The 57,671-nt window shown below is 67.6% G+C and carries 50 protein-coding genes (2 of these 50 running past the window's edge); 17 read left to right on the plus strand and 33 right to left on the minus strand.

Translation table 11 applies throughout. The features are described 5' to 3' along the window. Nucleotides 1-208: the 5' end (the start) of an alpha/beta hydrolase gene (locus tag IPI67_10795; GenBank protein ID MBK7580681.1), read on the minus strand. It extends 689 nt beyond the left edge of the window; the window shows 208 of its 897 coding nt (coding positions 1-208); the start codon lies at nt 206-208; its stop codon lies off the left edge, out of view. A 110-nt stretch (nt 209-318) separates the two neighbouring features. Here IPI67_10795 and IPI67_10800 point away from each other — a divergent pair, with 110 nt between their 5' ends. Beyond that, nucleotides 319-1,302 (plus strand): hypothetical protein, encoded by a 984-nt coding sequence (locus IPI67_10800; GenBank protein ID MBK7580682.1) that lies wholly within the window; start codon nt 319-321, stop codon nt 1,300-1,302. Nucleotides 1,303-1,324: 22 nt separating this feature from the next. Here IPI67_10800 and IPI67_10805 read toward each other — a convergent pair whose 3' ends face one another. From IPI67_10805 to IPI67_10825, 5 genes are all read right to left on the minus strand, one after another. After that, on the minus strand, nt 1,325-1,939 hold the full coding sequence (locus tag IPI67_10805; GenBank protein ID MBK7580683.1) for a hypothetical protein: 615 nt from the start codon (nt 1,937-1,939) through the stop codon (nt 1,325-1,327). Nucleotides 1,940-1,975: 36 nt separating this feature from the next. Continuing rightward, nucleotides 1,976-3,115 carry a M23 family metallopeptidase gene (locus IPI67_10810; protein MBK7580684.1) on the minus strand — a complete coding sequence of 380 codons (1,140 nt, stop codon included), beginning with the start codon at nt 3,113-3,115 and terminating at the stop codon, nt 1,976-1,978. Between the two features lie 37 nt (nt 3,116-3,152). After that, nucleotides 3,153-5,246, minus strand: coding sequence for a hypothetical protein (locus IPI67_10815; protein ID MBK7580685.1), 2,094 nt, complete (start codon nt 5,244-5,246; stop codon nt 3,153-3,155). 189 nt (nt 5,247-5,435) lie between these two features. After that, on the minus strand, nt 5,436-6,491 hold the full coding sequence (locus IPI67_10820) for a hypothetical protein (GenBank protein MBK7580686.1): 1,056 nt from the start codon (nt 6,489-6,491) through the stop codon (nt 5,436-5,438). A 94-nt stretch (nt 6,492-6,585) separates the two neighbouring features. Continuing rightward, a complete protein-coding gene (locus IPI67_10825) occupies nt 6,586-6,948 on the minus strand; it encodes a hypothetical protein (GenBank protein ID MBK7580687.1) in 363 nt (120 codons plus the stop codon). Nucleotides 6,949-7,429: 481 nt separating this feature from the next. Here IPI67_10825 and IPI67_10830 point away from each other — a divergent pair, with 481 nt between their 5' ends. Beyond that, nucleotides 7,430-8,791: an NAD-dependent epimerase/dehydratase family protein gene (locus IPI67_10830; GenBank protein ID MBK7580688.1), complete on the plus strand. Its 1,362-nt coding sequence runs from the start codon at nt 7,430-7,432 to the stop codon at nt 8,789-8,791. Then, nucleotides 8,788-9,858 carry an LLM class flavin-dependent oxidoreductase gene (locus IPI67_10835; GenBank protein MBK7580689.1) on the plus strand — a complete coding sequence of 357 codons (1,071 nt, stop codon included), beginning with the start codon at nt 8,788-8,790 and terminating at the stop codon, nt 9,856-9,858. The genes IPI67_10830 and IPI67_10835 overlap by 4 nt, the downstream gene beginning before the upstream one ends. Before the next feature lie 307 nt (nt 9,859-10,165). Here the strand turns inward: IPI67_10835 and IPI67_10840 are convergent, their stop codons facing one another. Beyond that, nucleotides 10,166-11,812 (minus strand): hypothetical protein, encoded by a 1,647-nt coding sequence (locus IPI67_10840; GenBank protein MBK7580690.1) that lies wholly within the window; start codon nt 11,810-11,812, stop codon nt 10,166-10,168. A 115-nt stretch (nt 11,813-11,927) separates the two neighbouring features. On the opposite strand from IPI67_10840, the gene IPI67_10845 reads away from it, so the two are divergent. Next, a complete protein-coding gene (locus IPI67_10845) occupies nt 11,928-12,098 on the plus strand; it encodes a hypothetical protein (GenBank protein ID MBK7580691.1) in 171 nt (56 codons plus the stop codon). A 57-nt stretch (nt 12,099-12,155) separates the two neighbouring features. Here IPI67_10845 and IPI67_10850 read toward each other — a convergent pair whose 3' ends face one another. From IPI67_10850 to IPI67_10890, 9 genes are all read right to left on the minus strand, one after another. Further along, on the minus strand, nt 12,156-13,322 hold the full coding sequence (locus tag IPI67_10850; GenBank protein MBK7580692.1) for a VWA domain-containing protein: 1,167 nt from the start codon (nt 13,320-13,322) through the stop codon (nt 12,156-12,158). 38 nt (nt 13,323-13,360) lie between these two features. Beyond that, the gene (locus IPI67_10855) at nt 13,361-14,920 is read right to left on the minus strand and encodes a hypothetical protein (protein ID MBK7580693.1); all 1,560 of its coding nucleotides are present in this window, start codon (nt 14,918-14,920) and stop codon (nt 13,361-13,363) included. Between the two features lie 137 nt (nt 14,921-15,057). Beyond that, the gene (locus tag IPI67_10860; protein MBK7580694.1) at nt 15,058-15,411 is read right to left on the minus strand and encodes a hypothetical protein; all 354 of its coding nucleotides are present in this window, start codon (nt 15,409-15,411) and stop codon (nt 15,058-15,060) included. 2 nt (nt 15,412-15,413) lie between these two features. Beyond that, entirely contained in the window at nt 15,414-15,872 is a 459-nt protein-coding gene (locus tag IPI67_10865) for a hypothetical protein (GenBank protein ID MBK7580695.1), read from the minus strand. 30 nt (nt 15,873-15,902) lie between these two features. Beyond that, on the minus strand, nt 15,903-16,676 hold the full coding sequence (locus tag IPI67_10870) for a hypothetical protein (GenBank protein ID MBK7580696.1): 774 nt from the start codon (nt 16,674-16,676) through the stop codon (nt 15,903-15,905). Nucleotides 16,677-16,737: 61 nt separating this feature from the next. Beyond that, nucleotides 16,738-17,901, minus strand: coding sequence for a hypothetical protein (locus tag IPI67_10875; protein MBK7580697.1), 1,164 nt, complete (start codon nt 17,899-17,901; stop codon nt 16,738-16,740). Further along, nucleotides 17,898-18,383 (minus strand): hypothetical protein, encoded by a 486-nt coding sequence (locus IPI67_10880; protein MBK7580698.1) that lies wholly within the window; start codon nt 18,381-18,383, stop codon nt 17,898-17,900. The genes IPI67_10875 and IPI67_10880 overlap by 4 nt, the downstream gene beginning before the upstream one ends. Beyond that, nucleotides 18,380-19,558 carry a DUF3570 domain-containing protein gene (locus tag IPI67_10885; GenBank protein MBK7580699.1) on the minus strand — a complete coding sequence of 393 codons (1,179 nt, stop codon included), beginning with the start codon at nt 19,556-19,558 and terminating at the stop codon, nt 18,380-18,382. Before IPI67_10885 ends, IPI67_10880 begins: the two co-directional genes overlap by 4 nt. Before the next feature lie 252 nt (nt 19,559-19,810). Then, on the minus strand, nt 19,811-20,218 hold the full coding sequence (locus IPI67_10890; protein ID MBK7580700.1) for a hypothetical protein: 408 nt from the start codon (nt 20,216-20,218) through the stop codon (nt 19,811-19,813). A 230-nt stretch (nt 20,219-20,448) separates the two neighbouring features. On the opposite strand from IPI67_10890, the gene IPI67_10895 reads away from it, so the two are divergent. From IPI67_10895 to IPI67_10905, 3 genes are read left to right on the plus strand one after another with little or no spacing between them, the layout of a single operon-like run. Beyond that, on the plus strand, nt 20,449-21,285 hold the full coding sequence (locus IPI67_10895; GenBank protein ID MBK7580701.1) for an endonuclease/exonuclease/phosphatase family protein: 837 nt from the start codon (nt 20,449-20,451) through the stop codon (nt 21,283-21,285). After that, entirely contained in the window at nt 21,286-22,194 is a 909-nt protein-coding gene (locus IPI67_10900; protein ID MBK7580702.1) for an acyl-CoA dehydrogenase family protein, read from the plus strand. A 39-nt stretch (nt 22,195-22,233) separates the two neighbouring features. After that, the gene (locus tag IPI67_10905) at nt 22,234-22,545 is read left to right on the plus strand and encodes a polyhydroxyalkanoic acid system family protein (protein MBK7580703.1); all 312 of its coding nucleotides are present in this window, start codon (nt 22,234-22,236) and stop codon (nt 22,543-22,545) included. 15 nt (nt 22,546-22,560) lie between these two features. On the opposite strand, the gene IPI67_10910 is transcribed toward IPI67_10905, so the two are convergent. Continuing rightward, on the minus strand, nt 22,561-24,237 hold the full coding sequence (locus tag IPI67_10910; GenBank protein ID MBK7580704.1) for an amidase: 1,677 nt from the start codon (nt 24,235-24,237) through the stop codon (nt 22,561-22,563). A 216-nt stretch (nt 24,238-24,453) separates the two neighbouring features. Between IPI67_10910 and IPI67_10915 the strand changes: the two genes are divergently transcribed. Beyond that, nucleotides 24,454-26,070 (plus strand): serine/threonine protein kinase, encoded by a 1,617-nt coding sequence (locus tag IPI67_10915; GenBank protein MBK7580705.1) that lies wholly within the window; start codon nt 24,454-24,456, stop codon nt 26,068-26,070. A 25-nt stretch (nt 26,071-26,095) separates the two neighbouring features. On the opposite strand, the gene IPI67_10920 is transcribed toward IPI67_10915, so the two are convergent. Continuing rightward, nucleotides 26,096-28,399 carry a DUF4388 domain-containing protein gene (locus IPI67_10920; protein ID MBK7580706.1) on the minus strand — a complete coding sequence of 768 codons (2,304 nt, stop codon included), beginning with the start codon at nt 28,397-28,399 and terminating at the stop codon, nt 26,096-26,098. 260 nt (nt 28,400-28,659) lie between these two features. Here IPI67_10920 and IPI67_10925 point away from each other — a divergent pair, with 260 nt between their 5' ends. After that, nucleotides 28,660-28,974: a hypothetical protein gene (locus tag IPI67_10925; protein ID MBK7580707.1), complete on the plus strand. Its 315-nt coding sequence runs from the start codon at nt 28,660-28,662 to the stop codon at nt 28,972-28,974. 4 nt (nt 28,975-28,978) lie between these two features. Here the strand turns inward: IPI67_10925 and IPI67_10930 are convergent, their stop codons facing one another. Genes IPI67_10930 through IPI67_10945 form a run of 4 tightly spaced genes read right to left on the minus strand, consistent with a single transcriptional unit; the run spans nt 28,979 to nt 33,239 of the window. After that, entirely contained in the window at nt 28,979-30,256 is a 1,278-nt protein-coding gene (locus IPI67_10930; GenBank protein ID MBK7580708.1) for a hypothetical protein, read from the minus strand. Continuing rightward, on the minus strand, nt 30,250-31,305 hold the full coding sequence (locus IPI67_10935; protein MBK7580709.1) for a hypothetical protein: 1,056 nt from the start codon (nt 31,303-31,305) through the stop codon (nt 30,250-30,252). The genes IPI67_10930 and IPI67_10935 overlap by 7 nt, the downstream gene beginning before the upstream one ends. Then, on the minus strand, nt 31,305-32,678 hold the full coding sequence (locus tag IPI67_10940) for a serine/threonine protein kinase (GenBank protein MBK7580710.1): 1,374 nt from the start codon (nt 32,676-32,678) through the stop codon (nt 31,305-31,307). The genes IPI67_10935 and IPI67_10940 overlap by 1 nt, the downstream gene beginning before the upstream one ends. Nucleotides 32,679-32,738: 60 nt before the next feature. Then, a complete protein-coding gene (locus tag IPI67_10945) occupies nt 32,739-33,239 on the minus strand; it encodes a hypothetical protein (GenBank protein MBK7580711.1) in 501 nt (166 codons plus the stop codon). A 118-nt stretch (nt 33,240-33,357) separates the two neighbouring features. Here IPI67_10945 and IPI67_10950 point away from each other — a divergent pair, with 118 nt between their 5' ends. From IPI67_10950 to IPI67_10985, 8 genes are all read left to right on the plus strand, one after another. After that, complete coding sequence (locus IPI67_10950) at nt 33,358-35,817, plus strand: glycogen/starch/alpha-glucan phosphorylase (GenBank protein MBK7580712.1); 2,460 nt, start codon at nt 33,358-33,360, stop codon at nt 35,815-35,817. Between the two features lie 189 nt (nt 35,818-36,006). Beyond that, a complete protein-coding gene (locus IPI67_10955) occupies nt 36,007-36,309 on the plus strand; it encodes a hypothetical protein (protein MBK7580713.1) in 303 nt (100 codons plus the stop codon). A 30-nt stretch (nt 36,310-36,339) separates the two neighbouring features. Continuing rightward, nucleotides 36,340-39,162: an AAA family ATPase gene (locus tag IPI67_10960; GenBank protein MBK7580714.1), complete on the plus strand. Its 2,823-nt coding sequence runs from the start codon at nt 36,340-36,342 to the stop codon at nt 39,160-39,162. Further along, a complete protein-coding gene (locus tag IPI67_10965) occupies nt 39,144-39,413 on the plus strand; it encodes a sterol desaturase family protein (protein ID MBK7580715.1) in 270 nt (89 codons plus the stop codon). The genes IPI67_10960 and IPI67_10965 overlap by 19 nt, the downstream gene beginning before the upstream one ends. A 145-nt stretch (nt 39,414-39,558) precedes the next feature. Then, nucleotides 39,559-40,281: an ABC transporter ATP-binding protein gene (locus IPI67_10970; protein ID MBK7580716.1), complete on the plus strand. Its 723-nt coding sequence runs from the start codon at nt 39,559-39,561 to the stop codon at nt 40,279-40,281. Next, nucleotides 40,278-42,641 carry an FtsX-like permease family protein gene (locus IPI67_10975; GenBank protein ID MBK7580717.1) on the plus strand — a complete coding sequence of 788 codons (2,364 nt, stop codon included), beginning with the start codon at nt 40,278-40,280 and terminating at the stop codon, nt 42,639-42,641. Before IPI67_10970 ends, IPI67_10975 begins: the two co-directional genes overlap by 4 nt. Before the next feature lie 3 nt (nt 42,642-42,644). After that, on the plus strand, nt 42,645-43,922 hold the full coding sequence (locus tag IPI67_10980; protein MBK7580718.1) for an HlyD family efflux transporter periplasmic adaptor subunit: 1,278 nt from the start codon (nt 42,645-42,647) through the stop codon (nt 43,920-43,922). A gap of 74 nt (nt 43,923-43,996) precedes the next feature. Continuing rightward, nucleotides 43,997-44,509, plus strand: coding sequence for a hypothetical protein (locus IPI67_10985; protein ID MBK7580719.1), 513 nt, complete (start codon nt 43,997-43,999; stop codon nt 44,507-44,509). A 78-nt stretch (nt 44,510-44,587) separates the two neighbouring features. On the opposite strand, the gene IPI67_10990 is transcribed toward IPI67_10985, so the two are convergent. The 11 genes from IPI67_10990 to IPI67_11040 all read right to left on the minus strand — a co-directional run. Continuing rightward, entirely contained in the window at nt 44,588-45,052 is a 465-nt protein-coding gene (locus tag IPI67_10990; protein MBK7580720.1) for a hydrogenase maturation protease, read from the minus strand. Beyond that, nucleotides 45,053-46,351, minus strand: coding sequence for a Ni/Fe hydrogenase subunit alpha (locus IPI67_10995; GenBank protein MBK7580721.1), 1,299 nt, complete (start codon nt 46,349-46,351; stop codon nt 45,053-45,055). Beyond that, complete coding sequence (locus IPI67_11000; GenBank protein MBK7580722.1) at nt 46,348-47,145, minus strand: oxidoreductase; 798 nt, start codon at nt 47,143-47,145, stop codon at nt 46,348-46,350. The genes IPI67_10995 and IPI67_11000 overlap by 4 nt, the downstream gene beginning before the upstream one ends. A 2-nt stretch (nt 47,146-47,147) precedes the next feature. Further along, entirely contained in the window at nt 47,148-47,972 is an 825-nt protein-coding gene (locus IPI67_11005; protein MBK7580723.1) for an FAD/NAD(P)-binding protein, read from the minus strand. Next, nucleotides 47,969-48,439 (minus strand): cyclic nucleotide-binding domain-containing protein, encoded by a 471-nt coding sequence (locus IPI67_11010; GenBank protein MBK7580724.1) that lies wholly within the window; start codon nt 48,437-48,439, stop codon nt 47,969-47,971. The genes IPI67_11005 and IPI67_11010 overlap by 4 nt, the downstream gene beginning before the upstream one ends. Further along, nucleotides 48,430-49,572, minus strand: a complete 1,143-nt coding sequence (locus IPI67_11015; protein ID MBK7580725.1) for a 4Fe-4S dicluster domain-containing protein — start codon at nt 49,570-49,572, stop codon at nt 48,430-48,432. The genes IPI67_11010 and IPI67_11015 overlap by 10 nt, the downstream gene beginning before the upstream one ends. Nucleotides 49,573-49,825: 253 nt before the next feature. Next, the gene (locus IPI67_11020) at nt 49,826-51,898 is read right to left on the minus strand and encodes a DUF2330 domain-containing protein (GenBank protein ID MBK7580726.1); all 2,073 of its coding nucleotides are present in this window, start codon (nt 51,896-51,898) and stop codon (nt 49,826-49,828) included. Between the two features lie 234 nt (nt 51,899-52,132). Next, nucleotides 52,133-52,909, minus strand: a complete 777-nt coding sequence (locus tag IPI67_11025; GenBank protein MBK7580727.1) for a hypothetical protein — start codon at nt 52,907-52,909, stop codon at nt 52,133-52,135. Next, nucleotides 52,909-55,869, minus strand: a complete 2,961-nt coding sequence (locus IPI67_11030; protein MBK7580728.1) for an FHA domain-containing protein — start codon at nt 55,867-55,869, stop codon at nt 52,909-52,911. Before IPI67_11030 ends, IPI67_11025 begins: the two co-directional genes overlap by 1 nt. A gap of 53 nt (nt 55,870-55,922) precedes the next feature. Continuing rightward, nucleotides 55,923-57,221 (minus strand): protein phosphatase 2C domain-containing protein, encoded by a 1,299-nt coding sequence (locus tag IPI67_11035; GenBank protein MBK7580729.1) that lies wholly within the window; start codon nt 57,219-57,221, stop codon nt 55,923-55,925. Nucleotides 57,222-57,245: 24 nt separating this feature from the next. After that, nucleotides 57,246-57,671, minus strand: the 3' end of a protein-coding gene (locus IPI67_11040; GenBank protein ID MBK7580730.1) for an FHA domain-containing protein. It continues 1,869 nt past the right edge of the window; only the last 426 of its 2,295 coding nucleotides appear in the window; the start codon falls outside the window, past its right edge; it ends in the stop codon at nt 57,246-57,248.

Genomic DNA, 57,671 nt, shown 5'->3' on the forward strand with positions numbered 1-57,671 from the left:
CGCTCCGCGGTCGGGAGCTCTCACCGTAGCCGCGGAGATCCGGGGCGATGACGCGATAACCTCGTTCGACCAGCTCGGGTAGCTGCAGGTCGAACGAGCGGTGGGTCTCGGGAAAGCCGTGCAGCAATACCACCGTGGGCCCGGAGCCGGCCTCGACATAGTGGAGGCGGATGCCGTTGACGTGGGCGTAGTGGTGACGCAAGAGCACGAGACGGAGACTAGCCTCGGCGCTCCGCGAGGGCAGGTGCAATCGCCGATGCCAGCGAGCGGGATGGGTCTGCGCAGGAATTTGGGCGGAAGGCGGAACGTAGATTGGGCATGCAAGGAATCCGCGGCCCGGTGCTGCTCGTGGTGTCGTCTATTCTCGTCTGCCCACTCGGCTGTGACAGTTCGGCGAGCGGGGGCGAGGAAACGGGGGGTTCCATCGAACCTCGAGCCGTCACTGCCGAAGAGCAGGCTGCCTGCGAGGCGTACGCCGCAACCCTGTGCGCCCGTGAGGGGGAGTGCAGCCCGTTCAACATTCCGAATTTCTATGGCTCACCCGAGAAATGTGAGAAACAAGTCACTCGCTCCTGCGTGCGCGGCTTTGCGCTACCTGGCGGGTCAAAAACCGTCGAGCGAGTCGAGTCGTGTGCGCAGTCGCTGCCGCTCGGTACTTGTACTCGCGCCTTCGGCTCCGTGATCGGGGCCGAGGTTTGCCAGGATCTGCCGGGGACGTTGAAGAACGGGGCCGCGTGCCTGGAAGACTACCAGTGTGCCAGCAAACGGTGTTCGTTGAGCTCGACCACGTACTGCTACCGCTGCGAGGCGACGCCGCCGAAGACCGCGGTGCTCGGAGCCGACTGCGACCCGAGCGACGGCCCGGACTGCGCGGAAGGGATCTGTTACCTCGGCAAGTGCAAGAAGCTCGGGTCGCTGAACGAGGCTTGTGACGAGAGTACGCTGTGCACGGCGTACCTGCCGTGCCGGAACGGAGTCTGTTCCGCGCCCCTGGGCGAAGGCGCCGATTGCTCGGGGGACGCGGACTGTTTGTTCGGTTACGATTGTGCCAGCGGCAAGTGCACTCCCGCGCCGCCGAAGACGGCGACGGTCGGGGCAGCATGCGGTTTCGGAGTGGGCGCCTTGTGCGCCATCTTCACCCAGTACTGCGCGGGGAACGTGGGAAGTGCGGGGACTTGCAAGTTGCTCGCCGAGGAAGGTGAGGCATGCGGCTTCGACGTGTTTGGCGACGGTGGCTGTGCCTCGGGCCTCGAGTGTCGCGACTTCGTCTGCCAGCTCGAAGGCTTCTCGACTTGCCTGTGACGGGGCGGGCCCGAGCGGGCCTTCAGAACGCGACGCCCGCGGTGATCGGAAGTAGCAGCGTGTTGTCGCCCTCAGTGAAGACCATCGACACGCGGGCTTGGCCGAACAGCTTGATGGCGCCTACCGGGACGTCGACCCCGAAGCCCAGCGTCACCATGGGGTCGGTCTCCGCCGAGGTGTTGGTGTTCCGAGAAGTGTCGCCGAGGCGCAGCTGGAGCTGGGTAATGTCGCTGACGCCGAGGCCGACCCCACCCAGGAAGAATGGCTGAACGCCGCCGTCCGCCACCTGGGCGCGCATGGCCACGAAGATCTCGGTCAGTACGTAGGTGCCGCCGTCGATGCTGTATGGAGTGCCCTTCGGGACGCCGAGCCCGTACCACTTGTTCAGGACACCCTCGGTATCCAGCGGAAATCGGTGGTGGTAGACCGCGCCGCCGATGGTGGTCTTCTTCGATTTTCCGACCCGGCCGCCCAGCTCGACGCCGCCGTGAAAGCCGATGTTGTACAGGTCGGTGAAGCCGCTCGGCTCGACGGGGAGCGCGATGCCGCCTCCGATGCGCCCCTCCTGGGCATGAGCGGATTCAGAGCCGAACAGGACCACGGTCAGGCACATCCCGACAACGAGCACGCTTCGCATGCCCCGAGTACGGGCCCGGAGCGGGGATCCTTCCTGTCACTGGTTTTGCGAGGCCGGCATCGTGATGCGTCGATCTTTGCAGGTCGATGCGGCTGACCACTCTTCGAACTGGATCGGAACGGTGGGGTAGGCGGGCGTGGACCAGAAACTCGCCCACGGCACCGAGCCCGTCGCGCAGCCCGTCCCCGCGCTTCCACACTCGCAGGTGGCCGCGCCGGGGTGGACCTTCGAGACCTGGAAGTGCAGGTGCAGTCCGGTGGACCAGCCGGTGGTGCCGGACTTGGCCAGGGCCTGCCCGCGCTGCACGCTCGCGCCGCAGAAAATGCCAGCGGATAGGCTCATGCCCTGCAGGTGCAGATAGGTCGATTGCGTCCCGTCGCCGTGATCGATGACGATGAGGTTGGCGTTGTTCGCGCACGAGCTCGCGCCGCAGCCGGTGGTGGAGTTGATCTTGAGGTGGGTGATGGTGCCGCCGCGGGCCGCGACGATGGTGAAGCCCGTACCGTTCGCCCAGTCCCAGGCGTAACCGTCGTCGTTGATGTGATCGCTGCAGCAGGAGTCGTTGCAGTCCTGCGTGAGCTGCATCGTCACGCCGGGTTTCCAGGGCAGTCGATAGCCATTCGGGCTGGTGGTGACCTTGCAGTGATCGGCAACGCCAGCACTTTCTACGACGCAACCGTCGGGGCACGCCGTCTGGCTGGTCGGCGGTTTGTTCGCACCTGCGCACTGGTAGAGCACACTGGGATCGGCGCCCTTCATCATGTCGTTCCCGCAGTACGCCCCGGACTGAGTGCCGAGACAGACGGGATTGCCAGCGCTCGTGCCGCCGCTGCCGCCCGCGCCGCTGGTCCCGCCCGCGCCGCTGGTCCCGCCTGCGCCGCTGGTCCCTCCCGCGCCGTTGGTCCCGCCCGCGCCGCTGGTCCCGCCTGCGCCGGACGCTCCGCTCGCGCCGGACGCTCCGCTTGCTCCGGCGACGCCGGCCGCACCCGCTGCCCCGCCGGCCCAGGAACCACCGGCGCTGATGCCTCCGGAACCTCCGCTCGTGGAGCCGCCTTTCCCTCCTCCGCTGGTGGAACCGCCGGAGCTCGAGCCCACGTCGTCGTCAGGTCCAGTTCCGCACGCGAGCGCGAGCGAGCTGACGAGGAGCAGTCCGAACTCGAGCGGCGAGCGAGTCATACTGGCTTCGAACCTTCAGGACTGGGGGAGGTCGAGCTCATGGCGGGGGTGGGTAGAGGTAGGGGGCGAAGCCGCCGGGCGGCGTGCAGCCATCCGTGCAAGAAGGCGGGGTCGTGCTCGAGAGCGCACAAGCCGGCTTGAACGTGGTGCTCGGATCGTCGTAGCAGACGCGCAACGGGCGCGAGATCGCGGTATTGCCGACCTTGTCCTTGGCAACCGCAGCCAGACAGAACCAGCCTTCTTTCTGGGTTGCTTGCGCGAGCTGCGACGAGAGCTCCCAGCCGGTGCCGGTGCACTCGAGTCCGGTCAATTGCCCGATGCCATACACGACGGGCTCGGCCGTCAGTCCGCCGTGCTCGACCACCACCGACAGGTCCGACACGTTGTTCGTGCATAGGTGCGAGGGCGGGGTCTCGGCGGCCAGGTTGCAGCCGGAAATGGCCGGCGCGGTGGAGGGGTTGTCGGTCTGGTACCAGGGAGAGCCGACCGGCTTCACTGCGTTCAACTGCAGGCTCGGAATGGCCTTGCTACCGACGACGGTGTTCAGGGCGTCGCACTCCGGATCTGCATCGTTGTTGATCAGCAGCGGTACCGTGGGACCGTCCGGCTGGAGGTAGAGGTAGACCGACGTCGGGTCAGTGGCCGCGTAGTAGAAGACGGTCTGACCCCCGATGGTGTTGGTCTTGTCCCAGACCAAGGCTCGGAAGTGTTTGAACGGCGTGACCGTGGCTGGATACGGGTCGGCGTCGTTGGCGGCGAGGGATCCTAGCGGGTCGAAGGACTCGGAACAGAGGTAGTTAGTCCCCGACTTCTTCTTGAGCCGCACGTTGCCCGGGTCCAGGTCGACGATCGGCGGCTGGTTGTCCAAATACAGGAGCACCGACGCACCCGACGACTTGTTGCCGGCCTTGTCGGAGGCGGTGACGTTGACCGTGACCTGCACCTTCGAGCCGGCGACGTTGGCGCTGTCGAAGGTGAACGAATAGTCGTTACCGGTGTTGGACCACTGAGTGGTCGCCGCATACAGGTTGGCCTGCTGGTTCAGCTCGACGTTGATGGTCTTCTGATCGACCCCGCTGCCCAGGTCGACGACGGAGAACGTGAGCGGGACCTTGCCGCCGATGATGTCCTGGTTCTTGGGGCTCTTGATCGTGATGACCGGGCCCTGACCGTCGAGGGTGAAGTTGTAGCTCTTGATCCGCTTGGCAGCGGTCGGGGTGCGCTTGTTCGTGCCCTCGATGACCACCGGAATCGAGCCCGACGGCACCTGTGGGAACAACGTCTTGTCGTTGAAGTCGATGGGGTTCTTGTAGCCGTTGGGCACGCTGACATCCGGCGTCGGCGGGATGTTGACGCCGTTGACGGTGAGCTTCACCGTGTCGACGTCTGCCTCCGGGTCGGTCGTCGCGAGCAGCGCGGGGCTCACCTTGAAGACGAAGGGGACCGCGCCAGTGAGCGGATAGGCCGAGCCGTCGGCGGGTGTGGTCACGGTGATGTCCGGGCCGTGGTCGACAAAAGTCGAGATGCTGTCCGTACCGGTCTTGGCCGGCGTCGACGTGTCCCCCGCCGTGCAGCGCACCGAGAACTTCCCCGAGGCGATCGGGGTCAAGACGAACGACGCCTTGAACTCGTTCAGATTCGTGGTGGCCGTACCCGGGAACTCGTCGACGACCGTCTTCGATGCGTCCAGGACCGCGATCTTGATCGTGGTCGGGTCCACGGGCAGCGCACCCGCGAGGGTGGACTTTTCGACCGTACATAGGGCGTCGAGCTGCGCTCCGACCACCACCACGTCGGTCCCCGGATCGGTGGCAGCGGTCGGGAAGATCACCTTCACCGTGGGCGCGCCCGGCACGCTGCCGCCGTCGGTACCGGAATCGCCCGCCGTACCGCCAGTGCCGCCGCTGGCTCCGGTCCCTCCGGTTCCTCCTCCGCCGTCCTTGGCTCCGGTTCCTCCGGTGCCGCCGTTGCCACCGGTGGCTCCGGTGCCGGCCTCCGTGCCTCCGGTTCCGCCCCCGCCGCTGCCCTGCGGCAGGTTTCCGGCGTGGCCGTCGCCTCCGCACGAGACCAGAGCGTACGAGGTGATTCCCAGTGCCGCAAAGCTGAAGAGCAGCGCGCGCAAGTTGGCCATGTAAAGCACTCCCTAATCCCGAAGAGTACCTCAGCGCGCGGAGAGACGCGATACCAACGCCTCGCGCGGGCGCCCAGCACGCCCACGGCGCCGGGATTCAGCGCGGGAAAGTGCTCCGAGAACCTCCGCACTCCGGCGGCGGCCTGCGCCGAAACCCTCCGCCAGCGAGGCCGACTTGACCGCCTCGGCTCACGGCAGCGGGTGGGCGAGGAAAAACGTCATCACCGCCTCGCCCCAGTTGAAGGCAGCGGTCTGATCACACTTGAACGAAAAGACCTGGCCTGGTTCGCCGCCCGGATCGGTGCTGCCCGGGTAGCAGTGGCCGCCGAGCAGCGTGGCCCCCGAGTACTCGTGCTGGAGCATCTCGAACACGTCGCCTTTGGCGTTCGTGTGGCGATCCCAGGTGTGCATCGAGTCGCCCGAGACACTCGACTTGTCGGTCAACCCGAGCACCTTGATCACGCTGTCCCGCGCGGCCGCCGCGGTCGAGAAATTGACCAGCGCGTCCTTCGTGCCGTGCATGTAGAGCATCGGCATCGGGCGGGCCGGGGCCTTGCCCTTCGAGTAACAATTCTCCTGTGCACTGTGACCAAAACCCGCCGGCGCCGCGCTCGCGATCACGTCCGAGTGGTCACAGATGAAGCGCCACGTCATATCCCCGCCCTGCGAGAAGCCGGTGAAGTGCACGCGTTTTTTGTCGACCTGGAACACCTTGATGGTGCGCTGCATGAAGTCGAAGACCTTCGGGTCGTCTTCGGCTGCGACCCAGCCCGAGAGCGGAGGCGCGGGATCGGCGTTGGGGCTGACCACGATGAAGCCGTTCTTTGCGCCGAGAGCAGCGAGCTTCGTGTTGTTGTCCTCCATCTTCCCGCTCATCGAGAAGCCGTGCACGTCCATGATCAGACCGCAGCCACCCGCCGCACAGGCCGGTGGGACCGACACGTTCCACTTCAGCCCGCTGCAGTCGAAGACGTGATCGGGTTTGGCAGTGACGTCCTTGATGCAGTCGTCCGAAGTGAGGCCGCCGCCCGTGCCGCCGCCGCCCGGGGAGCCGCTCGTCCCGCCGGAGCCGACGCCGGCGCCCCCACCGGTGGCGGTGCTGCCCGCCATGCCGCCGGTGTTCGAAGCTCCACCCGTGCTCGAAGTGCCGCCGGTGGCCGGCGCATCACCCGAGTCCTCGGAGCCGCACGCTCCGACGCCGAGGGCGACCGTGACAAACAGGGCAGCCGAGGATCGCGCGCTCATGGCGCAAGAGTACAACCTTTTCCGTCGCGCCGCCGCCACGCGGTAACAGGGGTCCACGGTGGGCGCGATGGAGGCCGCGCCCACCGTGGGCTCCTCACTTGATCCCGAGCTCGTTTCGCACGGAGACGAGGCGCTCCACGCTCTGCATTACGGTGTTGCCCGTCACGTTGTGGCTCACGTTCATCGGGACGACGTGCACGGCCTTGGTCAGGATGCGCTTGTAGTCCTCCGAGTCCACGAGCTTTCGCAGCTGGTCGACCGAGCCTTCGATCAGCATGTAACCGGCGGAGCTGGAGATGGCCCCGACCTCGGCGATGCCGACCTTGAACTCCGTGATGTTCCCCTTGGCCTTCTGCTCCGAGTAGAAGCCGATGGCGCTCTGGAAGACCGTGAGCCCCATGGTCTCGCGACCCGCAAATACCCCACCCCACGTGACCATGATCGATGCGTCAGACATGATTCCCACCCTTTGGTTGGTGGCGACGACCTTCGCCGCCGGGCGGACCGGGGGGGGGGGGGGGGGGGCGGCCGGGGGGGGGGGGGGGGGGGGGGGGGGGGGGGGGGGGGGGGGGGGGGGGGGGGGGGGGGGGGGGGGGGGGGGGGGGGGGGGGGGGGGGGGGGGGGGGGGGGGGGGGGGGGGGGGGGGGGGGGGGGGGGGGGGGGGGGGGGGGGGGGGGGGGGGGGGGGGGGGGGGGGGGGGGGGGGGGGGGGGGGGGGGGGGGGGGGGGGGGGGGGGGGGGGGGGGGGGCCCGGAGGCAGCCGAGCGGGGGGCACAATCCTAACAGGTCGCGAGACAACGCGACCGGTCATTTAGACAGAGCTCCGGTGCGGCCGCGAGTTCGACAACCGTTCAGTAGTGGCCGACACGCGCGTTCTCGCGCCGTCGCTTGACCGAGGGCCCGGTCGAAGAATAATCGCGCGATGGGCCGGAGGCGGAGTTGAAGGTCGTCGTAACGGGAGGGTCCGGACAGCTGGGCGCGCTGGTGCTGACGCGGTTGCTGGCCAACCGGAAGATCAAGCGCATCGTGTCCCTCGACCTGGTCCCGCCGCCCGTTGCCGGTGCCAAGCTCGACTGGAAGATTGCGGATTTGACCGACCCGGGGCTCGACCGACACCTCGAAGGTGCCGACGCGCTCTTGCACTTTGCGTTCGTCGTCGCGAAGCGCATGCCGCGGGAGCGCATGCGGGCCGTCAACGTCGAGGGCAGTCGGCGCATGTTCGAGCACGCGGCAGCAAGAGGCGTGAAGACCATCGTCTACAGCTCGAGCATGTCCGCCTACGGCGATCAGCCGGACCGCCGTGAGCCTTTCTCGGAAGACTCGCCGCGCACACGCTGGACGGCGCTGCCCTACGCCGACGACAAGTTCGAGGTCGAGGCGTTCCTCGACCAGTTCGAGCCCGCGCACCCGGAGATCCGACTGGTGAGGCTGCGGCCGGCGATCCTCGTCGGCCGGCGGATCAACCACGAGCTCGCCCGCTCGCTCTCGTCGCGGGTGCTGGTCGCGGTCACAGCCGCTCCCATGCCGCTCGTGTGGGACGAGGACGTGGCCGACGCGGCGATGTCGGCACTGCTGGGCGAAGCGCGCGGCGCGTTCAATCTGGCGGCAGACGAGCAGCTGTCGGCGCACGAGCTCGCGCGCCTCACCGGATTTCGGCTGATTCGCCTGCCGAAGACCTTGTTCTCGGCGCTTTCCCCCGTGATGGAGCGTCTTGCCGACACCGACCCCTCGTGGTTCAGGGCGGCGGACGTCCGCCTCCCTGCCAGCAGCGAAAAAGCCAAACGCGAGCTGTCGTGGAACCCCCGCTGCAAGACCGTCACCGAGGTGCTCCGGAACTTCGACGCCGTCACGCCGCGGCGGCTCGACCGTCGGCTCGCGCTCTACTTTCGCCTGATCGACCTGGTGGGGCGGCGCGCGCCGGCGGATCTGCCCGAGGAGGCACGGCGGCTGAACCTCGAGATCCACCTCGATCTCACGGGGCCTCGCGGGGGAGACTTTCGCTGGAAGCTCGAGGCCGGCACGGTGCGGCTCGGTCCCGGCATGCCACGCCCGCCCGACGCTACGCTGACACTCTCACCGGACACGCTGCTCGCGCTTCTGGTCGGCGACGACGACGTGTCGAGCGCTCGTATGGCGGGTCGCTTGCGGGTGATCGGAGAACCGCAGGCGGGCTTGGTGTTTGCCGGGCTCATCACCTATTTCAAAAACGCGGTGCAAAAACCCGGCGTCGACGGCGCGGTCGCGCGGGGATTTAGCCGCTGGTTCAGCTCGGGCCTCGGCCACAAGGAGCAAGCGTCGTGAAGTTTTCGCTCTTCTACGAGATGCAGATCTCAGATCCCACGGCCCAGACCGAGGCCCAGATGTTTCGGGACTGTCTGGAGCAGGCAGTGCTCGCGGACGCCATCGGTTACCACTCCATCTGGGCGGTCGAGCACCATGGCCTGCGCGAGTACTCCCACTCGAGCGCGCCGGAGATCTTCTTGTCCTTCGTGGCCGCCAAGACCCGCCGCATCCGCATCGGGCACGGCGTGACCCTGTTGCCCTTCCGGTACAACCATCCGCTGCGCATCGCCGAGCGGATCGCGACGCTGGACATCTTGAGTGAGGGCAGATTGAGCTGGGGCTCCGGCAAGAGCTCGTCCCTGGTCGAGCAGGACGCGTTCGAGAACGACAAGAGCACCCTCCACGAGCAGTGGCTCGAGGCGGTACGGATGATCCCGCGCATGTGGAGCGAAGACGTGTTCAGTCACGACGGGCGTTTCTTCAAGGTCCCACCGACCCAGGTGGTCCCAAAACCCGTGCAGCGCCCGCACCCGCCGATGTTCGCGGCCTGCACCAAACCCGACTCCGCAGCCAACGTCGGCAGGCTCGGCCTCGGCGCGCTGAACTTCGCGGTGGGAAGCGACGACTACCTGGCCGAGAAGGTCAGTGAGTACCGGAAGGCCGTGGCCAACGCCGAGCCGGTGGGCCTCGCGGTCACGAATCACTTTGCTTGCACACCGGCGACGTTGGTCCTGGAGGACGACAAGAAGGCCTGTCAGTACGGCTTTCGCGGGGCGCGCTTCTTCACGGAGGCGCTGTTTCGTTACTACTCCGGTGGGGATCGGCCGCTGGGGCGACTGCCGATTCCGAGAGAGTTCATGCGGGAAGCGGATCTGGCGTCGGCGATGGCCGTGCGCAACAGCCCCGACGATCAGATGAACGTGCTGTGTGGGGATCCGGCGTTCGCGTGTGAGTACATCGAGCGCTTCATCGAGATCGGCGTGGACGAGCTGATCTTGATCATGCAGCTTGGCACGGTGCCCCACGAGCTGATCATGGAGTCGATCAGGACCTTTGGTGAGAAGGTCTTGCCGAAGTTTGGCTAGAGCACCGAACAGGTTGACCGTCGTTTGTTTTCAGCGACTTGCAAGGTGTTCGGCGCTCGCGCGCGGAGCGCGCACGGCCGAAGGCCGGGGGTTTGGGGCGCAGCCCCAACGTAAGTGTCCTAGAACACGAGCAGCGCAAGCTGATCGGTGTTCTAGAGCGCCGAACAGGTGACCGTCGTTTGTTTTCAGCGACTTGCAAGGTGTTCGGCGCTCGCGCGCGGAGCGCGCACGGCCGAAGGCCGGGGGTTTGGGGCGCAGCCCCAACGTAAGTGTCCTAGAACACGAGCAGCGCAAGCTGATCGGTGTTCTAGGGCTTGGCGGCGGGCGCCGGTTGGACGGCGGGCGCGGGTTTCCCGGCGGGTTTGGGGCCACGGTGGAGGATCGCCCCGTCCCAGCCCGCGGCGAAGAGCTCATCTTTTCCGACGCCCCAGAGCGCCGTCAATACCAGTCCGCCTTGGTCCGTCGACGTGCTCCAGCGCTGACCGTCGTAGTGCAGGATCATGCCCTTGGCCCCCACGGCCCAGACGTCCCTGGGGCCGGTGCCCCACACATGCTGCAAGATGACGAGACCCTTCACCAGTGCCTCGAGCCCACGCGTGAGCGGCCGCCAGCGCTTGCCGTTGAAATGAATGGCCGTGCCGTCGTTGCCCACGGCAATGACGTTCTTCGGACCGCTGCCCCAGACGGCGTTGAGCGAGATTTGCGTCCCGCTCTCCTGGCTCTTCCAGACCTTGCCGTCGAAGAACAGGACCGTCCCGTTCTCGCCGACGGCAAAAATTTGTTCGGGGCTCGCCGCCCACACGCCTTGTAGCCAGCGGTCGGTGCCGCTCGCCTCGCGCTTCCAGGTCGAGCCGTCGTGACGCAAGACGGTTCCACCTCGCCCGACTGCGATGGCGCTGCCCGGAAAGCAGTGGATGGAGGACAGCACCTGCTCGACGCCGGTCGCTTGGTGCTGCCAGGCCTTGCCGTCGAAATGCACGATGGTGCCCTTCGAGCCGACGGCGAAGACGTCACTCGGGCCGCGACCGGCGATGGCCGACAGGTACTCTGGGGTACCGGAGGCCACCGGCGTCCAGCTCTTGCCGTCGTAGTGCAGCACGGTTCCGCGCTCGCCGACGGCCCAGACGTCCGTGGCGCTCGCGCCCCACAGCCCCAGCAGGCGAGCGTAGGTTGGGCTCGGATAACTCCGCCACGCGCCTTCCCGACGATGAAACGTCCGCCCGCCAGGACCGACGACCACGACCTCGCCGCTCGGGGAGTACCACAGGCCCGCAGCCTCACCCACCGGGAGTCGTCCTTCTCCAGCCCAACGATTGCCGTCGAATGACGACAGCTCACCCGAGTCGCCGACGGCGAAGATGGCTTTGGCATTCATGCCCCACAGCGCCCGCCGACTCTCGAGTGAGCCCGAGGCCATGGCAGACCACGTCTCGCCGTCGTAGCGGTAGAGCGGGCTCCCTGGGCTGCCGACGGCGTACACGTTGTCGCGCGTCGTGCCCCAGACGGCGCGAAGGTAGGGGGTGTCGCGGATCGGCGTCGCCTTCCAGCCGCTTGCGTCGTGTTGCACGACCGAGCCGTCGCGACCGACCGCGATCACCCGGTCGCCAGTGCCCCAGATACCTTTGAGCTCGCTCGACGTGCCGGTCTCTTGCCGCTGCCATTCCTTGCCGTCGAAGTGCAAGGCGAGCCCGCGCTCACCCACCGCGTAGACGTCGTTCGCGCCCAGCGCCCAGACGCCGTTCAGGCCGAAGTCGGCGCCGGATTCGACCGGACCCCAGCCCTTTGCGTCGCGATGCACGACGACCCCGTCCCCGACCGCCCAGATGTCCTCCGGGCCAGTGCCCGAGATGGCGCCCAACGACTGCTTCGTGCCGCTCTCCTCGACGGTCCAGCCGTCCGGCGTGTAGCTCAAGATCGTGCCGGCCTTGCCGACCGCCCACATGCGCTCCCCCATGCCCCAGACCGCGTTGAGGTTGTTCCCCTGGGGGAACGGGCTCTGCCAGCACCAGCGGTCGCCGACACAAAGCTGGGGTGGCTCTGGAAGAGGGGAGAGAGGAAGCAGACCGGAGTTGGCGTTTTCGAGCGGCGGCGGTGTCGTCGGAGGTACGGAAGCGCTGGCCGACGGCGCGGGTGCGGATTCGCTCACGGAAGCCGAGGGTGCGGCGCTCGTGCCCGCATCACTCGTCGAGCGACAGCCGAAGAGCAAAACCGGCAGCAACGAGAGTGCAGCCCGCCTCTGAAACTCACGAGTCATGTTCGGATCACCCAGCAACCGACCTGGGAACCGGAATCGTGGCTCACTTCACGACTGTCTTGCAACCGAACGCGACGCTGACCGTGGCCTTGGAGTCTTGTTTGGCCTTGTCACAGGCTGCCTTGCACAAGATGACCTTGGTCGGAGAGCTCGGGTTGTCGTAGTACCAACCGTCGGCGCTGCCGCACGCGGCCTCGTTGTCGACTTTGGGGAACGTCTCCGGCGCGCCGCCGTTTCCGGGGGTGTACTGGACGTTGACCTTGCCGGGATCGATCGTGCCGCCTTCGGGCTTCGGGATCAGATACTCACAGGCGATGGAGCCGCCGCGGATCGCGTTCAGGGCCGCGATGAACTGCTGCGTGACGTTACCGGTCGTGTCGACCAGGAACGCCTTGTTCGTACCGCCGGACTGAGCGATCTTGTCCAGGCTGGTCAGCTCGGTGCCGACGCCGATCACGAAGGTGAGGATCTTCGGGTTGTCGTTCAGCGCAGCCTGAGCGACGGCCGCGACATTGTCGACGGTGCTGCCGCAGTTGTTGGGGATGCCATCGGTAGCGAGCACGATGACTCCGGTGTGCGTCGGGTTCAGTAGCAACCACGCGCTCATTGCGTCCACGGCGCCCTTCATCGCCGGCAAAGTCGGCGTCTGTCCGCCCGGCGCGGTGGCCGCGAGGGACGTCGAAATGGGCTGGGCGTTCCCCGGTAGAGCCGCGATCGGAACCGCTGCGTTCGAGTAGGTACCCACCATGCATTCGGGCGAGCCTGGGAAATAGGCAAGCCCGACGCCGATGCCCGCCGATGCCGTGTCGGCGACGAAGCCGTCGAGCGCGGTCTTCACCGGTCCCCAGCCGCCGTTCGTCAGCATCGAGCCGGAGCGATCGAGCATGATGTAGAGGTCGAGGGGCACCAGATCCGCGGTCTGGCTCTCGGCCGCGCAGCTGCCGGAGTCCCCGCTGAAGCCGCCGCTGCCGCTGTCGAGGTTCAAGCCGCCACCGCTTCCGCCGCCGCCGAAGGAGATCCCTCCCGAGCCGCCGCCGACCCCGGAGTCGGCCGCGCCACCGCCCGCGCCCCCACCGCTGACGGCGCCGGTGCCGGAGCCTGCACTGCCGCCGCCGCTGTCACTTCCGCACGCGGCGGGCAGCGCGCTGAACGCCAGGATGCCCAGGGTCGCGGTGAACACCGAGCCCAACCTCTGCTTCGAATTTTTCATGTGTGAGCCCAAGACTTTCGCGCGTCGCACGACCGCAATCACTCGAGATACTGCGCCAGATCACCGCCGCCGATCTCGTACAAGATCGAGCCACCGGTAGCCCAGAAGTGGTTGAGCGCCCCGAAGCCCATGCCCTCGAGCACCTGGGAGGTGGTGTCGGTGTAGACGAACAGGTTGACCTGAGTCCAACCGGTCGGGTCCTTGCGGTACTGGCCGAGGAAGTCGGACGTCATGTCGGAGACAAAGACGTACTGCTCACCGGTCTTGGGCGAGACGATGACTTCCAGACCATCCATGTGGCCGCCGACGAGGTTCGGGTAGTTGAACTCGGCGACCCACTGTTTCGTCGCCGCGTGGTACGAGTAGACCCGCCGGTTGCCCTCGTTCGACGCGTACCAGAGGCCGTCGGCGTCGCCGAAACCCAGCTGCGAGAAGTACAGGCCGGTCGTTGGAGCGACGACCTGCTTCGTGGCCTTGGTGCCCAGGATGTACTCACTGATCTCCCCGTTGTGGGTCGGCCCGAGGGAATAGATGCGATCCGAAAGGGCGAACAACTCGGCGACGGACCCGCCGCCGAGCGGGACGTTATCCGTCGTCTTGAGGTAGGACTTGAGGAGCTTGAGCGTGCGCTGCTCTTTGGGACCCGTGGCCAGGGGATTGCTGGGGTGTTGATCTGGCTCGAGCTTGCCGTCGCCGTCCGTGTCGAGCAGGGTCACCTGGTAAACGTCCAGATAACTGCTGCGGTTGACGTAGATCTTGTCCTCGTAAGAGTCGACGTCGTAGCCGCCCAAGAACCCGGCGGCCGTGTTGAAGGTGGCGTACTGGTAGTAGGTGCCAGTCGAAGTGGCGGTGCCCACCGTCGGCACGGCCTTGCAGGTGCCGGTGGCCTTGTCACACGCGGTGTTCGCCGTGGGGCTGCAGTTCAAGGCCGGCGACTTCGGCACCCACTTTGCCGGCGGACCGACGTCGCACTGCTGGACCTCGTTGCCGTTGCAGTTGAACTCTCCGGCAACACAGGCGTCCTTGCACACACCCTTGTCACAACCGTACGGACAGGCCGTGCCGTTCTGCCAGGCGCCGTTCGCGTCGCAGGTCTGCGGTGTGGTCAGCTTGCACTTCGTCTCGCCGGGGGTGCACACGCCGGTGCAGGCGCCGGCCGCGCAGGCGAACTGGCACGCAGTGCCGTCGATCCAGTTGCCGCTCGCGTCGCAGGTCTGCGGGGTAAAGCCGCTGCACTGCGTTGCGCCCGGAGCGCACGAGCCCGAGCACGTGCCGGCCAGGCAGGCAAAGGGACAGGGTGAGCCGCTCTTCCAGGCGCCGCTTTCACAGGTCTGTGGTGTATTGCCCACGCACTGCGCAGCGCCTTCGGTGCACGGCCCCGTGCTGGTGCCGCCTGCGCCGCTCGCTCCGCCTGCGCCGCTCGTGCCGCCCGTCGCGGACGTTCCGCCGCCACCGGAGCCGGAGGTCGCGCCCGTGCCGGAGACCGCGCCCGTGCCCGAGCCCGCTGTGCCACCACCGCCGGACCCGCTGCCACAGGCCGCGGCGACCAACGCAACGACAACCGAACCACCAAGGACAGAGAGAGTTGTGTGTTTCATCTTGCGCGCTCCGGCTCAGCTTCGAGCCTCGAGGAGTGTAGACCGTCCTGGCCCTTCCAGCGAGCGATTGGCGGAGCTGCGCTCGGGGGCCAATGTCGCACATCGGCCTACTCACGCGCTCGAGGGTCCGACTCGGCTCACCTCATCCAATTCGCCGACTCGGAGAACGCCGTGTGTCCAAGCGCAACGAGCAGCACGGCCAAGGTGATGGTGGCAAGCGCGCGTGAGGCCCATGCCGGCAGGGGGACTGGCGTGCCGGTCGTGGATCGCCTCAGCAACAGCCAAACGATTCCGAGGGTGAGCGCCCCCGCGCTGATCGTCCAGAGCGAACGCCCGTACCAGTACATGGCAATGCCATCACCCGACGGCGTCGAGCGCCAAGCGTGCTCCAGCGGATAATAGATGGGGCCCGCCGGCGCAAATGCGTGGATGGCGCAGGCGACAAGGATCGACGACGAGCAGGCGAGCGCGACACGGTCTTGTCGGGTCACGTTCAGACGCTCCTCAGTGTGCCAAGGTACCAACCGACGCTGGCGTTGTAGACGAGGACGCCCAACACCACCGACGCCAGACCGAGCACGAGGCGTCGATGGCCGCCCCCGGCACCCGTACCTGACTCCGTGCTGCGGGTCAGCAAGACGATGGTCAGCACGGGAAGCAGCGCCAGCGTGGCCGCGTGTTCCTTGATTTCGAACAGGCCGGTGGCCCAAGGGTGCGCCGCGTCGAGAAAGTCGGCGCGAACGCGCACGCGGAACGTCGGATAGATCGTCGCCCCGAGCAGCCAGGCGGCAGAGTACGCGACGCCGAGCACCAGGCCGTGACGGCGCACGCGCGGATCCGGGCGCCCTTTGGCCATGCGCACGAGCAGGTGCACACACGACGCGACGCTGACGACTGCCGCGAGCAGGTGCAGGAAGTGCAAGAGTCGGGCGTAGGGTTCGAATGCCAGCATGGGATGCGATCGAATCTAGGCGACGGAGCCTCAGGGTGCGGAGCCGATGATCAGCGTCCACATGTGAACGGAGATGCCCGTCGAGTCGGTGACGTATCCCACACCGACACCCTTGCCATACTCACTCATCAGCTTCTTGCACTCGGTCTCGACGTTCATCAGCGTGGCCAGGAACAAACTCGGATTGGATTGGCCTCCGCCAACCTCCGCGGCGACGTATGTTCCGCAGTAGCCCTTCTGGGCCCAGTCGCCGGGACCCACGCCGCCCGGCTCCATGAGGTCGACGTATTTGTTGGTTGCCATGCTCTCGCTGTGAGCGCGGGCGTTGTTGGTCAAGATCTGATTGCGCGGCAACGCTGCGACGGGCGGGGCCGCCGTCGTGCCACACGTGGCTCCGGCCGCGCGTTTTTGGTTGAGGAGGTCGATCAACTGGCACTCGAATCCCTGAGCATTCGCTGGCCAGGCGGTGCCGTCGTTGCCGCAGGTTCCGCCGTTGCCGCCGCCGCAACCCCCGCTGCCGGCGCCGCCGCTGCCGGTGCCCCCCGTCCCGCCCGCCGCGCTGCCGCCGCCACCGCTGGTCGCAGCTCCGCTGCCCGCGGCTCCGCCGGCGTTCGTGCCGCCGCTCGCGCTGCCGGCCGCGCCGCCGCTGGCCGTGCCGCCGCTGCCTTGACCCGCAGCACCGCCGCTCGATTTACCGCCGGCCCCACCGTTCAATCCCTCGTCGGTGGCGCTCGACCCGCACGCCGATGCCGCAAGCGACAGCACGAGCCAGGCAGCCCATTGGGAAAGCTTCAGGTCTTGCACGGGGTTCTTGCTCCGTTCTGGTGGGTGATCCTATCGGGTCGGGCGGCCCGGGGCGAAGGATTCAGGGGGCCCAGATCTGGTGCAGGGGGTCGGCGTGGCATTTCGAGTCGTTACAGGTGGGTTTGTGCTCCTTGTCGCTGGGCATGATCTTCTCACCGAGCTCGGCCCGGATGCGCGACTCCACGCTGAGCCAGTTGATCGGCGGAGTCGTCGCCAAGGGCACGGAGAAGAAACCGTTCGCGTCCGTGCAGGTGTAGATGAACGTGTTGCCGTCGCGGAGGCCGACCTCGATGTTGGCGGCACCCTGTTTGCCGCCCCAGTGCCAGACCACGCCGGCAAAATAGAACTGGGTCGCGGTGCCGGTGGCACCGTGGCAGGTCTGGCACTCGACCTTCGACAGCGACAGGTGCCCCGCCGGAGGAGGCTTGGGTGCTTTGCAAGTCGGGTCGTAGTCCCCCGGCCAGAAGTCGACTGGGCACGCTGGACCGCTCGCGCCGCACCCACCTCCGCCGCCCGTGCCCGAGCTTCCTCCCGTTCCCCCGTTCGTGGTGCTGCCGCCGGTGTTGCCGCCGAATCCGCCCCCGCCACCGAGTGTGCCGCCGCTGCCGCCGAGTGCGCCACCGCCACCGCCGAGTGTGCCCCCACCGCCGCTCTGTGTGCCGCCGCTGCCGCCGCTTGGCCCGCCGCCAGTACCGCCCGTGCCACCGGTGCCCGTGCCCGCGAAGCCCGGTGGCTTTGCGAAGGTAGAGGCGGCGAAACACGCCTTCGCGTCCACTTTCCCTTCGAGCCAGGAGTACAAACAGTGCCTCGCGTTCGACTCTCCGGTCGGGGACCCGAGATCGTCGAGGGCGTTCCCACCTTTGTGGCTCTCGAGCTCCCGGGCTTTGCGCACGAGGCTCAGCCGCTCGGGATTCTTCCCCCCGTCGTGGCTCACCTCGCTCAGGATCTCCGGTTCGAGGGCGAGCACCGACAGGTAGTTCGCGTCGTGCTCTTCCTGCTGGTCCTGGCGACCGCCGGGGAAATCTTCGGGCGAGAGGCGCAGGCCGAACTTGTCGTACAGGCGAAAATTCCGCGCCATCTGCCCGTGGCAGTCGAGGGAACCACAGCGCGCGCCGAGCATGCTGCTGACGCGCATGAACTCTTCCGGGCTCGGGGCGTCGAAGGTCTTGGCGTCGTTCGAGGCCGAGCACGCGACCACCAGACCCAGAAGAAGCGCGCGTCTCACTGGTCCTCCCAGAGAAAGACGCGTCCCGCGCGCTCGGGGCTCGCTGGATCCATGTGACAGGCCGCGCACGATCGCTCCCGGAAGATCGGCGTCTGCATGGCGGTGGTCTCGCCCTGAAACTCGAGCTTCACCCACAGGGGAAAATCGAGCTGCAGATCGCCTTCGCTGAGGAAGAAGTTACCGGCCTCGTTGCTGTAGAGCGCCTGCGTCTTGCCGTGTTTGTCGAACAGTCGCACTTGCACGCCGGACAGCGCGCGGTCCGAGCCGGCGCGGTCATAGACGGTGCCGGCGAGATCGAATTTCGACTCACCGTCCCCGCCCTTGGTGTGACACCAGGTGCACGGCGCACCAGCCCGATGAAATGGCCCCTCTTCGTAGGGCCCCAGATCGGGCCCCAGGGACTCGGCTCTCGCCTTCAACACGGGGTCCTCGCAAGCCGAGAGGTAGAGGCAGAGGGCGGCGAGGGTGAGCAGGCGGTTCACTGAAACCTCAAAGAAAAGCCTGCCACGACCAGCGCGCTCCAGCGATGTTCGATGTAGAGCGTGTCCCGAAAATCCGTGTAGCTGCCGTCGAACTCCAGGCTGACGCTCGCGCGCTCGGGGTCCGTGCCGCCGACGTCGAGCTTTGCACCGGGGCCTGCCGTCAGGGTCCAGAGCGGGCCGAGCTCGCGATCTCCGGTCCGGAGATCGGGCACCGTGACCTGCGCCGCGGAGATCCGACCCACGTAGGCGTGGCGCCAGAACGACACGCCGTCTTGGCCGTGGAACCGCAGGTGCGGCCACACCGACAGCCGCCGGGAAAGGTCGAAGGTCCAGCGCAGATCCGCCGTCGTGGCGCCGAGCCCCCAGCTGTCGAGGTAGACGCGGTCCCAGAGGATCAGCGTCGAGGCGCTGAAGCGATGGGCAAGGCGTGCGCTCGCGGCGTAGCGTTGACGAGTATCCGGCAGGTGTTCGGCGACGCGGCCAGGCAGCCTCAGCTGATTCACACGCTCGACGGAGGCGCCCGCCGGAACCTGATCCACGACGCTTTCGTCGAACAGCGGCAGCCAGCGATAGGGTTTCTCCTGGCGCCCGGAGTCGAACGAGAGATCCACCGTCGGGTTCAGAGTGGTGGCTCGACCGAGCACGATCTCCAGGCCCGCCGACAGCTGGTGGCGATCGAGCCGAAGCGCGTACACGGAGAAGGGTGTGGTGGTCCGCCCAGCGACGTCGTGTTCGTAGGTGTAGCCGGCCGAGAGTGTGACGTTCTTCCGAGCGAAGGCGTAGCGGCCCGAAATTCCGCCGGCCAGCGAGACGTAGTCCGGCTCGACACTCGTGCCGCCGGAGAGGGACAGCCCGAACGGGCCCGGGTCGTAGGAGGCGACCAGTGTGCCGGCGTGGCGCACCTCGTTCCAGCGCGGGCTCGCGGCCGACACGATGTCCACGGACGCGGCCGACACGATGTCGACGAGGTAGCTGCCCTCGACCGCCAGCGCGAGACTCGAGGCCTTGGCGCCTGCCGCGAGCGACGGCGTCAAGACCGCGACGTGGTCGGAGTCGGAATAACCCGCGACCTCCGCGCGGGTCTGCCAGCGCACGTTGCCCGGTTCGGCAGAGGCTAGCGCGGCTTCGAGGACTGCGGCTGCGACGAGCGCGCCTATGCCATGGCGGCGATTCACTGGCCCCGAGAGGCTAGTGTCGTGAATCCGCAATTCGCAACCGAATTGCGGACCGCGCTCCGCGCGGCGCTGCTATCGCAGCGCAGACACTATCTTCCTCGAAAGGGCGCCGCGCGCCCCTCTCGCGCTTCGCGCGATTCACCCCGCGGAATTCGCTCCGCGAATTCGCTAGTGTGCTGAGGTCACATCTTGCCCGATTTGCGGACTCGGCACACTAGCGCACCGAGCTGAAAACGGCACCCTTCGTCGGCCTCACTTCTTCACGGGGTCGCAGCCCCAGCTGACATTCTCGACCTTCCAGCTTTGTTTGCACGTCTCGGCGGACATCGGGACCCCGCGGCTCTCACCGTTCTCGAGACCGAATTGTTCTCGCTTCGTGGTGCGCGACTCGACCTTGCCGTCGTTGTCCGCGCACTGGACGACCCAGCTCACCTTGCACGCGAGCTTCATCTCGCAGTGGCTCTCGATATCGAAGCTGATGCCCTTGTCCAGGTTCCCCTTGCTGAACGACATGCAGCTTTCGGGTCGCGGCGGCCCGCTCTCCTGGGCACTCGCCGTGTTGATGGACAACCCGGGAACGCCGGCGCCCTGGCCGGCTGGAAACGACAGGGCTCCGAATACACCCAGACCCGACAAGATCGATAACGCACGACGGCTCATCGCCTGCTCCTTGAAAAGGGCTCCGTGAGCCCGTGACGCCGCGAGAAGCGGCGGATTGAAGGGAAGGACAGCCGCCGGTCGGCGACAGTTCCAAGAATTTTTCGTGCTCGGGCGAGAGGACCTGGGCGGGGTAGGCTGGTGCAGCTGATTTCCCGACGGGGCGCTGGTTTGTTTCGCCTCGGTACCCTGGGCGCATCCACGAGAGGACGAACATGACCGAGCGCCTTCGCATCGCCACCCTCAACATCTGGAACAAGTCCGGCCCCTGGCCGCTGCGCCGCGAGCTGATCCGCCGCGACCTCGCCGCGCTCTCACCCGACGTGCTCGGCTTGCAGGAGGTGCTCCGTCTGGCGGGTGACGACGCAGGCGCGGTCGGACCGCAGGCGGACCAGGCGGCGGAGCTGGCTCTGGGCCTGGGTTACGAGATCGCGTTCGCCCCGGCCATGAGCTACGGCGGCGGGCTGCTGTTCGGCAATGCCCTCCTCAGTCGTCACCCGCTGCGCGAACAAGCTCATTTTCCGCTGCCCGAGCGCGACGCGCACGAGGCCCGCGTGCTGCTCTACTCTCTGGTCGAGACGCCCCACGGGCTCTTGCCGGTGTTCGTCACCCACCTGAACTGGAAGCTTCACCACGGCAGCATTCGCCTCGCGCAGGTGCGCTTCATCGTCGACAAGATCTTCGAGCTCTGCCCCGTCGATGACGGCCGCTTGCCGCCGGTGCTGATGGGCGACTTCAACGCCGGCCCCGAGGCAGACGAGATCCGCTATCTGTCGGGACACGCCACGATCGAGGGCCGGAGTGTGTACTTCGCCGACGCCTGGGTCCACGCGGGTGACGGGCCTGGATACACTTTCGATCGCCAGAACCGCTTCGCCGCTCTGGCGCACGAACCGCCGCGTCGCATCGACTACATCTTCGTGCGGGGCCCGGACCGCACGTTCCGCGGCGAGCCGCTGTCGACGCGGCTGGCCTTCGCTCAGAGCGAACCCAGCCCCGACGGCGAGCTGTGGCCCAGCGATCACTTCGGCGTCGTGACGGAGCTCGCGGCCAGCGCGAGGCCAGAATAGATGGAGTTTTTGGCCAGACTGCTCGGCACCGAACGGGTGGTCGTCGACGACCTGCCGAGCTTCTGGCGCGCGACCGGGCCCCTCACGCGGGAAGCCGTCGCCATCGACCGTGCGCTCTTGCTCGGCGCAGCGGCGGATCGCCTGGGGTTCGCCTTTGCCGGTGGTTATGCGGCGGCGCTCCGGGGGTTGGTCCCGGAGCTCGGTGAGACTCCCACGTGCCTGTGCGCGACCGAGGCCGGGGGCAACCATCCGCGAGCGATCGAGACGCGGCTCACGGCCGCTTCAACGGGCTTTGTGCTCGACGGACACAAACGCTGGGCCACCCTCGGGTCGCTGGCAGAGCAGGCGCTGTGTGTTGCAAAGCGTGGAGAGCGCGACGGACGCCCCGACCTCGTGCTGGTGCGGGTCTCGCTGCATGCGCCCGGTGTGCTGCTCGAGTCGATGCCGGAGACGGCATTCGTGCCGGAGATCCCTCACGCGAGCTTGCGATTCGAGAAGGTGCAGGTCGGAGCGGACGACGTCCTGCCCGGCGACGGTTACGCCCGGTACCTCAAGCCGTTTCGCACACTGGAGGATCTGCACGTGCACGCGGCGCTGCTCGGTTACTTGCTGGGAGTCGCCCGCCGATATGCCTGGCCCGCCGCCGAGCTCGAGCGCCTGCTGGTGCTGGCGTGCGCGGCCCGCGATCTCGCCCGAGCCGACGCCACTTCGCCGTCGATGCACCTCGCGCTCGGGGGGCTCTTGGAGAGGACCGCCGCGTCGCTCGTGTCCGCCGACGCACTCTGGGCGCAGGTGGATGGGGCCGAAAGTGCGCGTTTCGTCCGGGATCGGCCCCTGCTTGGCGTGGCCGGCAAGGCCCGGGAAGCGCGGCAGAAGCGCGCGCGCGAGTCCCTCGGACTGCTCGACTGACTGGAAATGCTCGACGGCCTGGGTTAGGTGGTGCCGGTCATGAAGCACGTCGTGCCGCACGGCTTGGGATTCGACACGGCCAAGAAGGTCGCTGAAGCCGCCCTGGTGTCTTACAAGGAGCGCTTCGCGCAGTACAACCCGAACGGGCGCTGGCTGACCGAGAAGAAGGCCGAGATCACCTTCCGTGTGAAGGGGATCTCACTCGCCGGTGCGCTCGAGGTCAACGAGCGGGACATCCAGATGGATCTCGAGGTGCCGTTCATGCTGCGCCCTTTCAAGGGCAAGGCCATCGGGCTGATCGAAGAAGAGATCAAGAAGTGGATCGAGAAGGCCAAGCGCGGCGAGATCTGAAGTCCGCCACGACGCTCAGCTCGACAGAAGATCGATGCCGGCGGCCGGACGTCGGACCCGAGCGACGCCGGTGCGCTCGAGATGCGCGAGCACCTGCAACACGGCTGCCTCGTCCCACGCGTCACCGATGACCTGCACCCCGATTGGCAGGCCGTTCGAGTCCATGCCGACTGGCGCCGTGCCGGCGGGGCAACCGGTGAGGTTGCCGAGGAAAGCAAAGCGGCAGGCCGCGTCGAGTGCCGCCGGGTCGACGAAGCCGTCTTGCAGGTCTCGGTCTTCGATCACGGGCGCGGTCGTCGCCGTGGTGGGGAGCATCATGACGTCGACGTTGGCGAGGATCGCGGCCACCTCCCGCCGAAGCTCGGTTCGCAGTCGCTGCCCGTCCAGGTAGTCGTCGGCTTGAAAGGTCTCCAGGTTCGAGAGCAGCAGCTGCAGATCCAGCCCGAGCTCGTCCATGTGCTCTCGGCGGACGTCGGCCAGGTTGGTGAAGAACTCGAGCCCGATGCTCAGGTATCCAATTGGAGCCGCGTGTTTGGCCAGCCGAATCCCGATCGGTACCAGCGTGGCGCCTTCGCGTTCGAGCGCGGACAGGGCCTCGCGGCATTGGGCTTGCACCTCCGGGCTCGCGCTTGCCCATTCGTCGTCGTCGACGCCGATGCGCAGGCCCCGCACTCCGCGGCCGATGGCGTCCAACAACTCGCCGCGATCGAGCGGGGGTTGACCCACCGAAGATGGATCTCGATCGTCGGCACCGCTCGCGTTCTCGAGAAACACTGCCAGGTCGTGGGTCGAGGCGCCGATGGGCCCGAGGTGGACGACGCTGGAGCCGCCCGCCACGCCGTGACCGACCACGGGCACGCGCCCAAAGGTCGGCTTGATGCCGAAGACGCCGTTGTACGCGGCCGGGATGCGAATCGACCCGCCGCCGTCGGCCCCGAGCGCCACGGGCACCACACCCGTCGCCACAGCAACGCCGGAGCCGCTGGAGCTGCCTCCGGGCAAACGCCCGCTCTGATGGGCGTTACGCGGCATCACGCGATGTACGTTCCCGCCGAGCGGCGACATGCCGTACTCGGTCATGGGCGTCGTGCCGAGGATCACTGCTCCAGCTTCGCGCAGGCGACGCACCGGCACGGAGTCCTCGGTCGCCGGATTGCGCGGCAAAAAACCCGTACCGACCCGGGTTGGCAGGCCGAAGACGTTCACCTCTTCCTTGATCGCGATGGGGATGCCTTCGAGCCGGCTGCGCGGCTTGCCTTGCCCGAGCAGCTCGGCGCTCCGCCGGGCGCTCTCCAGCGCTCGTTCGTCGTTGCGATCGAGCAGCGGCCCGAGGCTCGGGGTTAGCTTGGCGAGGCGGGTCGCGGCAGCCAGCGCGCGGCGCGTCAGCTCCTCGGGGTTCGTGCGGCCGGACCCGAAGGCGCGAACGTAGCCGTCGATGGTGCGGGGCCAGTCGCCGACGGTCGGTACGCCGAGTCCCGCGGAAGGCCGGCGGTGGTCACAGCGTGCGATGACCGGCGCCCCGCTGAAGGGCTGATCGCCGCGGGCCTCGGCGCCCAGCGTGCGCAGCGCGTTGATCCCCAGCTGCCCGCGCAGCACCTGTGCGGTCGCCAGCTTCGCCGGTGTGTTGCGGACCAACTTCACCAACGCGCGAAGTGCACGACCCCTGATGCGGCCTGGCGGTAGCTCGAACATGCGGCGATGTTAGGCCAACCCGCCGGGGCCCGCGAGGGTGGTCGCGCCTGCTCGACGGGCACACAGAAACATTTCCGCCGACCCGGACTTGCACCTGTTCTCCCAGGCGGCCCCGGACTTTGCGGCGGAAACCGCGCCGTCTTTGCGCGGGCTTGCCATGCCCCTGACCCTAGCTTGCTGGTTTCTCTCTGGCGAGTTGACTATCTTCATCCGGATATGGGCGCGGATGACGTCTTCGGCATCGTCGGTACGACGCAAGCAGGCGCGTACCAGGTGGAAGAGGTCGTCGCCGAAGGTGGCTTCGCGGTGGTGTACCGGGCGTACCACAGCGCGTTCCGTGCGCAGGTCGCGCTGAAATGCCTCAAGGTTCCGGACTCTCTCGGGACGCAGCACTACCAGGAATTCCTGGAGCGCTTTCGCGAGGAAGGGGAGCTGTTGTTTCGCTTGTCGAGCTCCACTCCGGCGGTCGTGCGCCCACTGCACGTCGGCACGCTGGAAGGTACGGATCGCTTCGTGCCGTTCATTGCGCTCGAGTGGCTGGACGGCCGAACGCTCGACGGCCTCATCGAAGACCGCAATCGCCGCTTCGAACCGCCGCTGAGCCTCAAGGAAGTATTACGCCTGCTCACGCCCGTTGCGCGCGCACTCGACCGCGCTCACCACTTTCCGGGAGAGAACGGCGAGGTCTGCATCCTGCACCGGGACATGAAACCCGAGAACGTCTTCATCTCGGAATTGCACGGCGAGCGGTCCGCCAAGATCCTCGACTTCGGGATCGGCAAAGTGAAGAGCGTCGCCACACAGATGGTCGGCCATCAGTCGACTCAGGGGGACGGCATCGTCGCGTTCACCCCTGCGTTCGGCACGCCAGAGCAGTGGCTGCCGAAGCGCTTTGGTCAGACGGGCCCGTGGACCGATGTCTTCGGGTTGGCGCTGACGGTGCTCAACGCGTTGACGGGCAGATTTTCGTTCGAGGGAGATCAGGCCGCGTTGCTCGGGTCTACCATCGATCCCGGGAGGCGCCCGACGCCGCGGGCCGAGGGGGTCGACGTTCCGGACGAGGTGGAGCGGGTGTTTGCCAAGGCGGTCGCGGTCGACCCGCGGGACCGTTATCAGGACGTGGGTGAGTTTTGGACCGACTTGCACCGCGCTGCTGGGGTACGGGAGGGCGCCGCGTCCATCGTGCCCCCGGCTCCAGGACCGTTTGGCGCGCAGCCGCTGCTCGTTTCGGTGAGGCCCGATCCAATGGCGATGACGCGGCCCGCAGGCGTGGGCGTGCTCGACCCCGGGCTCGCTGCCGAGCCGGCGCGGAAGGCGGAGGTCCCCGATCTGGAGCTCGGGATCCGGGCGCCGAGGCAGGCACCCGCCGCGCGTGCCGCGGCGCCCAGCGCGCCGGCAAAGATCACTCTCGCGCGTGACAGTTCCGGCGGCGCGGTCTCGTCCGCGGGCTTCGGTGGTGGGTACCTCGAGGACCCGGACGAGATCGGTCCCCCCGATCGCATGGCCGCGGCGCCGCAGTCGTTGGGGCTGGGCGGGCCCATGGACGGCATTGGCCTGTCGCCTCGCTCTGCACCGATCCGCTCCGGGCCCGCGCGTTATGGCGCGAACGATCCCATGCCGGGCGCGAGCACCGAGCGGCTCAAGGAGCGCTTGCGTGGTCCGGTGCAACTGGTGGGCGTCGGCATTCTGATCATGGCTGCGGATTTCGCCTACTCGCAGTACTCCGGTGAGCTCTTCGCCGTCGGACCGGTGCGACCGCTGTGGGTGGCAGGCCCGCTGGTCGTCGCCGGCATCTTGCTGGCAGTCTCCCGGATCGCGCAGCAAGCCCGCTGAGACCGCGCGCGCGGGCGAAGCCCGCTCAGGCGTCGCGGTTCTTTTCGTCCAGGCGTCGCAGCCCCTCGAGGATCACCATCTCGGGGCTGGCCCTGATCGTACTTTCCGTCGGCATGAACGCCGGGTCGAGCGCGAAGCTGCCTTCGGAGAACGTGAGCATCTCGTACACGGCCTCCTCCCCCGCCAGTTGGTCGAGCGTGGCGTGCACCATGCGTCCCTCGTGAAAGTGGAGCTGACCTTCGCGCCCCGACGACTTCACGCTGACCTTGCCGCTCTTGCGTCCGTGATGGAGGATCTGCATCAGATCGGGGAGCGCGAGATCTTTGAGGGAACCCGCCACGCCGGCGGCCACGCTGTCCGAGCTGTTCTTGCGCGGCGCGGCCTGGAGGCGCCGCAGTTTTCCGGCCAGCACGTCGCCGGTCGTGGGTTTCACCACGTAGTCCTGGGCGCCCAGGCTGAACGCGCGATCGACCGCCGCGGCGTCGGAGTTCTTGGCGACGAACAGGAAGGGCACGTTCTTGGTGGCTTCCGCCCGACGCAGCCGCGCCAATAGATCGAAGCCGTCGAACGGCTGGAGCTCGACCTCGGACAGCACGTGGCGGACGTTGCCCGTCTCGGCGAACTTCAGCGCCTGATCGGCCGAGCGCGTGACCTTCACGTCGAAGCCCTGCGCGACCAGCCTGAGCTCGAGAATCGTGGCCTCTTCCGCGTCCGGTTCGACGATCAAGACCAGTGGGTTGTCGTCGCTGAGGCGTCGCCTCAGGTCTTCACCCACGACGAGCTGCGAGAGCAACTCGACCAAGTCGGGGTCGAACAAGGTGCCGGCGTGTTCGTCGAGGACCTTGTGGGACTCCTCGTGAGACAGCTCTTTGCGGTACAGGTTGCGTGGGTTCAGCGTCAGGTCCGAGTACGAGTCACACAGCGCGAGCACTCGGGCGCCGAGAGGAATGGACTTGCCCGACGTGCGCCCGGGAAAACCCGTGCCGTCGAAGCGCTCGTACATCGAGCTCACGGCGGAGGTGGCCTCGATCGGGAATCCCACGCTGTCGACCAAGCGCTGCGGTGTGTACACCAGCTTGAGCGCGGCCCGCCGGTGCGTGTCGTACTGCGCGACGTTGAGCGGGGTCAGGTGGTACGAGACGGGTTTGCCCAGGTCGTGGAGGTTCGCGGCGATCACGGCGTGGGTCTGGACGGCCTCGTCGAGGCCCATGCGCTCCATCATCATCTTCGACAGCCGCGCCACCGACGCCGAGTGCCCTCGAAACTCGTCCCGGGTGTTCTCGTTCAACGTGACCAGGACGTTGAGAAGCTCGGCCAGGTCGCGGAGACGTCGGTCTCGCGGTTCGGACATCGGCGCGGGGAATCCCGACGGAGAGAAGCGGGAGGGCGGCGCCTGGCTCGTCGACCTGCCCGTCGGGTGAGGTACCGCCGGCGGTTCGCGGGTGGTCTCTCTCGCTGGCGGTCCGTCGGGAACCGGCACGTAGTGGTGCGAGACAGGCGGGGGCTCCCGGGGTTGCGGCGGGTACTTCACCACCGGTTCCGGCGCTCGAGGGTGTTGCGGACTCGTCGGGTGTGCGGAAGCAGGCGCTTGGCCGGTACGCCGGTCCGACACACGAAAGGACTCCGGCGCCTGGGGCGCGCCGAGCTCCAGCATCGGGGGCGGCGGCGGGACGTCCCGCGGAAACGGGTCTCGCACCGGCGCGGCAGCAGCCGGCACCGGCGTCACGAAGTACTCCGGTCGGGGCGTCGTTTCGCGCGCCGGCTCAGGGTGCCCGATGCCGCCTGGCCGCGTCTCGGTCACACGCTGCGGCGGGGGCGCTTCTTCGAAAGCGTTGCCGAGCATGTAGGACTCGGCCAGGAGCGTTCCGAACGGATTGGTCTCGCCGCGATACCACTTTGCTATCGCGGCCTTCACCGCCGCTGGACGCGCGATGTAGGGTTTCACTTCTCGAACCCGGATGGCGATCGAGAGCTCCTTCTTGTATTCGGGATTGCCGGCGTCCGGCGACACGATGCTCAGCGTGTCGGTCTCGGGCTCGTAGCGAACCGGAAACGCGAGCAATTTATCGGCGGTGCGCTCCGGCAAGAGCCGCAGCGCCTGCTCCGTGACCTGGAGGCGCGACAGCTTCGCCGTTGAAACGAACTGCGTGCGGCAGCGCTCCGCGGCGAAGCGCAGCAGGCGGTCTTCGTCGATTGCGCCGATGCGGAGCAGCGCTTCTTCCATGCGCTCGTTGTAGAGCTGCATCGCCTGCACTGTGGCGGAGAGCTGCGCGGCCGTGATCAGGCCTTCGGCTCGCAAGCGTTCTCCAACCCAGGTGGGCGTCCACATTCCGCCCATTTTTCAGGCCGCAGGGCCTCGACGTCAATTACGCCGGCGCCTTCTTGGAGCTTGCCCGCCAGCGAGGAGCCACGGCGCGCGCAAAATTTGTCCTTCGGGCGGCTCCCGTGGCAACGCTCGTTTATCACGAGAAGGCTCGCAAGGTGCCCTGCCCGGGTGCCGGGGGACGGGCCAGGTGTCCGGTTGACGACGGCGGGCGGTCCGCAGGTCTCGGCGGGGGACCGCCCTTGGCACGGAGAGGAACGCGAGTCATGAAGGTCACGACGGACGAGCTCGAGCGGCCCACGGAATGGCTGCGGCACCTGGCGGAGAACCGAGCCCTGTATCGGCAGCTCCTCGACGGTGCGGGTGGCCTTGCCATCGCCGCCTATCGGCTGGCTCGCGCCCGCTGCCGCGTACAGCCGGTCCCGAGTGTGATTCCGACCACCGCCGAGCTGCGCGTCGCCGCGAACGAGATTGCTCGTTACGTCGGCATGCGCTTCACGCTCAGCACCCGGCAGCTCACCCAGGACTGTGAGCACGCCGGGCTCCCGGTGATCGCCCCGATCAGCGCCTCGGCAGCCTGACGCGTCAGGTGCCGCCGTCGCCGCACTTCGCCGGCTTCGTGAGCCCTGAAGCGACCGTCACCGGCGCCTTGACGGGTTTCCACTCGAACGCGAACGCAAAGCTCTCGGCCTCGCAAGGCGTGCCAGGGGTCTTCAGGGTGGGGCCCGTGCCGAGATCGCGCGCGGGCAACACGTAGCTATCCATCAAGATCTTCTGGAGCGGAACCACGCAGTTCGTGAGCTCCAGGGCGATGGGTCGAAAGTTCTTCTCCAGCTCGCTGGTCCCAATCGCTACCGACAGCTGTGAGCTCTCGGCCTGGTCATGCTGCGGCGTGAGCTCGAGTGTGAACGTGGTGGTGACCGTGTCGACGATGGTCAAGCGGTCGAACGCAAAGAGCGGCACCACGCGCGGGGACTCCCCGAGGTCACCGCTGACCCAGACGTTCTTCGAGAGGTAGCCCGTCTCGAACACGAACAGGGGTTTCTCGATCAGGGAGGACGGCAAGCCCGCCTCGCTCGCCGCGTCGCCTGCGCCTGCGTCACTCGCGCTCGCGTCACTCGCACCTGCGTCACCGGTACCCGCGTCACCGACGCCGGACGTGTCGACCGACGCCACATCGACGACGAACTGATCGGAGCCGTTCCAGCTGGGCGGCTTGGTCAGGGTCGGATCCCGCGGCACGGTCACGTACAACGAGCCCCTGACGTAGGGATCGTCGGGACCGTCTGCGAGGTCGTCGAGGCGTAGCAGGTAGGTGGCGGTCTCGCCCGTCAAAAGACCCGCATGCAGCTCGGGCTCGAAGCTGAATGGGACGACCTGGATCCCGACAGCAAGCAGGCGCCCGGCTGCGTTGTCGCGGCAGTCGTCACCGTCTTCGAGGGAATCCGGCGGGGCGTATTTGGGTTGTACGCAGGTCGACGACGTATTGCTCTTGGAGATCTCCGCGGTGGTGCACTCACCGTCGACGTTGTGGCCGATGCGCCGCCACGCGGTGCTGTCGGGTTTCTTGGTCACCGGGTCGTAGGTTCCGAGAAAAATCGTCTTGGCGGCGAACCAACGCGTGGCACCACCGCCCGGGGTGGTCGGCCCGGGCGGTCGTTTGGGCGGCACGGCGTCGGAGCCCTTGGGGCCGGCGCCGCCGGCGTCGCCGCTGCTGCCCGCCGCACCGCCCGTACCCGCCGCGCCACCGCTGCCGGGTTTCGGGTCGAGCTGTTTGTCCTCGAGGCCGATCACCGCCTGGCACGCACTGGCGAGTGCGAGCGCGCCCAGGACGAGCGCGGCGGAGCGAGGAAGGCTCACCATCTACCGGACATCAGGATACCGGAAGAGCGCGTCCCGATCGAAGGAACCACCCGAACCCTCGCGCTTTTGCCGGGAGCTTCGGGGCTCGCGCGCTCGGGTGCGGAGGTCACGAAGAAAAACGTGCCGACGGCGAGGCCCACCAGCCCGACGCCAAAACCGATGTTCGACACCACCGCGGCATCTCCGGCTTGCTCGTTCAGCTCGAGGCCGCTGGCGTCGCACAAGCTGCCGTTGCAGTGCTTCTCCGCTGCGTTCTTCTTCGAGAGCGCCCGAAATCCGAAGTAGCTGCCTACGCCCAGGCCGACCAGGCCGACACCGCCCGCGACGTACGCAACGATGCGTCCGGTCTTGGTGCCGTCGGGTTTCTTCTCGAGAGGCCGAGCGGGCTCGGCACTGACTGCGGGCTTCGGAGGCAGCTTCTCGAGCTTGGGCACGACCAGGGTCTTCTGCTCGGCCGAGCCCACCTTCAGCGTGGTGTGCCACGACTTGTAACCCTCGGCGGTCGCCGCGATCTCGACCTCGACGTCCGGGTCGACCGGGACAGCGGTGCCCCAGGCGCCGACTCCCAGGGGCTCGCCCCCACGCTGGATCGACAGCCCTGGCACGCGTGCGTCCGCCGGCACTTCGATGGTCAGGCGTGCGAGTTTCTTCTCGAGCTGCCTCAGCTCGCGCTCTGCCAGACGGATCCGATCGCTGCGTTTGGCCTTCTTGGCGAGGTCGATGGCCTCCTGGAACTCGACCCACGCGCTGGCAGAGCGGCCCTCGCGCGCGTGACACACCGCCAGGTTGAGCAGCGTGCCCCCTTGTGGATCGAGTCGTTGGCTCTCTTCCAGCTTGCGGCAGGCGTCCCGGAATTGTTTCTTCGCGAAGAGCTTCTTGGCGTCTCGAAATAACGCTTCGGCGGCTGCGCGATCCGAAGGTGACGGATCCGCGTGGGCGCGGACGGGCAAGAGGACGATCAGCGCGAGAACGATGCCGCGGCCCAGCCACGAGCCGCGCGCGCTCAGAGAAGCTCTTCGCTTGCTGGTGCTACCTGGAGTCGAACGCATCAGTACCGATCGGAGAGCGGGTTCGGGCTCGTGCGCGGAGCGGTCTTCGGACTGGGGCGCTCGGGCTGGGGCGCCGAGCTACTCGGGGCGGGAGGCGCAACGCTCGCCCGCGGAGTGATGCTCGGGACTGGCTCCGGCGCACGCGCAGCGGGCCTCGTCGGAGACTCCGCAGGCACTCCGACGGCCGGATCGAGCTCGATGGCAGACTCGGGCGCGACGGGAGTCGGGCGCAGGCGCGCGACGACGATCAGCGCGGTGGCAACCGCCGCGAACAGAACCAGTCCAACGCCCGCGCCGACCACGAGGCCGCGGCGAGTTGCAAAACGCTTCTGCTGCGTCGTGCCCCAAGCGCTGGCCGTGCTGCGCACGGCGGCGTATGGCCCCGAGACCGCCGAGCTGCCCGGCGCAGTCACCCGGGATCTTGCGCTCGCGATGGCAAGGATTCGATCGATGTGGGCGCGCGACGCCGGGGCCGCGAACGGCGCCAGCTCCAGAGCCAGGTCTTGCACCGTCTGAGGGCGGTTCTCGGCGCGCTTGGCCAGGCAGCGCACGATCACGCGTTCGATCTCCGGCGGTACGTCCGGGCGCAAGATCGAGGGCGCCACCGGTTCGTCGCTGACGATCATTGCTGCCAGCGCCGGCAGCGACTCCGCCATGAACGGCGGCTTGCCGGTCACGATCTCGTAGAGCACGACACCCAGCGACCAGATGTCGGTGCGGTGATCCACACTCTTCGAGCTGCGCACCTGCTCGGGCGACATGTGTGTCGGTGTGCCGAATACGTCGCTCGTGCCGGTCAGGCTGGGTGTGTGCTCCTGTTCCAGCCACTCCGCCTTCGAAATTCCGAAGTCGAGCACCTTCACGTGCCCCCGCTGCCCGGGGTTCTCCAGCACCATGATGTTCTCGGGTTTCAGATCCCGATGCACGATGCCAATGGCGTGGCAGTGCGCGACAGCAACCATCGCCTGCAGCAGGTAGTCCAGTCCCTCTTGCAGGGGCAGCGCGCCGCGGTGATTGATCATCGTTGCGAGCGGTGCCCCGACCACGAACTCCATCACCAGGAAAGGCAGCCCGCTGTCGGCGCGGCCAACCTCGAACACCTTGACCACGTGATCGCTGTCGATGGCGCTCGCGGCCCGCGCCTCACGCAGGAATCGCTCCACCCCGAGTGCGCTCCTGGCGGCCCGCGGGGGCAGCAGCTTGATTGCGACTCGGCGCCCGAGCTCCGCCTGGATTGCGCTGACGACGGCGGCCATGCCGCCGCTCCCGAGCAGCCCCTCGACCTGGTAGCGGCCGGCGATCACCGTGCCCGGCGCGGGAACCCAGGTATCGGAGTCCTCCGATTCGGGTGAGAGGTCGGCGCGCCGAGGCATCGGCGGGATTTTAGCTGGATCCCGAGCCGCGGGCCGTGAATATCGCGATCTGCGTCGCGCTCAGGAGCCGGCAGCCAGATAGGACAGGTGCGCCTCGCCGCCCTCCGCGTCCCCGCTGGTGTCCAAGTCGACGACCAGATCGGCGCGTTCCGGGCGGCAAGATGAGCCTTCGCCGGTCTCACACCAGTAGTACGAGAGCTTCAGGTGAGCCGGGCCGGTTGCCCCGTCTGCCACGTCGATGGGAATGCGCAGCGGGAGCTTGGCTGGGTCGAGTTTTCCGTTGATGCGCAGGGGAAAGCCCAGATGTTCGCCGCGTCCCTCGACGCTCAGGGGGCCGCCCGCAGTGAGTTTTCCGTGCTTCGGCGGCTCCAGGGACAATACGAGCGTGCCGCGGCCTGGGCCGAGCTGCCCGATGGCCCGAACGTGCCTCGGCGGTGACGGAGCAGGCGCGCTCGTTGCGCTCGCTGCCAGTGCTGCGACCCCGTCTGAGCTCGGCCGGCGGTTGCAGCCGACGAGCCCCAAGGCAACGAGGAGGACGGGTACGAGCTGTCTTGGAGACATGAAGGGTATGGCTTCAGGAACGCACTCCGGCTGGCGTCCGTTCCCACCAGCTTAACATCGTACGCGCTCGAAACCAGGTGCGAAACGCCGCAGCGCGTCTGGTAGCTTATCCGCTCGCATGAGCCAAAAGCCCAGATTGCCCAGGGACTCGGACGAGCTCGCTCTCGATCGGGACGCGCTGCAACGTAGCTTCGTGAATCACGTCCGGCACACACAGGGCAAAGACCCCAGCGTGGCGACGCACCTCGATCACTTCATAGCGGCGGCCCGCGTGGCGCGCGATCGGATGGCTGACCGTTGGACCCGCACGTCCCTTTCCTACGCCCACGAGCAACCTAAGCGGGTCTATTACCTGTCGATGGAATATCTGCTGGGGCGGCTCCTGGAAGATGGCCTGCTGAACCTGGGGTGCCACGCGCAGATGGACGAGGCGCTTCGGGAGGCGGGCGTGACGCTGGGCGAGCTGGCCGAACAAGAGCAGGACGCCGGTCTCGGCAACGGGGGTCTGGGGCGGTTGGCCGCCTGTTTCCTGGACTCGATGGCGACGCTGGGGATCCCCGGCATTGGCTACGGCATCCGCTACGAGTACGGCATCTTCCTCCAAGACATCGTCAAGGGTGAGCAGTTCGAGCGGCCAGACCCCTGGCTCCGCTACGGCAACCCCTGGGAGTTCGAGCGCCCGGAGCGGCGCTACGCCGTGCACCTAGGTGGGCGGGTGATCCAGTACACCGGCTCCCGCGGGCGCCGCGTTCACGAGTGGGTCGACACCCACCAGGTGCTTGCGGTCGCCTACGACACGCCGGTGCCCGGTTATCAAAACGGCGTCGTGAACACGCTCCGACTCTGGTCCGCCAAAGCCACGCGCGCGTTCGACATCTCGTATTTCAATCAGGGCGACTACATCAAAGCGGTGGAGGACAAGGCTGCGACCGAGACGATCTCCCGCGTCTTGTACCCCAACGACTCGCAGCTGGCGGGCAAGGAGCTGCGGCTGAAGCAGGAGTACTTCATGGTCTCCGCCACGCTGCAGGACGCGGTGGCACGGCACCTGACGCGGCACGAAGATCTCACCGATCTTCACCGCTACGCGGTCTTTCAACTCAACGACACGCATCCTGCGCTGGCGGTGGCCGAGCTGATGCGCTTGATGGTCGATCGGCACGGCATGGCCTGGGGTGAGGCGTGGGAGATCACCCGGCAGTGTTTTGCTTACACCAACCACACCATCTTGCCCGAGGCCCTGGAGCGTTGGCCGGTCTGGCTGCTGGAGCGGCTTCTGCCACGTCACCTGCAGATCATCTACGAGCTCAACCAGAGCCTGCTGGAGCAAGTTCGCAAGCGTTTTCCGGGTGACGACGCCCGCGTCGCGCGCATGAGTTTGATCGAAGAGGGCGGGGAAAAGCAGGTGCGCATGGCGCATCTGGCCATCGTCGGTAGCCACAAAGTCAACGGCGTGTCGGCGCTCCACTCGCGCTTGATCCGCGAGGACCTGTTCCGAGATTTTGCCGAGCTGTATCCCGGCAAATTCATCAACCAGACCAACGGCGTGACGCCGCGGCGCTGGGTCCTGAAGTGCAATCCGGAGCTCGGGCGACTGATCAGCGAGCGCATCGGGCCTGCCTGGGTGACGGACCTGGATCAGCTGGAGCGCCTGGTCCCGTTGGCAGACGATCTGGAATTTCACGCCGAGTGGCGCGCGATCAAACAACGCAACAAGGAGCGATTTGCCCGCTGGCTGCGGCGGGTGCACGGCCTGGAGCTCGACCCCACGCACCTGATCGACTCTCAGGTGAAGCGCATCCACGAGTACAAACGCCAGCTGCTGAACGTGCTCCACGTCGTCTCGCTGTACCTCGGCTGTCGCAACAGACGCGACGTCGATGTCGTGCCGCGGACATTCGTCTTTGGTGGCAAGGCCGCGCCCGGCTACGCGGTGGCCAAGCGTATCGTGCATTTGATCAACGCAGTGGCAGCCAAGCTGAACGGTGACGAGAGCACACGGCATCTCTTGCGGGTGCTCTTCGTTCCGAATTATTCAGTCAGCGCCGCCGAGATGATCATCCCAGCCAGCGACGTCTCGGAGCAGATTTCCACGGCGGGCATGGAAGCCTCCGGCACCGGCAACATGAAGTTCTCGCTGAACGGCGCCCTGACCATCGGCACCCTCGACGGTGCGAACATCGAGATCAAAGACGCCGTGGGCGACGAGAACATCTTCATTTTCGGGCTCACCGCCGAGGAGGTCGAAGCCCGCCGCAAGAGCTACGATCCGGCTCCGATCCTCCACGCCGATCCCGAGCTTCGGGACGCCCTCGACGCCATCGCGAACGGGCTTTTTTCCCCGGATGATCCCCCGGCGTTCCGCAGTCTCGTCGACGAGCTCGTCACGCGCGATCGCTATTTCACCCTGGCGGACTTCCGCGGTTACGCCCGCACCCACGCGGTCCTGGAGCGGACCTACGCCGACCCCAGCGCCTGGACCCGGCGCTCGATCCTGAACGTGGCACGCATGGGTCACTTCTCCTCCGACCGGACGCTGAAGGGTTATGCTCGCGACATCTGGGGTGTGCCCGCGTAGCGGGCGCAGCGGGGCACCGAGGTCTCGGGTCAAGCCACGCACCCCCGCCCGAGGTCGCCGTTCTAGGTTGCGTCGCTTTCGTGTAGCCTCGACAAATGGTGCGCACTCGGCTCTGCCTGGCGCTCGCGGCGTCGAGCCTGTTCGTTGCCGGATGCTCGGGGTACGCCGAGGACGAAACGGCTACTTCGCATGCGGGTCAACGTCGTGCCTTCGACGACCGGAACCGGAGGTGCGGCCGGTGCGGGAGCCGGGGGCGCGTGGACCGGTGGCGGCGGTGGGCTCGACGCAGGCGGTGCGGGCACCGGTGGCAGCGCAGGGAAGTCGACGAGTGTGCTCCGAGACGAGGGAGACTGCAGCTGTCGTGCGCCGCGCTCCGAGCCGCGGGCGCCCTGGGTGTGGATGGGGGTCGCGCTGACTGCGCTCGCGCTCGGGCGGCGCCGGCGTGCGCGGCGCGGGCTCGTGAGTGCTTCCGGGCGCGGTCGTTCGCGCTGAAGAGTTGCAGGGGCGGTCGAGGGGATCAACGTGAGCGACGGCGATGAATCGACTCTGATTGGCCGCCGGTCGGAGCTCGCTATCCTCCAGCGCGCGCTCGAAAGTGCGCGGCAAGGTCGCGGCGCGGTGAGCGTGCTATCCGGCGAGGCCGGCCTGGGCAAGAGCGCGCTGGCAGGCGAAGTGAGCGCGAGCGCCCACCGGCTCGGCTTCGAGGTCCTGTCGGGGCGCGCCTGGGAGTTTGCCGACGCGCCGCCGCTATTTCCCCTCGGCAACGCGTTTCGTGCGCTCGGTGTCGAAAATGCAGAGCAAGACGGGGACGTCAGCCGGTTCAGGCTCTGGGAACGGGTGCTGCTTGCGCTCGCGGGCCGGGCTTCTTCACGCCCGATCTGCATCTTGCTCGAAGACCTGCACGCGGCCGACCTCCAGACGCTCGATCTGCTCGTCTACCTGTCGCTCCCCGTCCAGTCGTTGGCGGTGCTGATCCTGGTTACTGCCCGCCTCGACGATCCGCGGCTGGGTGACCGCGCTTCGCGACGTCTGACCCGGCTCGCCAAGGATGGCATCGATCTCAGATTGGTGCCGCTCAGCGCACCCGAGATCTCGGACCTCGCCCGGGTCCATGCCCGGCGTGAGCTGTCCGGCAACGTGCTTGCGAAGCTGACCACGCTCACGGGCGGCAATCCTTTCTTCGTGATCGAGTGTGCGCGGCGCGTGGCCGAATCCGGCGCTACTGCCGCCGACATCGCGGGCCTGCCAACCACGGTCAAACGCGTCGTCTCCGAACGAATCGAGCTGTTGCCCGAGGCGACTCGCCGCGTGCTCGCGGCCGCAGCGATCTTCGGTCGCGAGTTCAGCGCTCGCGACGTGGCGCTGGTTCAAGGCATCCTGGCGGCCAAGGTCGTGGACGAGCTCCTGCCCGCGCTCTCGGCGCGTCTGGTCGAAGAGATCGAGCCAGGGCGCTTTTGTTTTCGGCACGTGCTCGTGCGAGACGTGCTGGAGGACGCCCTGCCGCCACGGGAACGCGCCGATTTGCATCAGCGCGCCGAGGCGGCGCTGGCACGACTTGGAGAGGGTGCCGACGTGGCGCTCGAGCGTGCCCGTCACGCCCTCGAGGGACTCACGGAGCCAGATGATGGGCACGCGCTCGGTCTGTTGCAGCGGTCACTCAGCTTGCTCGAGACGAGCGCTGCGTTCGATCGGGCCCACGCCATGTGTCAGCGCGCCGACGCCCTGCGGCGGAGCGGGCTCTTGCCGCCGGCTTCAGCCGAGCAGCGCCTGCACGCGGCCTCCCTTGCGCTTCGCGCGGGCCAATACGCCGAGTGTCGACGGCTGGCGGACGAGCTGATCTCCGAGGCCCGAGCCGCGCGCGATCCCAGCTTGCTCGGGCGGGCGGTGCTGACGCTGGGCGGCGAGCTGCACGCGGGTGTGGTCGTTCCTGCCCTGGTCGACAGACTCAACGAAGCCATCAGCGCGCTCGGCGATCGCGACGAAGTGCTCGGGTGCCGGCTCGGTGCGCGACTTGCCGCTGCGCTCCAGCCCCACGAAGATCCGATGCTGCCGGTCGAGATGGCGCGCTCCGTCATCGAACGGGCCCGCCGCCTCCATGATCCTGCGCTGCTCTGCGAGGTGCTCTTTACCGCCGGCTCAGCGCTCGTGGACTTTGCGCCGATCGAGGAGCGCGTCGCGCTGTGGCATGAGCTGTACGCTTTGTCCGAACAGAACAACGACCCGGTGCGCTCGTCGCGCGCGCGGGCTCGCCTGGCGATCGACGCCGTCGTCTCGGGTAACTTCCAGCTCTTCGAGCGCGAAGTGGAGAGTGTGCTGGCTTCGTCCCTGCTCCTGGGCCACCCCGCAATTCGCTGCCGCGCCCTCCTCTTGTCGTCGATGCGGGCCTTGGCTGTGGGGCGCTTCGCCGAATCAGAACGCCACATCGTCGAGGTCGAGCAGCTCGCACCGCTGGTCGACGAACCCTCGATATCGCTCTCGTTGGCGCTGCACCGCTGCTTTCGTGCCCGATTGATGCACCTGGATGAGGAGTACACTCGCGCGACGGCGAGCCTCGACACCACACTGCGCGTGAGTGGCGCCGGTGAGGGGTTTCGGCAGTTGCTCCGCGCAGCACACGCCGCGCGCTTGGAGGACCCCGACGGCGTGCGCGCTGCGCTTTTGGGCGTTGCCTCGACGCACTTCGATCTGGCGCAAGATCCCTCCTTCTGGCCTCTGCTCGCGGAGAGCTACCTGTGCGCGGGCGATCGCGCTGCGGCCGCTCGGCTGCGTGAACGATTGGCAGCGACGACCGAGCGCGAGGTCTCGGGTAGTCACGTGGTCGTCACCTACGAAGGGCCGGTGCTGCGCTTGATGGCGCTGCTCGACGCGGTGCTCGGGCGTGTCGATGAGGCCGAGTCGGCGCTCCGTATCTGCCTAGCTCTGGCCGAACAGCGCGGGCACCGCCCATGGGTTGCACAGATCTCCCATGATCTGGCCGGTGTCCTCGAGCGCGCGGGTCGCTCCGAGGCCGCGCGTCCCCATTTCGTGGACGCGGCGTCGCTGGCCGACGAGCTCGGCATGACGGGGCTGGCCCGGCGCGCGCGCAGGCAATTGACGACGGAGCCGAGCGGGAACGACGCGGCGGACGTGCAGGCTCCCACTGCGCTGAGCCTGGTCTCGAGCCAAGAGGAGGACGGCTGGTGGGTGGTCCGAGGACGGACCCGGGTATTCGTACGCGACTCGCGCGGCATGCAGCTCCTGGCGCGTTTGGTCGAGCGCCCAGACGAGGAGATCCACGTCCTGACCCTGGCCAGCGACGGGGGCGCGGCGCTCGGGGAGAGACTCCGGTGTGGGTCGGGTACCTGATTCAGCGACCCGAGGCGCACTCGGTGCACCACGCGCGCGGCTTGCACGCCTACAACTACGGCAACGTGCCGGTTTGGGATCTGCTGTTCGGGACGTTCCGGAATCCGAGCGGGTTCAACGCGGAGCAGGGCTTCTGGGACGGGGCGTCGGCTCGTGTAGGCTCCATGTTGATGGGCCGCGACGTCGGCGACCCGCCGCGCTCAGTGGAGCAAGCCGAGCGGTCGTCGCGCTTCGAGGTCGGGCAGGTCTGAGTCCCGCTTCGTCTGCCACCCCGACTCTCCCGCAAAGTTTTCGGCGCGCCGGCGCCCAACCGTTCAGATCTGCGCGGCGGCCGCGAGGATTGCCGCGGTTGAACAGCGCTTCGCGGCGGCACGGCAGCTGCACCTTTCAGGCGCGATGGTCGTGCCGAGCGTCCCAGAAGCCGTCCTCGAAGGCCGAGACCTGACCAAGGTCTACCGGATGGGAGAGGTGGACGTGCACGCCCTCTCGGGCGTCGACATCAGTCTCTTCGCTGGCGAGCTGTGTGTGCTCGTCGGTGCTTCGGGCAGCGGCAAGAGCACCTTGCTCAACATCCTCGGCGGGCTCGACGTCCCGACCAGCGGGACCGTGCGCTATCGCGATCACGATCTCACTGACGCCGACGAACGACTGCTGACCCAGTATCGGCGTGAGCACGTCGGCTTCGTGTTCCAGTTCTACAACCTCATCCCGAGCTTGACGGCCCGAGAGAACGTGGCGCTGGTCACCGAGATCGCGCGCGACCCGCTCACACCCGAGGAGGCCCTCTCCCTGGTGGGCCTCGGCGCGCGCCTCGACCATTTTCCGGCGCAGCTCTCGGGTGGAGAGCAGCAGCGAGTTGCGATCGCACGCGCGGTGGCCAAACGGCCCGATCTGCTGCTCTGCGACGAGCCCACCGGAGCGCTCGACTACCAGACCGGTGTCGTGGTGCTCGAGGTGCTGGAGAGCGTGAACCGAGAGCTCGGGACCACGACCGCGGTCATCACCCACAACGCCCCGGTCGCAGCCATGGCCGATCGGGTGGTCACTCTGAAGGACGGACGCATCGCGGGCATCGGCGTGAATGCCCAGCGCGTGGCGGCGAAGGAGCTGCGATGGTGAGGGCGCTCGACAAGAAGCTCGGCCGCGACTTGCTGCGTCTCAAGGGCCAGATGCTCACGATCGCGCTGGTCGTGGCGGCGGGCATCGCCGCGTTCGTGGCCCTCCGCGGCACGTACAGCTCCATTCAGCTCGCGCGCACGAGCTTCTATGAGCGGCAACGCTTTGCCGACGTGTTCGCGCGGCTCGAGCGTGCGCCGGAGTCCCTGCGCTCGCGCGTCGAGCACCTGCCCGGCGTACTCCGCGTCCAGACGAGTGTGTCGGAGGTCGCGATGATGCCGCTGCCGGACGTGGCTGAGCCCATCCGAGTCCAGGTGCTCTCCGCCGAGGCTGAGGGGGTGGCGGGGTTGAATCAGCTCCACCTGCGCGACGGCCGTTGGCTCGAGCCAGGGCGCAGCGACGAAATCCTGCTCATCGAGTCCTTCGCCGTCGCTCGCAAGCTGCGTCCCGGCGACAGCCTGCCCCTGGTTCTGAACGGCAAGAAACGCTCCTTCCGCATCGCCGGCGTCGTCATGTCTCCGGAGTTCGTGTTTGCCATCAGCGCCGGCGAGGCCGCGCCGGATCTGACGCGGTTCGCGGTGGTCTGGCTGGACCGTGAGCTGCTCAGCGCGACGTTTCGCATGCAGGGCGCGTTCAATTCGCTGAGCGTCGCGCTCCAAGCGGGTGCGAGCGAGCCGGCGGTGATCGACGCCCTGGACCGGCTGCTCGAACCCTACGGCGGGACTGGCGCATATGGCACGTCGATGCAGCCGTCCAACCGGGCGATCGACGGTGAGCTCGCTCAGCTCGAGAGCATGTCGACGGTCTTGCCGGTGATCTTCTTGCTCGTTGCGTCGCTACTGGTGAACGTCGTGCTCTCACGGCTCGTGCACCTGCAAAGACCGGAGATCGCGACGCTCAAGGCGGTCGGTTACAGCAATCGGGAGGTGGGCTTTCATTTTTTCGAGCTCGCGTTGGTGATCGCGGTGCTCGGTGCGGCAGTCGGGGTGGGGATCGGCGCATTCTTCGGAGGTCGCATGGTGGAGCTCTACGCCGAGTACTTCAAGTTCCCGAATCTCGTGTTTCGCTTCGACCCAAAGAGCGCGAGCGCGGCCGTGCTCGTCAGCCTCGGCGCTGCGTTGCTCGGTGCGTTCGGCGCGGTGCGGCAGGTCGTGGGTCTGCCTCCCGCCGAGGCCATGCGGCCGCCCGCGCCGGCGCGTTATCGACGCTCGCTCATCGACCTCCTGGGCCTGGCTCGTTGGGTCGGACCGTCGCTCCACATGATCGTGCGCGAGCTCCAGCGCCGTCCGCTGCGGACGCTGTTCTCTTCCCTGGCGATCGCGGTCTCGATCGGCCTGATGGTCGTGGGGGGCTGGTACTACGACGGTATCCGTTACCTCGTGCAGACGCAGTTTCACGAGGTGATGCGGGAAGATCTGACGGTTGGCTTCATCGAGCAGCGCCCGAAACGTGCGCTGTCCGATCTGAAACAGATCGACGGTGTGCTCGGCGCGGAGGGGCTGCGAGCGCTCCCGGTGCGCTTCCGGGCCGGCGCGGCGCACCGTGACGGGGTGATCTTCGGCTACCCGGCGGAGGGAGAGCTGCGGCAGCTGCGGGACCGCTACGCCCGGGTCGCGCGGCTGCCGCCAGATGGCGTGGTGCTGACGGACGTGCTGGCGGAGATCTTGGGGGTCTCGGTCGGGGACCGGATCGAGGTCGAGGTTCACGAAGGCCAGCGCGGAAGACGTTGGCTGAGTGTCAGCGGCACGATCGACGAGGCCTTCGGACTGCAAGGGCACATGACCGAGGAGTCCCTCGCACGTTTCATGGGGGAGGAGCCCAAGGTCAATCTGGCGCTCCTGACCGTGGACCCCGCGCGCGCCGCCAACGTCGATGCACACCTCAAGAACATGCCGTTCATCGGCAGCGTGACGCGCCGTGCGAATCTGCTGGAGCGCTTCGAGAACCAGAGCGCGAGCATGATCACCACGATGGCGGCCATCATCATGCTGTTCGCTGCCACCATCACGGTGGGTGTGGTCTACAACAACGCTCGGGTCGCACTCTCCACGCGCGCGCGAGATCTCGCGAGCCTCCGGGTGCTGGGCTTCACCCGCCGGGAGATCTCCGGGATCTTGCTGGGTGAGATGGCCATCTCGGTGGCCCTCGCGTTGCCGCTCGGGCTGCTCTTCGGAAAATGGTTGGTAGTCGGGCTCACGTCGGGCGTCGACCCCGAACAATGGCGGATGCCGGTGGTGATCACGCCGAAGAGCTACGCGCTGGCGCTGCTGGTAGCGCTCTCGGCGGCGATGGTCTCGGCGCTCTTGGTCCGGCGCCGGCTCGACAAACTCGATTTGATCGGAGTGCTGAAGACACGGGAGTGAAACATGAGCGAACGAGAGCTCGACGAAACAAGCGCGTCCGCGGCAGGGCCTCGGCTCGGCCAGAGCCGGGGCAAACGCGGGCGCTCGCTCGAACGCTGGATCAAGCGGGGATTTCTGCTCGCGCTCGCCGGCGGTCTGGTTGCGCTGCTGGTCGTGGCGATGCTGCCAAAACCCGCGCTGGTGGACGTGGCGGCCGCAGAGCGCGCCGAGCTTCGGGTCACCGTCGATGAAGACGGCGCGACGCGGGTCAAGGATCGCTACGTGGTCTCCGCGCCGCTGACCGGCAGCCTGGCCCGCATCGAGCTCGACCCCGGCGATCCGGTGAAACAGGGCGATCTGATCGCGAGGATCGTGCCGCTCGCGCCGGCTTTGCTGGACGAACGCACGAAGCTGAGCGCCGAGGCACGAGTGGCCGCGACGCTGGCGGCGCAGCGCCAGTCGAGCGCGCTGGTCGAGCGAGCGAAAGCCCACCAGGACTTCGTGAAGAAGGACGGAGAACGCCAGCGCTCACTCTTTGCCGAGGGTGCGGTGGCAAAGGACAGCGTCGACCAGGCAGAGCTGGCCCAGCGCACGGCAGCGGCGGATCTCGACTCGGCGAAGTTCGGCGCCAAGGTGGCGGACTACGAGGTGGAGATGGCCCGAGCAGCGCTCGGTCGCCTGGGCAAAAAAGCAAAACCCGGCGCCGAGGAGCAGCTCTTGGTGATGGCGCCGGTGGCCGGGCGTGTGCTCAAGGTGCTTCACAAGAGTGAAGGTGTGGTGCAAGCGGGGACGCCGCTGGTCGAGCTCGGCGATCCGCGCGCGCTGGAGGCGGTTGCCGACGTGCTCACCAGCGATGCCGTGCGGATCCACCCGGGGTCGTCCGCGTTGTTGGTCGAGTGGGGCGGGCCGCCGCTGCCCGCCCGGGTGCGGATCGTCGAGCCATCTGCGTTCACGCGCCTCTCCGCGCTGGGCGTCGAGGAGCAGCGGGTGAACGTGGTGCTCGAGCCCGCAGGCCCGGTGGAGGCCTGGCAGCACCTGGGTGACGGGTATCGCGTGAAGGCCGAGATCGTGACGGAGGAGAACCCGAACGCGCTGCAAGTGCCGGCGAGCGCGGTGTTTCGGCACGACTCCGGCTGGGCAGTGTTCCGGATCGAAGGTGAGGTCGCGCGCTTGAACCCGATTGTGCTCGGGCTGCGCACGCAGCGGCGGGTCGAGGTCACGGAGGGTTTGGAGGCCGGGACACGTGTGGTGCTCCACCCCAGCGATCGCATCCGCGACGGTGTGCAGATCGAGGCGAGGTGACGGTGTAGCCGCCGGAGAGACGACGGCGGATTTCTCGTGAGGTCGCGGGTGCCCGCGCGGTGTAAGTTCTGGGGATGGCCGACCTGAAACGAGCCGCCGACGAGCTGACGGCCAAGGCTGCGTTCGACGCCGCGAAAAAGGCTGCCGAGCGAGCCCTCGATGACGCACTGTCGACGGATGAAGAGCGGGCAGCACGCAAGGCGGAGGAAGCGGCGCTGGCCAAGAAGAAGCGCACCAAGCTGATCGCGATGAGCGTGGTGGGGCTCTTGCTCGTGCTCGGTGTGATCGGGATGGTGGTGAACTACTGGCAGTGGTTCTTCCTGCTTGGGCTGGTGGGCCTCTTGGCGCTCTATGGTCGGCATCGCTGGCGCACGCGGGGCGATACCAAGCCCGACGTTGCTCCACCAGTCGTGAGCGCAGCCAGCAAGAAGCAGCGGGCGCCTGCGCCCAGACGCGTCAGTGAGGGCGCCAGTGCGCGCGCGCCCGCTCGACCCGAGCGTGACGTCGAGGAGAAGACCGCCACGCGCGAGCTGGACGAAGCCGCGATTGAGGACGAGCTGGCGGAGCTGAAGGCGCGGCTCAAGTAGCCACGCGGGGCATCGCAGGGCGACACTTTGGCGGAGGCGTCGGAGGCGGGAACGCGCACACGAGGATGGGGGAGGGCGTCACTCCGGGCGGCGATGCGCAAGCACGAGGTCACGGACCCTCTGTGCCGCGACGACCACGGCAGCCGCGACGGGGGGCGAGAGCGTCGTCGAGTAGGCTGAGGGGCGTTCGATCGCGATGGCGATGATGCGGACGGCGGGCAGGCTCCCACCAGCGAGCATCCCGGCCAACGCGAGGGTCTGCGCGACGCTGAGGCCGTGGGTCGAGACCGAGCAGAGTGGGCTCTCGTCGAGCGCGCCGAGCGCGAGCTCACTGACCTGGCCGGCGGGTCCGGCATCGAGCGCCGCGTCGACCAGCACGACCAGCTCCGCGTCTTGGGTCAGCTCCACCAGCCGCGCCGCGTCGGACACCCAAGAGAGCTCGGTGCTCGGGGGCGGCTCTGCCTTCAGCGCGTCCAGGACGGCGAGCCCCACGCCGTCGTCGCCGGCGGCGCGCTGCCCCAGGCCAATGACCCGGACCGTCACTCAATCCTCCCGCTCCACACGCAGTTTCAGAAAATGCGTCGAGCACGAGATGCACGGATCGTAGTTGCGCACGGTCTGCTCCGCGAGGCGAGTGGCCTCCGCGTGGGGCATGTCGGCGAGCCGTCGGGCGATCGCAAAAAGGTCGGCCTCGATGGCCTTCTGATTCTGCGAGGTGGGCGGTGTGATCTTGGCCTCCTCGATCAGTCCCTCGGCGTCGACTCGGTAGCGATGGTAGAGCGTGCCCCGAGGCGCCTCGCTGGCCGCCATGCCAACCCCTTTGCGCAGCGGCACTGGCACGCGGACAGTGGCGGGTCGGGTGTAGCTCTTGATCAGCGCGCTGGCCTCATCCAGGGCTTGCAGCACCTCGATCGCACGCACCAGCAGGGTCTTGAACGGATTGACGAGTGGCGGGCGCAGCCCCAACGAATCGGCCGCCCGGCGCGCGAAAGGCCTGAGCTGCTCGAAGCACAGATTGAATCGAGCGAGCGGCCCGACGACGTACTCTCCGTGACCGAGGTGCACCGAGTGGAGAGCCGTCGAGCGCTCGACGTGCTGCTCTTCGAAGTGCGCCTCGTAGTCGTGCACGTCGATGTCGAGCCCCGCGCTCGATACCATTCGTCCCTCACAGAACGGGTAGTCTTCGGGGTGTTTCAGGCTCACGAACTCGAGCTCACGCTCGAGCTCGGGGAAGGGGAGCCCGCCCAGCATCGGCAGCACGAGCTCGAGCGCCGCCTTCGACCAGGCAAGCTCTGGCAGCAGAGTCCGAAGCTCAGTCTCGGTCGGCGCACGATAAAATCCTCCAACACACACGTTGATGGGGTGGATCTCGCGGCCGCCGACCAGGCTGACGAGGTTGTTGCCGGCCTTTTTCATGCGCAGCGCGGTCTTGACCAGCTCGCCGTGGTCTTTTGCCATGTGAATGGCGTCGGGGTAACCGAGGAAATCCGGCGCGTGCAGCATGAACATGTGCAGCACGTGGCTCTCGATCCATTCCCCGCAATACAGCAGCCGGCGCAGGGCGCGGATCTCTGGCGTCAGCTCCGCGCCGACGGCGTCCTCGATGGCGTGGCAAGCGCTCATCTGGTACGCGACCGGGCAGATGCCACAGATGCGTGCGGTGATGTCCGGAGCCTCGAGCTGAGATCTGCCCCGCAGCAATCCCTCGAAGAAGCGCGGCGGCTCGAAGATGCGAAGCTCCACACTCTTCGGTTCATTGCCTTTGAAGCGGATCGTCAGTGCACCCTCGCCCTCGACGCGCGCCAGGTAGTCGACGTTGATGGTGCGGGTGTTCTTGCTCATTTCGCCTCGTCCTTTTCCGCGGTGAGGCTTCGATGTTCGCCGTGGAAGGCGGGTGCTGCGGCGTTGAACGTCGAATACAGGCGCGCGATCTCGGATTTGCTCGTGCCGACCTTCGAGAGGGCCGACCTGAGCCCGGGCGGATTGGCGCTCTCGGCCGGGCCGAAACAGCCGAAGCAGCCTCGGCTGTAGCGGGGGCAGAGGGCCCCGCAGCCGGTGTGCGTGACCGGCCCGAGACAGGGGATCCCCTGGGCCACCATCACACACACCGCGCCGGCGCGCTTGCAGTCGAGACACACCGAGTGGTTCGCGACGCGCGGCGGGCGCCCATTGAGGAAGGCGTTCAGCACCTCGAGCAGCTGGTGTTTGTCGACTGGACAACCGCGTAGCTCGAAGTCGACCCGGACATGCTCCGCGACGCCCGTCGACCTCGCGAGCGTGTGGATGTACTCGGGTCGGGCGTAGACCACCCGCGTGTACTCGCTCACGTCCCCGTAGTTCCTGAGCGCCTGGATCCCGCCGGCGGTCGCACAGGCACCGATCGTGACGAGCTTCTTGCTGTTGGCCCGGATGGCGCGCAAGCGGTCGAGATCGTGCTCATTCGTGATCGAGCCTTCGACCAACGTGAGGTCGTAGGGGCCGCGCAGCACACGGCTGGAGGCCTCGAGGAAGTGCGCGATGTCGACCGCCCCGGCCACCGCCAGCAGCTCGTCCTCGCAGTCGAGCAGGCTGAGCTGGCAACCGTCGCACGAGGCCAGCTTGAACACCGCGAGCTTGGGCTTTCGAGTCGTTCTCATGCTCAGAGCTCCCGTACACTCATCAGGCGCACCAGCTGAGTCAGCGGATAGACGGGGCCATCTTTGCAGATGAAGGTTGGACCGAGCTGGCAGTGTCCACACGAACCGACGCCGCACTTCATGTTGCGCTCCATCGAGAGGTAGATGCGGGGCGCGGGCATGCCGAGGCCCTCGAGCTCACGCGACGCGAAACGCATCATGACCTCGGGCCCACACAGCATCGCGACGCTGTCGTGGGGTGTGAAGTCGAAGTGTCGGAGCAGCTTCGTGACCACACCCGTCTGTCCGCGCCATTCCGGATCGCCGCGGTCCACCGTGACCTCGAGCTGCACGTCCATGCGACCGCGCCAGCGCGCGATTTCTTTGGTGTAGAGCAGGTCGCCCGGCGTTCGGGCGCCGTACGCAATGCACACGCGTCCGAACACCTTGCGCCGAGACAGCACGCTGTAGATGGTGGGTCTCAGGGGTGCGAGGCCGATGCCGCCCGCGACCAGGAGCACGTCCTTGCCCTGGGCCTCGTCCACCGGCCAGGGCGTGCCGAACGGTCCGCGTACGCCGATGACGTCGCCCTTTTTCAAGCCCTGCAGCGCGCGCGTGACGGGGCCGACTGCTCGCACCGTGTGAGTCAGCACGCCCGGTCTCAGCGGGTCGCCGCTGATCGAGATGGGCACCTCGCCGAAACCGAAGGCGTAGAGCATGTTGAACTGCCCCGGTGCGAACCGGAATCCGCCCCGTGGCCTGGCGTCGAGGTCGAAGCTGAAGGTGTCGGCCGTCTCGTTGCGGATGCGCAAGATCGCCATCGGTTCGGGGAACAGCGCGTCGGTCATCGAAGCTCCGCTTTGTACACGTCCAGCTGTTGCAGGCGGGCCTGCGTCAGGCGTTCGTCGGCGGCGGCCAGTAGCCGTAGCGTGAGGGCGTAGCCGAAACCGTGGTCGGCTTGCACCTTCCCGCGCACACAGTTCGCGTCCAGTGCAAACGCGAGTGTGGGCTCGAGCGCACGCGCGTCGAGGTGCCAGCGGAACGGCGGCAAGAGCACGGACCAGCCGAGGACGTCGCCCGGAACCAACGTGTCGATCTTGAGGGAGCCCCTGCCCGGGAGGTAGTTCTCGAGCGCGACCGTCCCGCTCCGGATCAGGAACATCGATTCGGAGGCCGAGCCCTCGCGGACCAGGTATTCGCCGGCGTCGAAGCGGGCGTTCTTGGCGCATCCGGCCAAGAACTCGACCTGCGACTGGGTGAGCGCTTTGCAGAAGGGTTGCTCAGCCAGCGAACGTGCGAGCGATTCTACTTCCATGGGGCTCCCTCCGGGGTTCCGACGGCTTTGCTGGGACGAGAGACGGCGGCCGCTTCTTCGGTGATGTCGATGCCGACCGGGCACCAGGTGATGCAGCGGCCACAACCGACGCAGCCCGAGGTGCCGAACTGGTCGTGCCAGGTCGAGAGTTTGTGCAACAACCACTGGCGATAACGCGCGCCGACGCTGGGGCGAACCGAGCCCCCGTGCAGGTAGCTGAAATCGAGAGTGAAACACGAGTCCCAGCGTCGACGTCGTTCGGCGCTCGAGCCATCGAGCTCGGTGAAGTCGTCGATCGTCGTGCAGAAGCAGGTTGGACACACGAGGGTGCAGTTTGCGCAGCCCAGACAGCGCGTACCCAGGTCGGAGTAACGCGGGTGTTCGGCGTTTGCGGCGAGTCGCTCGCGCAGGCCCGCGGTCTCCAGGTGTCGAGTGATGCGCTCGCCCGCGGCGACCGGGATCTTGGCGGCGAGCGCCCGATCGGCGTGGCTCGCCGAGACGAGCGCGAGCTCCTGCACCAGCGTGACCCCGATGGCGCTGCCGGTCTCCACGATGAAACGGTGTGGCCCGCCGTCAATCAGCTCCGTCAACGCCAGATCCCACGGCGCCGCGGCGCGCGGACCAGTCCCCATGGACGTGCAGAAGCAGCTTGCGGATGGCGAGCCACAGTGCACGGCAACCACGATGACCTCGGCGCGACGTGCGGCGTAGCGCTCGTCGCGATGACGATCATTGCCGAGCACACGATCTTGAAGCCGGAGCGCGGCGAGATCACAGCCGCGGGCGCCGAGCAGCGCCAGCTTTCGCGTGACCATGGGCTCCTGGGCGAAGCGCAGCGACTTGCCCTCGCGGTGCACTCGAAACAGGCGCTCCTCGGGCAAGAGGCAGTACTTCTTGAACGAGCTGACGCCCACGGCGTAGCCGAAGACGGCGGCGTCTAGCCGCGCCGCTACGCGGTACCGACCCGGCTCCTGGGTGTCACCAAGGCCCGCCGGGAGCTCGGCGTCGCTCGTGATGGAGTCAATCACGATGGCCCCGTCCCGAAGCGTTGGCCCGACGACGTCGTAGCCGCGCGAGCGGAGCGCGCTCACGAGCGCTCCCAGTGCGGGTCGAGGCATCAGCCAGGCGTCCATCGGTGTGCTCCGTCCGACCGACCGCGGTCATCACAGCGCTGCGCTCGCTCGGACACGGCCTGCGGATTCAGGATGCGTGCCAGAACGCGGACGCGTTTCCGCCGGAACTGTGTGTGCACCGCCAGGCGAAATCCGTCCGAGTTGCGTTGACGAGGCCCGCTCGCGCAACGCCTGCGCAGTCAACCGGTCGGCGGTGGGAGTCGGTCGGCCGAAACCCGACCGTGACGGAAGCGCCGTATCCCGCTGCCCGGCTTCATCGGGCGCCGAAGGTCATCGTCGCGGAGATCTGCACCGGCGCGCGTGTGGGTTTCGGGAAGCGCGCCGGGCGGATGCTCCGCGCGATGCAGCTACCGAGCGCGGGCGCACGCTCGGCAACGACCCGGACGCTGGCTGCCTTGCCCGTGGCGTCGACCACGAGCTTGATGGTCACCAGCTCGTCCGGGGCTGCGGGTGCGCCGTGCTGCACGTGGCAGGCGCGGTACTGGGTATAGTGCTGGCGCAGGACGCGTTGCACTACCTCGAACGGAAGGCCATCGGAGACCTTCAGATCGGAGATCCGCAGTCGCGCCCCAAGCGCGGGCACGAAGCGCCGCCGCGTCGCGCTGATCTCGCGCGCGATCCTCTGCGCCTCGGGGCTCTTGTCGCCGAAATACGCCTGGGCTCGCTCCGTGCGCGCACCGCCTTCGGGAGAGAACACCGTGTTGGAGACCTGCGCTTCGATGCACTCGCGCACTTTGCCGGGCACCGGGCCGGTGGCGCGTGTCTGTTTGATGAACCCCTTGTCGTCGAGGTCCACTTCGAGCGTCACCGCGGCTTCGAGGCCCGGGGCGCAGGTGTTCGCGGCCGCTAGCGCGCCGGGCCAGGGTTCTTCCGGTTCGCTCCGAACACTGCCCATGCCACCTTCGATCGGCAGTGACCAGACGGGGACGTAGCCATCGAAGCGATGGGCGAACACATCGAGCACTGCACGCGTTCGTGCTGCGACGTCCCGCGGAGCAACGAACATCTCCGGCAGCGTGTTGAGCGCGCCGCTGGCCGATGGGGCGGGCGCGCTCGCAGTCACCGCCACCGACGCGCTTGGTGCTGGTGAGGGGGTCGCGCGATCACAGGCGAAGAGCAGCAGGCCTAGGATGGGCAGTGCGGAACGCCAGGGGTGTGCGCCACGGCGCCGTCGCATACACACAGCCCCCAGGACGATCAGCCACCAGCTCTCGTCGCCGTGCCGTCCGACGCCGCAGGAGAGAGCGTTCGCAGCGGAAGCTTTTGGCGGCGTGCCGGTGGCGCTCGTCGAGGGCGACGGGCCTGCCGGGTTCGCCTGCGCGCCGAGCCGCGCGTCCACGAGCGGAAGCAGCCGCGCTCGTGCCGAACGGCAAGCGTCGTCACATTTGGCCATGGGCACGAACACCACGTCCTCCCAGCCCCGCCGCTGCTGCTTGAAGTCCCCGAAGGTCTGTACGACCCGGGTGCGCGGCAAGAGCCCCGACAGCTGCTTGCCGAGCGGTTCTTCGACCTCCCCGACAAAAGGAAAGGAGCGAACGCCCTCGCTGAATGGACGCCGGAGGCGCCACTCGTCGTGGAGCGTCACGCCAGCATAGGGAATGAGCGGCACGTCGCTGACGACCCACAGCTCGAGCTCGCGGTTCTTTTGCTCCGGTGCGTCGGCGGGCTCGCGATACGGATAGAAGGGAAGCTCACTCTGGAAACTGATGCGGAGGGTGCGACTGGTCAGCTCCTCGTTGGCTGCCTTCGTGCCGTCGTAGCGCAGCGCCACGAAGTGAAAACCGAGCTGGACGTAACCGGCCATCCACGCCTTGCCGGACTCGCCGCTCTTGAAGCCGTGTTTGTCGAGCCACGCCGAGAGCGCGTCCTTGTCGGTTGCGGTCAGGACGAACGCGGTGAAATCGCCGACGCGCTTCTTTTCGATCACCTGCACGGGCGGGGGTCGAGGCGCCGTTCCTTTGCCCGAGCCGCCAAGTCCGGCGCCGAAGCCCAGCCCACCGAGCAGCAGTGAGCTCTCGACGAGTCCGGAGGGGTAGCGCTTCTCGAGCTCGTCGAAGGGCGACTTTTCCACGGCGTGCACCGTGGGTCGGCTGGGTGTCGGGACGACGAATCCGAACTCGCCGGCCGCGTGTGCAAAGCGCAGCTCACGCACGAAGTGCTGCAGCTTCGTCGAGCTGTCCCAGACGATGAGTGTGCGCTCCAGGCTGAGTCGGGGTGGGGCCTTCAGCCATTGGCCCGACGCAAACGCGCCGCAGGCTCGGGCGGGGCGCTCGCCCAAGCACAGGGCCAGAATCAAGAGCAGCGCGAGTCGGACGCTCGAGGGCATGACGAGAGGATAGGCCGACTGGGCGTCGAGCCGGTACTTCGCGTGCGCTTCGAGCTGCGTGAGCCGCGCCAGCCGAGACTAGAATACCGATCAGCTTGCGCTGCTCGTGTTCTAGGACCTTTACGTTGGGGCTGCGCCCCAAACCCCCGGCCTTCGGCCGTGCGCGCTCCGCGCGCGAGCGCCGAACACCTTGCAAGTCCCGGAAAACAAGCGACGTTCAACCTGTTCGGCGCTCTAGCGCTGCGACTCCGCGCTGCGGGCCCGCACGGTCCACGACGTGCCGGCGTCGGGGGTCTGTTCACGTGCAAAGCGGAAGCTCGGGGTCTCGAACACATCGCTGGCCACCGTCCTGGCGGGCTCGGAAGGGTCGAGCTCCGCGCTGAAGGTCCCGACGCGGGTCTCCTTGAAGCGCACGTTCCACATGTCGCACTCGACCCCGACGTAGCGTACGCAGTCGCCCTGGGCGCTCTCGTCGAGGAACACCGAGCCCTCGAGGCGGTGCCCGGGCCCGAGCTCGCCGGCGAACACGAGCTCTCGCTGCGGCAGCGTCGACTGCGACGAAAAGAGCGCTAGCAGCGCCGCGTAGCGCCGCGAGTACGGCTCACCGGTTGGTGGGTGTTCACTCTCGTCGACGAGTGCGTTTGCCGTCTTCGTGCTGAGCTCGAGGAACTCGCGGCCCGGGACGTAGGGCGAGTAGGTGCCGCGAGCCGTCCCGTCGTTGTGGGACGCGCTGCCCGCGGCCGCGACGGGGCCGAGCCCGCTGACCTCGATCTCCGCGAACAGGTGTTGGTATCGCCATTCGTCTCGGGTGGCCTCGGCGCGATCGCCAGGCAGCACGAATAGCCGGAGGCGCAGCGGGAGCGTACGGTCCCGAAGGCGAAGCTCACCGCGCCAGGCCTGGTTGTAGGGGTGGAGCGGCAGAGGGGGTGAAGCGCAGGAAGTGAGCAGGCCGCTGAGGCCCGCCAGCGTCAGCAAACAAAAGCCGAATCCGTCCCTCTGCGCGCGCGCCATCAGATTGAATCGCGGCGTTTCAGCGCGATCAGGATCCAGATCAGGATCAGGAACATCATCGCTGACAGCACTGCCGGCGGCAGCCAGATCAGCTCGTAGTCCTTGAACCCCCAGGCGCCGTTGAAGTCCATGCTCGCGATCTGCGCCTCGGCGCAGCGGAACTTCCCGGCGGTCACGAAGTTGTCGATGCTGGTCGTGTCCGGGCGTTTGAGGTCCATGACCCAGGCGGCGTCGGCGGCAATGGCGATGCGCTCCTGGGCGACGACACCCTGGAACCCCCAGCGCGCGGGCACCAGGTACATGGGCCACTCGAGCAGCGAGTTCGTGGTCATGGGGACCATGATGCCGCCGAGCACGACCTGCGGGATCAGGGCGATGGGGGTCAGCGCCATGGCCGCCTCGCTGCTGGTCACGATGGTGCTGAGCAGGAGGCCGATGGCCACGCTGTTCATGGCCGTGATGCACAGGGTACCGAGCTCGATCAGGAACGCCAGCGGACCCCCGTGGAAACCGAGGGCGAAGAACACGATGCCGAGCAGCACCGAGCACTGAATGATGCAGATGAAGGTGAGCAACAGGAACTTGCTGAAGACGTAGTTGAACAGCTTCAGGTTCACCATGCGCTCGCGCATGTAGATGGCGCGCTCCGCGACGATCTCGCGGGCGGCGTTGCTGGTGCCGAACCAGACCGCGGCGACCACGCAGAAGAACGCGGCGCCGGAGTGGTCGGTGGTGACCTGCATGCCGGACAAGAGGTCGTTCGAGCCCGCACCCAGCCCGCCGGAGCGGCGCCCGAGCTCCTGCAAGGCACCGAGGCACCAGTACGGAATTGCCTCCTTCTGACCGCCGAACACCAGCGCCAGGAGCACGCCGATGATGGGTGCCTGCGCGAGCATGATCACCGTGCCGCTGACGTCTCGGACCTTGGTCTTGAAATAACGCGAGAAGAGCAGGAAGAACTGGCCACGGGTCGAGCCGCGCCCGCGCTGCACGCCGGGCTGATGACTGCCGGCGCCCACGGCGCGGGGTCCGCTGTACATGCGCTGGAAGATCGAGTTCTGTGGGTTGAAGAACTCGGCGTTCCACTCGCGAGCGGCCGCTTGCCGCGCGGCGAAGCGCGTCGTGTAGGGGTTCTGCGCGCGTAAGGCGTCCCAGATCGGGCGCTCGCGCTGATTCAGCATGTCGAACATGTCGCGTGGGTTGTCGACATCATTCGGCTTGCCCAGCCGCTCCAGGAAGCTACCGAAGAACTTGTAGCCGTCCTTGGTCGGCCCGTAATAAATCGGGATGCCGCCTTGGCCGAGCACGAGGGCCAGGTTGAACTTCTCGTACTCGTCCTTCGCCGGCTGGTGAATCGTGCAGATGATGGTCTTGCCGGTCTGTTTCGCCAGCCCGGCGAGCAGCTCCACCAGGGCGGTCGTGTCGTCGGCGGCCAGACCCGAGGTCGGCTCGTCGAGGAACATGATCACCGGGTCGGTGACCAGCTCCATGGCGATGTTCACTCGCTTGCGCTGACCGCCCGACAGGATCTTCTTTTCGGGTCTACCGATCTGCAGGTGGGCGACGGCCTCGAGGCTGAGTTGTGCCAGCGTCGTCTGCACGCGGCGGTCGATCTCTTCTTCGCTGTAGTCGGAGGGCAGCCGGAACTTCGCGCTGTAGCGCACTGCCTCGTACACCGTCAGCTCCGGGTGCACGATGTCGTCCTGTGGCACGTAGCCGATGCTGCCGCGGAGCGCGTCGTAGATTGCGTACAGGTCCTCGCCGTTGATCCGCACCTGTCCGCCCGTCGGAGGCAGGTAGCCGTTCAGCGCCAAGAGCAGCGTGGTCTTGCCGGCGCCCGACGGGCCCATCAGCGCGATCAGATCGCCGGGCATCGCCTTGAAGCTGATGTGATCGAGCAGGGTCTTCATCTGACCGGGGTTGTCCCGATCGTCGACCTGCATCACCAGATCCCAGGCCTCGATCTCGTACAGCGGCCGTCCAGCCCACTGCGCGAGATCTTCCACGACGACGGCGACCTCTTCCGCCTCGACCTGGATCAAGAGCGGCATCGGGCCGACGAAGATCTTCTCGCCGTTGGAGACGGGCACCTTCTGGCCGGGCGGAATTCGCTGGCCGCGCACGTAGGTGCCGTTGCCCGCGCCGCGGTCCTCGACGAACAGCTGCGAGCCGACTTTGTGGAGCAGTGCGTGTTTGCTGGAGACCTGGGGGTGCGGCAGGACGATGTCGTTGTCGGGTGTGCGCCCGATGCTCTTGAAGGTCGGTTGACCTGGGCCGCCGATGGCAACCTGTCCGATCACGGTCTTGTGCTTCGGCCGCGCTGGGCCGCCGCCTGCCGCTGGCGCGGCGCCTGCCGCGGCTATGGCACCGGCAGGACCTGGGCCTGCAGCGCTGCCCTGGCCGGCGAGCACCTGTGCCAACTGAATTGCGAGTGGGATCGGCAGCGGCACCGGGCCCAGGGCGACGAGGGCGCTCGGGTCGAGGGCCGTCAGCTGGTTTGCCGCCAGGCGATTGCCGGCGATCCAGGTGCCACTCGTCGAGCCATGATCGGTGATCGCCAGGGGTGTCGTGCTGAGAGTCGCGTGCTGGCCCGAGACACTGCCGTGCTGCACGACGACGTTGGCACGCGCGGCTTCGCGTCCGAAGACGATCTGCCCCGGCGTGACTGCGAGGTCACCCTTCTGCATCAACATCAGGGCGAGCGCGGGGTGCGCATTGGGGACAGGCGTTTGCCCGACCATGAACTGATTGCGGAAGTCGAATGGGTGAGTTGACCCGGGTGCTATCGGCTGACCGTTGAGCGAGGTCTGGCTCACGCCCGCGTCGACGAAGACGAGCTGCCCGCCCCCCTGGTGCACGACTCGCGCGTGCTCTGGCGCGACTCCGGGGCCGCCGACGTGGATTTCGCAGTGCGGGGCGCTGCCGATGGTGATGGTCTGTTTGCCGAAGCCGGTGATCATCGAATCTCGCTTAATCGAACCGAAGCTCTAACAAAGCCGACAAGCGTTGGAAATCACGAGCCCGCGTCAGCGCTGTCGGAGCTTGCGTCGCTGGGCGGGGGTGGGGCGTCGGCGGGCGGTATTTCGGCATCTTCCGCCGCTGCCGAGGTGGTCGGGCGGGGCGGGACCCGCACCTCGGGTGGCGGTAGAATTTCTTCCGCCTGGGCGCGCTTCTGGTGGAGCGCCCGCACGACGGCCCAGGCGCCGACCGCGGCGAGCACCGTCAAGACGAGGCCGACGCCGAGCCACAGAACCATGCGCGACGACGGGGTGGGGCCTGGCGTGAGCGACAGATCCACTTCGTTCTGGCGGAAGCGCGCCGCACCCACCGTCAGTCCCGGCTCCGTGTGACGCTCGCCGGTGTCGACCTGAGTGAGCCCTGGCAGAGTGGGGTGTGGGGCCGGTGAGCCGCCATCAAACAGAGTGGGCGGCGGACCGGGGCCGGGGTCGGACAAGGTGCCTTCGGGGTTCGCCAGCAGCGTGCCGCTGTGGGTGGGAGCGACACCGTCCTGAATTACCGTGCCGTGTGCCGCTACCTGCGCGGGCAAATCGACGACCGACAACACGAGGGTCGTGATGTTGTCGTGCCCGCCCCGGGAGTTGGCAAGCCCAACGAGCTCCTGGCACACCGCTGCGGTACCGCTGCCCAGGCGGCGGTTCACGACCTCGAGGATCTCCGCGTCGGTCACCAGATCGGTGAGCCCGTCGCTTGCGAGCAGGAGCAGATCGCCGCGGCTGAGTGCGAGCGGTGTGGCGCGAGACTCGGGGTTCACCTCGGGCGCGATGCCGAGCGCGCGCGTGATCTGATTGGCGTCCGGGTGGGTGCGCGCCTGCTCGGGGGTTAGGCGTCCCGCGCTGACCAGCTCTTGAACCAGGGAGTGATCGCGGGTGACCCGCTCGATTTGCCCGGCGTGGACCCGGTAGGCACGGGAGTCGCCGGCGTGGCACAGCTCGGCGCCGCCCGGGTGAAGCAGCGCAGCCACGCAGGTCGAGCCGGGGCGGTGTTCATTCGGACCGGCGCCGCCGAGGGCGTAGACCGCTCGACCCGCGCGCTCGACCGCTTGTTTGAGCGCGAGCCCTGGCGGCAGCCCCGGGCTGGCCTCGCGTACTCCGTCGAGGATCGCAACGACCGCCGCCTGGCTCGCCGCGCGTCCCTTGTCGTGTCCCCCCATGCCGTCGCACACCACCGCCAGGTGGCCGAGGGGTGTCTCGGCGTAGCCGCTCGAGTCCTCGTTGACCTGTTTGGACGGATCTCGGCCCGCATCGCTCAGCTCGGCGAAGTCGACGACCACGCCGTGTGCGGAGCAGAGCACGCCCGGTTCGTCCTTTCTCTTCGACTACTCGAGGCGAACGGTGAACTCCACCGGACCGAAGCGGACGAGCGAGCCGTTGGGCGCCGGCGTCCACACTCCTCCGGTCAGCTTCGTGCCGTTGACCTGAGTGCCGTTGTTGCTCTGTTCGTCGCGGATGACGAGCTGCCCGCCATCGAGTCGTACCGTGGCGTGTACACCCGAGACCCGCGGCTCATTCAAGAGAATGCCGCACTGTGAACCGTCCCGTCCGGCGCGCATCTCGACGCCGGGCACCACGGTGAACACCCCGGCCGCACCCTGCAGCGTCGCCCGCGAGACCACCGCGGGCGCACCTCCGCCGTACGGATTTGGCGGTGGGGCTGCCATCGGCATCGGCGCGGCCCCTGCTGCTGGCTGGTTGCCGTACATGAACTCGGGGCTGGGTGGAGCGGCGACCGGCATCGGCATCGG

This window comes from Myxococcales bacterium (assembly GCA_016706225.1).
Classification (GTDB): domain Bacteria; phylum Myxococcota_A; class Polyangia; order Polyangiales; family Polyangiaceae; genus JADJKB01.

What these genes read in the sequence shown, in the direction of transcription:
- IPI67_10815 (MBK7580685.1), bottom strand. Translation starts at nt 5,246, where the DNA reads ATGGCCAACTTGCGCGCGCTGCTCTTCAGCTTTGCGGCACTGGGAATC.
- IPI67_10850 (MBK7580692.1), bottom strand. Translation starts at nt 13,322, where the DNA reads ATGAAAAATTCGAAGCAGAGGTTGGGCTCGGTGTTCACCGCGACCCTG.
- IPI67_11020 (MBK7580726.1), bottom strand. Translation starts at nt 51,898, where the DNA reads ATGCCCTCGAGCGTCCGACTCGCGCTGCTCTTGATTCTGGCCCTGTGC.
- IPI67_10970 (MBK7580716.1), top strand. Translation starts at nt 39,559, where the DNA reads ATGGTCGTGCCGAGCGTCCCAGAAGCCGTCCTCGAAGGCCGAGACCTG.
- IPI67_10995 (MBK7580721.1), bottom strand. Translation starts at nt 46,351, where the DNA reads ATGAGCAAGAACACCCGCACCATCAACGTCGACTACCTGGCGCGCGTC.
- IPI67_10900 (MBK7580702.1), top strand. Translation starts at nt 21,286, where the DNA reads ATGGAGTTTTTGGCCAGACTGCTCGGCACCGAACGGGTGGTCGTCGAC.
- IPI67_10800 (MBK7580682.1), top strand. Translation starts at nt 319, where the DNA reads ATGCAAGGAATCCGCGGCCCGGTGCTGCTCGTGGTGTCGTCTATTCTC.
- IPI67_10915 (MBK7580705.1), top strand. Translation starts at nt 24,454, where the DNA reads ATGGGCGCGGATGACGTCTTCGGCATCGTCGGTACGACGCAAGCAGGC.
- IPI67_10905 (MBK7580703.1), top strand. Translation starts at nt 22,234, where the DNA reads ATGAAGCACGTCGTGCCGCACGGCTTGGGATTCGACACGGCCAAGAAG.
- IPI67_10955 (MBK7580713.1), top strand. Translation starts at nt 36,007, where the DNA reads ATGCGGGTCAACGTCGTGCCTTCGACGACCGGAACCGGAGGTGCGGCC.
- IPI67_10865 (MBK7580695.1), bottom strand. Translation starts at nt 15,872, where the DNA reads ATGCTGGCATTCGAACCCTACGCCCGACTCTTGCACTTCCTGCACCTG.
- IPI67_10910 (MBK7580704.1), bottom strand. Translation starts at nt 24,237, where the DNA reads ATGTTCGAGCTACCGCCAGGCCGCATCAGGGGTCGTGCACTTCGCGCG.
- IPI67_10945 (MBK7580711.1), bottom strand. Translation starts at nt 33,239, where the DNA reads ATGTCTCCAAGACAGCTCGTACCCGTCCTCCTCGTTGCCTTGGGGCTC.
- IPI67_10805 (MBK7580683.1), bottom strand. Translation starts at nt 1,939, where the DNA reads ATGCGAAGCGTGCTCGTTGTCGGGATGTGCCTGACCGTGGTCCTGTTC.
- IPI67_10940 (MBK7580710.1), bottom strand. Translation starts at nt 32,678, where the DNA reads ATGCCTCGGCGCGCCGACCTCTCACCCGAATCGGAGGACTCCGATACC.
- IPI67_10930 (MBK7580708.1), bottom strand. Translation starts at nt 30,256, where the DNA reads ATGGTGAGCCTTCCTCGCTCCGCCGCGCTCGTCCTGGGCGCGCTCGCA.
- IPI67_10985 (MBK7580719.1), top strand. Translation starts at nt 43,997, where the DNA reads ATGGCCGACCTGAAACGAGCCGCCGACGAGCTGACGGCCAAGGCTGCG.
- IPI67_11010 (MBK7580724.1), bottom strand. Translation starts at nt 48,439, where the DNA reads ATGGAAGTAGAATCGCTCGCACGTTCGCTGGCTGAGCAACCCTTCTGC.
- IPI67_10840 (MBK7580690.1), bottom strand. Translation starts at nt 11,812, where the DNA reads ATGGGGGAGCGCATGTGGGCGGTCGGCAAGGCCGGCACGATCTTGAGC.
- IPI67_11025 (MBK7580727.1), bottom strand. Translation starts at nt 52,909, where the DNA reads ATGGCGCGCGCGCAGAGGGACGGATTCGGCTTTTGTTTGCTGACGCTG.
- IPI67_10920 (MBK7580706.1), bottom strand. Translation starts at nt 28,399, where the DNA reads ATGTGGACGCCCACCTGGGTTGGAGAACGCTTGCGAGCCGAAGGCCTG.
- IPI67_10890 (MBK7580700.1), bottom strand. Translation starts at nt 20,218, where the DNA reads ATGAGCCGTCGTGCGTTATCGATCTTGTCGGGTCTGGGTGTATTCGGA.
- IPI67_10925 (MBK7580707.1), top strand. Translation starts at nt 28,660, where the DNA reads ATGAAGGTCACGACGGACGAGCTCGAGCGGCCCACGGAATGGCTGCGG.
- IPI67_11015 (MBK7580725.1), bottom strand. Translation starts at nt 49,572, where the DNA reads ATGGACGCCTGGCTGATGCCTCGACCCGCACTGGGAGCGCTCGTGAGC.
- IPI67_10980 (MBK7580718.1), top strand. Translation starts at nt 42,645, where the DNA reads ATGAGCGAACGAGAGCTCGACGAAACAAGCGCGTCCGCGGCAGGGCCT.
- IPI67_10935 (MBK7580709.1), bottom strand. Translation starts at nt 31,305, where the DNA reads ATGCGTTCGACTCCAGGTAGCACCAGCAAGCGAAGAGCTTCTCTGAGC.
- IPI67_10820 (MBK7580686.1), bottom strand. Translation starts at nt 6,491, where the DNA reads ATGAGCGCGCGATCCTCGGCTGCCCTGTTTGTCACGGTCGCCCTCGGC.
- IPI67_10855 (MBK7580693.1), bottom strand. Translation starts at nt 14,920, where the DNA reads ATGAAACACACAACTCTCTCTGTCCTTGGTGGTTCGGTTGTCGTTGCG.
- IPI67_10810 (MBK7580684.1), bottom strand. Translation starts at nt 3,115, where the DNA reads ATGACTCGCTCGCCGCTCGAGTTCGGACTGCTCCTCGTCAGCTCGCTC.
- IPI67_11000 (MBK7580722.1), bottom strand. Translation starts at nt 47,145, where the DNA reads ATGAGAACGACTCGAAAGCCCAAGCTCGCGGTGTTCAAGCTGGCCTCG.
- IPI67_10825 (MBK7580687.1), bottom strand. Translation starts at nt 6,948, where the DNA reads ATGTCTGACGCATCGATCATGGTCACGTGGGGTGGGGTATTTGCGGGT.
- IPI67_11005 (MBK7580723.1), bottom strand. Translation starts at nt 47,972, where the DNA reads ATGACCGACGCGCTGTTCCCCGAACCGATGGCGATCTTGCGCATCCGC.
- IPI67_10950 (MBK7580712.1), top strand. Translation starts at nt 33,358, where the DNA reads ATGAGCCAAAAGCCCAGATTGCCCAGGGACTCGGACGAGCTCGCTCTC.
- IPI67_11030 (MBK7580728.1), bottom strand. Translation starts at nt 55,869, where the DNA reads ATGATCACCGGCTTCGGCAAACAGACCATCACCATCGGCAGCGCCCCG.